We start from the raw sequence: 57,671 nt of genomic DNA on the forward strand, positions 1-57,671 counted from the left end.
TCATCTTGAGCTCGTATGATACTGACAGTATCAATTGCGTTTTTGAGTTGTGCGCCTCAACTGCTTCCATAATGGAAGACTTTTTTATCGGAATTAACGTTGACATATTGTCATTCAGTTTTCAATGTTCTCTTGACTGCTTTACTATCATAACATGCCAGTCTAACAAAAGCAAGTATGTTATTCAAGTTTTTTATAAGTTGTCGGCGCTTTTCTTTATTTCTTTTTCGCCCGACAAGATATAACTATACAGGACTCTGGAAGGTAATGCAAGCATTAAATTCATTTTCTTTTAAATTGTTTTAAAGCTCGTTTTTCCTGCTGAAACTCCTGCTCACCCACTGCTGTGTCTTGAACACTTAATTGGTGAGTGAACTTAATACTATACCAGCCATTTTAAAGTAATGCAATGGTTTTAACCATTTTTCTTAGAATTATTTAGAGTGTATTGGTAAGGCTACTTCTTATGAACTGCCGACGCTTTTAAGACTGGGGTTCCCACCTCCGACATTTGTCCCCCCTTAATCTCCCTTCACTTCAATACCCAGCTCTATCCTTATATTTAAGCTTCATCATTATAGTGATTCACCCCTGTTTCTTCTATAGTAAGTATATTAAGCTTCCATGACCCGGAAGGGTTTCTGGTTTCAGCTGCAACATATGATAGCCCCTTATAATGAAGGAACAGGACTTCATACCATTCGTTGTCCTCCTCTTTCTGCCGGATATGCCTCTTTTAACTATTCCTCTGATCCCCGCCATGACAACATTGACCGGTGATTTCCAATATGAAACAATATAACTGATTGATAAAAGAGGAGTGGGATGAATGGCGAAGGAAAAGGTGCAGTCAAAAGGTGTAGTTGCAGTAGTCATGGCTGCAGCATTTTTATTTACGTTTAGCCAGTTTCTGCTGATCACAGCCTTCCCCACCATCATGGCAGAATTTGATGTCAACGCGACGCAGGTGCAGTGGCTGACGACGGCCTTCCTGCTGACGAGCATCATATTCATTCCGATGTCCGGGTACTTATCGACCAGGTTTTCATCAAAGGCACTTGTCGTGTTCGCGATGTCATGCATGCTCATCGGAACCATCATCGGCGGCTGGTCCCCAGACTTCTGGGTGCTGCTCTTATCGAGAGTCATTCAGGCGATCGGTGCGGGCATCATCCTCCCCCTCGTGCAGACGATATTACTGATCGTCTTCCCATATGAAAGAAGAGGGTTTGCGATGGGCATGCTCGGAGCTGTAACCAACGTGGCGCCTGCCTCGGCCCCGCCCATCTCCGGATTCATCATCGATGTCCTGGACTGGAGGGCGCTGCACTGGGTGCTGCTCCCTCTCGTTGCCCTCACCCTCATTGCCGCCATCTTTTTCATGAAGAACGTACTTAAGAGGAATCCGGTCTCACTTGATATGCGGTCAATCGTATTATCTGCAATAGGGTTCTCCCTCTTCATATTCGGATTGAGTAATATAAGTGTATATGGATTGTTCGACTGGCTTGTGATCCTTCCCATCGCGGCGGGCTTGCTCAGTCTGTGGTTCTTCATCACCAGACAGTTCAGCATGCCTTACCCCGTGCTCGATTTAAGCCTGTTCAAAAACCGGAATTTTACGCTGGCACTGATACTTGTCTTCATCAATATGATGCTGCTCCTCTCCACCGAGACCATTCTGCCGATGTTCTCGCAAACGGTGCTCGGGACGAGCGCATTTTTATCAGGCTTCCTGCTTGTGCCAGGGACGATACTGTTGTCCATCATCACTTTCATATCCGGCGCCCTGTACGACCGCTTCGGCGGGAAGACCATCTCCATCACCGGGTTCGGACTGACTTCATTATCACTCGTGCTGCTCAACACTGTCGGCATGGACAGTTCCCCTTACTTTATCATGGGCTATTTCTGCATATTCATGTCCGGGTTCGGACTGACATTGATGCCGCTCGTCACTGTGAGCATGGCAGAACTGACGGAAGATGAAATCCCGCACGGGTCCGCAATCAACAATACGATCCGCCAGTTCGCGATGACTTTCGGCGTCATCGTACTGACCTCCATCATCAGCATCACCGTCTCCCTGATGGATGCACCGGTCCGGGTCAGCACTTATTGGGGCACGACTTACGCCTTCGCCGTAATGGCGGTGCTTGCCTTCATCGGGTTCCTGCTCACTTTTATGCTGAAAGATAAGTCGCGCTACCGATAGATGAAAATCTCCGCTCCCTGTTAAGGGGCGGAGATTTTTATTGTTCATTTCAGAATATATTTAATGCCGTCGCCTCCGCGGACTAGACGCCGAGCAGATATAAGCATATCGGTATAGTGATGATGCTGATCAGAGTCGTGATGAGTGTTGAGAAGGACACCACGTTCGGTTTTACATTGAACTGGACCGCAAGCATCGTCGAGTTCGCTGCGACCGGCATTGCATTCAGCAGGATGAAGACCATCTTCATCGTCTCGTCCACCGGCATCACAAGGACCAGCAGCGCTGCAATCACCGGTGAAATGATCATGCGGATGGATACGACCGCCGTCACATCTTTGATGGCGAAACTTTCTTTGGTGATGCGGGCGAGCTGCATGCCGAGTATCAGCATGACCACAGGGATGGCGGCGTTACCCGTCATTTCGACGATGTCCATTATCCCTTCATCGAGCCGGATATCGAGAAGCTGGAAAACCACCCCGGCAATCGCACCGTGGATGACCGGTATTTTGAATATGTTGGTCACCGCCTCCCTCACCGTGATCGTTGCGCCGCTGCCGAACGAGGCGATGAAGATGCCCACCGTACTGATGACGAAGCCGTGCAGCACCATGAGCACGATCGCATAATCGAAAGCGACGGCACCCAAAGCAAACAATGCAACGGGTGTGCCGTAGTTTCCGCTGTTGGGAAATAAAGTCCCGAGCAGTATGGCCGACATATCCTCTTTGGATGATTTCATGAAGTATCCCCATATTATTGTAATCACCATCAATATCCCCGTAAGCACAAATGTGAAGATGAATAAATACAGATAATCTATCGTAAGGGGATTGCGGTAGAATGTATTGAATGTGAGGATCGGCAATAATATGTAAAGTGACATGGCCGATATTGATTTGATGTCGAACTTGAGCATCTTATCCGCGATATAGCCCGCCGCGAACACCAGGAACACAGGGAGGATGATCATGAGTAAATCCATTGGGTCACACCACTTTCTGTTGAAGATGAATTGTATCGCCTTATTACACTATATGATAGATGAAATATATGGATCTGCACAGGCTTTATGACGGATGGAAGAAGAGCGGCCCCTCCTGCAGGAGGGACCGCAAGCTCACGCAAGATTTACAGGATTTCATTTCACAAAAAATGAGACTTCCCCGATTCCGCTGTATTTCACTGCGACATGATCCCCTTTTTCGATCAGATGGGCCGCTGTGATACCCCCGGTCAAAACCGGCTCGCCCGCTTTGATCACTTTACCTTCCTCACTCAGCATCCTCGCAAGCCTTGCGACGGAATTCACAGGATTCCCCAGTACGGCTGCACTGGTCCCTGAATCCTTCAGCTCGCCGTTGATTTTCAGGTTGACCCCGATCACATCCAGATCAAATTCCGCAGGACCGAAATGCTTCTCACCGAAAACCACACCCGCTGCCGAAGTATTATCTGCAATAACATCAGCCAGTGTGAAGTTGAAATTCTCATAGCGGCTGTCGATGATCTCAATGGCCGGGATGATGAATTTCGTCGCCTTCAATACATCGAATGCTGTGACGTCCGGCCCCCCCAAATCTTCTGAGAGCACAAATGCGATTTCCGCTTCTATTTTGGGATGTATGTACCCGCTGATGTCGACATCACCCTCCTCGACCATATGCCTGAATACATAGCCGTATATCGGATCATCAACATTCATCTGCTTCATCTTCGCTTCGCTCGTCAGACCCATTTTCGGTCCCAGTAATTCATGCCCTTCCTCCAGATGCTGCCGGATCAGTTCCTGCTGGATGATGTATGCCTCTTCAATCGTCAATTCCGGATATAAATCGGAAGTGATTTTCTTTATTTCTTTCTTGTCCTTATAAGCATGATGCACATAATCCGCCAGTTCCTTGATTTTTTGATTGTCCATAATGACCTCCATATGAGTTGACCGAAAAGTCTGCTAATTTTTATTATCTTCATATATAGTAACACAAATGAAAAAGAGACCTTCGGAAAAGAAGGTCTCTTCATATTTATATTTAATTGCTGCTTCCTCTTTTGACCATTTCGGCGACATTGACTGTGCGGGTTGCCTGGTGCTTGACGGCATCCTCGACATCTTCAACCATCTTGCCGTCCTGGTCGACGGTGACACTTGTGCCGTACGGGTTGCCGCCTGCACCGAACAATACCGGATCCGTATAGCCCGGAGATGCGATGATTGCACCCCAGTGGAGCATTGAAGTATATAATGAAAGTATCGTCGCTTCCTGGCCGCCATTCGGATTCTGCGCTGAAGACATCGCACTGACGACCTTATTGATCGTTTTACCTTCAGCCCAGATGCCGCCCTGGATATCGATGAACTGTTTCATCTGTGAAGCCATGGTGCCGAATCTTGTCGGGGTGCTGAATATGATTGCATCCGCCCAGACGATATCATCCGAAGTTGCGACAGGGATATCTTCTGTTGCCTCGATAGTCGCTTTCCATGCTTCATTGCCTTCAATGACCGACTCGGGCGCCAGCTCCTGGACTTTCAATAACTTGACTTCCGCACCGGCCGCTTCCCCAGCCTCTTTGGCCCACTTGGCCATTTCATAGTTTGTGCCACCCATGCTGTAAAATATAACTGCTAATTTAACGTTTTCCATATTGTTTTCATTCTCCTTAGATCTATTGAATAATTTTTTGAAAAAGCTCATTTTAAATGCTCACTTTCTGTTCTACTTTTGTATTCCTTCTATTTAACTACTCAGGTCTCTCGACGGTGAATATCTCACCGATTTCAGCGTAGTCATTCCCCGCCAGCCTGCTGACTGCCTTCAGCTTCAGCGGGTCAATATAACCGTTGTGATAAATGTCTTCATCTATATGATAGTGCTTCACTCTCAGCAGAAGCAGATCGGTGGTCGGGACGTTTTCTTCATTATATATGACCACATTTTGATACAGTTCTGTTTCATATCTGACTTTTGCTTCATTCAAGCCCGGCACTGCCACAGTTTTCGACTCTGTTGTTGTGAAGTGAGAAATATCCAGTTCACTTTCCTCTTCAGAAAGGGGTGCCGACGTTTTATTCGCCTCCTGGACATTATCCACATCCACAACATGCAGTACCGCTTCATTATTTTCAATGATATTCCTTGCCGTATCCTTGCTTTCGCCGCTTGAACGCTGCACGGCGACCGACAACATCGGCGGATTGTATGTGACGATGTTGAAATAGCTGAAAGGCGCTATATTGATGACCTCATCCGACATCGTCGCAACGAGCGCAATAGGCCTTGGGATGACCGACCCGATCAGAAATTTTTTCTTCTCTTTTTCCGTCAGCTGTTCCGGTGAGAAATCCAGCATGAAAGCAACTCCTTATATATCCAGTTTGGGCAGGGTTTTTTCGTATTCAGGTCTGAGATGTTCATACTGCTCCGGCAACTTCAGCGATGTCCCGAGTTCAGAAGGTTCCTCATCTACATCAAATCCCGGACCGTCTGTTGCAAATTCAAAGACGATGTTGCCCTTTTCACCAGTGTAGATGGATCTGAAGTAATTCCTGTCCCTCACTTCCGTCACACCGTAACCATCACTGGTCAAAGCATCCTGCCACTCTTTCAAAACATCCATATCCGGCACCGACCAGGCGATATGGTGCACTGTGCCGATCCCGAAGCGGCCACGCGGCTGGGGCGGAAGGGATGTCACTATATGATGCTTTTCAGCACCCGCTGTTTCAAAATGATGGTTATCGTCTCCGGTTTCAACCACTTCCAATCCCATCCTGCCCGTCAGCAGTTCTTTCGTACCTTCCGGATCGGTGGATAACAATTCTGCACCGTGGAATCCGACAATATCATTGGTGTCGGCAGTTTCAGTACCTTCGACGATTGCAAGGTCCAGCCCGTGGACGTCAGCAAACTCGAGCGTCTTCGCCCCGAAAAATTCCGTTTCCTCAGTTGTGATGCCGTGGCCGGCAAGGTGCTCAGCCCAATAATCCATGCTGCCTTTGGGCACGCGATACGCGATTCTGCCGACCTGGCCGCTGCCTTTCCTGCCCACATTATCATTCGTCCATGGGAAGAAAGTGATGACGGTGCCCGGTGTAGCGTCTTTGTCTGCAAAGTACAGATGGTACACGCCCGGATCGTCGAAGTTCACCGTCTGCTTGATCAGCCTCTGGCCGAGAACATCCCTGTAAAATCTCAAGTTTTCATTCGGATCGCCGACGATTGCTGTAATATGGTGGATTCTTTTGATTGCTTCCATAACTTCATCTCCTGCTTCATATATCATTAACCTTTTTTATTTATCTGAACGCGTCGTATCGAAATGGCGGACCTGTGCCTCGATTTCTGCACGTTTCGGTTCGAGCATCGGCGGCAGTGCGAGGCTCTCGCCCAGAGTCTCATATGGCTCATCACCCATGAAGCCAGGACCGTCGGTGGAGAGTTCAATCAGAATATGTCCGACTCTGGCATAGAGCGCTTCAAAATAAAATCTGTCCACATTGCCCGAGTGGCCCACACCGAGCTCATTATACCTTTCTTCCCATGCTTTAATCGCATCATGGTCTGCAACGCGGAAAGAAACGTGATGAACCTCGCCGTAGCCCTGCTGGCTCTGCCTCGTCTCATCTTTCCTTAAAATCACCTGTCCGCCATTGCCGCCTGCACCGACATCGAAAAGCGTGACATCCGCTTCCTCAACCACCGGTTTCATATCATATATATCGGTCAGCACCTTTTTGAAATCTTCATAGTAGCTCACTCTGATCTCAATCGGACCCAATCCATAGATCGCTTTATCTTCAGGCACGGGGCCGTTCTTCCACGGTGTGCCGGGCGCGACACCTTCATTATTTTCATCCGAAAACAGCTGGTATCTCTGTCCATCCGCTTCTTCGAACGGCAGGACTTTTTTGCCAAACAGCTCCTGGATGCCTTCATTTTTGACATCGAATTCTTTGAAACGTTCCAAATAATACTCAAGGGCCGCATCGTCCGGCACCCTGAGACCCGTACGTGAAATCGAGTTCGTACCGCGGACTCCTTTTGGATTGTTCGGGAAGTCGAAGAAAGTCATATCCGTACCCGGATTCCCAACATCATCCGCATAAAACGTATGGTATGTCTGGATGTCATCCTGGTTCACGGTCTTTTTGACAAGGCGCATACCGAGCACCTCCGTCATGAATTCGTAGTTTCTGACCGCATCGTCCGTCATTGCCGTAACATGGTGGATGCCTAATAATTCTGTACTCATAACAAAACTCCCTTTTATTAATTATCTCAATTTCGAGATATAATTTTTATTTAAAAGCTTATATCCTGGATATAAACTTGGTTTCTGCCGCTTCTATTGATGAGTTCCTTCACTTATTCAACATTCAACTTCTACCCGGCTTAAGGGGAAAGTAAAACATATTGAAGGAAACAAAATTATATTAAATCTTATATATTTCGATTCCGAGATTTATTATAAGATAAAAAGCTCTAATAATCAAGAATCAGGCTTGGGTGCTCAATTATTCTATATAAAAAAACTCCCCTGTCTGAGCAGGGGAGTTCCTCTATAATTCCGTACGGTATTCAATCGCCTTCGACAACGTCACTTCGTCCGCATACTCCAGATCGCCGCCGACAGGGAGACCGTGGGCGAGCCTGGTCGTTTTCAGGCCGATTGGTTTGACGAGCCTGGAGATGTACATTGCGGTCGATTCGCCCTCGATATTGGGATTGGTCGCAAGGATGAGTTCCTCGACATTTTCATCTTTCATTCGTTCCAGCAGGGCCGGGATATTGATGTCTTCCGGTCCGATGCCGTCCATCGGGCTGATTGCACCGTGCAGCACATGGTACATCCCGCTGTATTCGCGCATCTTTTCCATCGCGATCACATCTTTTGTATCCTGCACGACACAGATGATGCTGCGGTCACGTGATTTATCCGTACATATATAGCATGGGTCCACATCGGTGATGTGACCGCATACTGAACAAAACTGCAGTTCCCGCTTCACCTTCATCAGGCTGCGTGAGAAATCGACAACATCTTCTTCTTTCATATTTAAAACATAAAATGCCAGACGCTGGGCTGTCTTCGGCCCAATGCCCGGCAATTTCATGAAGCTGTCAATGAGCTTTGAAATGGGTTCGGGATAATGCATATTACATCATTCCCGGAATATTCAAGCCCTGGGTGTGCTTGCCCAGACGGTCGCTCATCAATGCGTCTGCTTTTGTCATCGCTTCGTTCGTCGCTGCAACGATGAGGTCCTGCAGCATCTCGATGTCATCCGGATCCACGACTTCCTCGCTGATCTCGACATCGACGATCTCTTTATGGCCGGATACGGTGACTGTCACCATGCCGCCGCCTGCTGTACCTTCGATTCTTTCTTCTTTCAGTTTTTCCTGCTCTTCTTCCATCTTCTTCTGCATCTTCTGCATCTGTTTCATCATGCCCTGCATATTATTCATTCCACCGCGCATTTATAATTCCTCCAATATATATCATTTTTCATTTATCCATTATATATGATTCTCATTATACTATAAACCATTATTATTCCCTAGTTTCCACTATGCTGCTGTCGAAAAGTTCCTTCGCGACATCCGACGGTTTCTTTTCGTTTGATGCAGGCTGGGTCTTTTCGGATTTCCGTTCTTTGATATAATCCGCCCGCACCTGCTGCCAGCTCGACTGCGGCACGCCGACCACCTGCACTTCTTTGCCGATGATCGTCGGGATGATCGCTTCCAGTTCTTTTTTCTTCTTATCATCTGTGTTGATCAGCTCGGAATGCACATCACTGTCGAACTTGATCAGGACATGGGTATCACTCGCCGCCACCGGCTCCGAATCCTTGATGAGCGACCTCAGAGCATGGAAGTTCTTCTCTTCGACATACTGATACACCTGCGGCCATCCGTCCTTCAGCTTCACGATGTCCTCTTTATTGGCTTTATCCAGGACCTTTTCAATCTGGCTGACTGAATAGCCCTTCCCGCCCGGCCGCTTCGCTTCGGTCCGCCGGCCGTTATTCGGCTGCGGGGAGAACTGGGCGTGCTCAAGGCGTCGTTCCAGCTCATTCAGCTTCTGTTCTATATGTGTGAGGTCCACTTCGGGGGCTTCCACCACATTGCTCCGCTTAGAGAGCACTTCTATCAGCTTCACGATCACGACTTCCAGGTGGACGCTTGTGTTCACGGAGAAACGCATCATCACCATCGCATCGTTCAATACATCGATCATTTCATATAGTACTTTATCTTCCACATTGAAGAATGCGACGCTTTCATCGATCTCATTTGAATGTTTCATCAAAATGATGTCCCTGATGTAGTAGACGAGCTCATGGATCAGACGCGTCGGGTCTTTCCCTTCATCGATGAATTCATGATACTTAATGAAGGCGGCCCTTGAATCCTGATGCTCGATCAGCTTCAGCCACTCATTCAGCGACTCCTGCTTGATGCCGCCTGTGATCATGACCACATCATCCAGGGTGATGGTGTCGTTGCTGTATGCAATCACCTGGTCCATGATGCTGAGCGCGTCCCGCATGCCGCCTTCTGCGGTCCTTGCGATGTATTCTATCGCACCTTCATCATATTGGATGGACTCGGAATCGGCCACGAATTTCAGCCTTTCGACGATTTCATTATTTTCGATCGCCTTGAAATCAAACCGCTGGGTCCGTGAGATGATCGTCGCCGGTATTTTATGCGGTTCGGTGGTCGCAAGGATGAATATCGCATGTTCAGGCGGCTCTTCCAGAGTTTTCAGAAGTGCGTTGAATGCGCCTGTCGTGAGCATATGCACCTCATCGATGATATAGACTTTGTAGCGGGTGAGGGACGGGGCATATTTCACTTTCTCCCTGAGGCTCCTGATTTCATCGACACCGTTATTGCTTGCTGCGTCGATTTCAATGACATCATTTGCACTGCCGTCCGTGATGCTGAGGCAGACATCACATTCATTGCACGGCTCGCCCTCTGCACCGAACTGGCAGTTCAGCGCTTTTGCGAATATTTTTGCGATGCTCGTCTTCCCGGTCCCCCTCGGACCACTGAACAAATAAGCATGTGATTCCTTGTTCCTTGTAATGGCATTTTTCAATGTTTTGGTGACATGTCCCTGTCCTACGACATCCTTGAAACTCTGCGGACGAAAGGCACGGTATAACGCCTGATACTCCATCCAGCGGCACCTCCGAATTATCTTATATCGTTCCCTATTATAACATTAATCCATAATGCATTACGAACTAAAAAAGACTGCATCTATTAATAATAGATGCAGTCTCGCATATGTAGCCGTGCACCGCTTCTTCGAGAAGACAGCACAAACGTTACTTAAAATACCGACTCAACCCCGGCGACCCTACGGCACATAGGATTGGCCACTTAATGCTGCTTCCTTCCGGACCTGACATGGTTCGTGACGTCCTATTGCATAGGACCGGGATCTCAACACCGGTAAGATTAAGGCAGTCTTCACACTGCTTCCCTCGGAAGCGGAATTCAGCCTTGCTGGAGCGGATTGCAAGTACAGGGCACCGCTAATTCCCCACTTAGCACGGTATTTAACATAATACCAAAATTATTTTTATGATGCAAGTATTAATCATTCACCCGTGAACCTTCTTGAAAAATCGACGAATCTGAACTCGCTTGCCAGGTGCTTCGATACATTGTACTGGAAAGGTGTGGCATCGCTCAAATGCACAACCGATTTCACATTTGCCGTGTACGGCGGCGTCACGGGACCGAACAGCTCGATGTCCAGTTCCGTCATCGGTTTGAACGTGATTTCCTTATGTGAATATGAGATGCTGTGACCGAGCCTTTTTTCGATATACTCATATATCGAGTCCTGTGCAACCTCTTCCGTCAGGCCCGGCATCATATCATGAATGAAATAATCCATGTCCACGATATGTGTCTTGCCTTCATATTTCCTCTGCCGGACCAGCTGCCAGAGCATCGTCTCCCCTTTCAGCCCGAGGGCGCTTTGGACATGCGGCACTTCGCCCGCTTCGATTTTATCCATGCTGTGGACAACGGTGGTGTAGACCCTCGTCTGCTGCGCCTGGACTTCCTTGAAGCTCGTCAGATGGGAGACCGTCAAATTCATCGAAGGATTGTAGATGACTACTGAACCTTTCCCTTTCATCTTTTGGATATAGCCGTTTTCCTGGAGCAGGCTGAGCGCCTTCCTCACTGTTTCACGGGAGACCCCAAACTGCCTGAGCAATTTATGTTCAGACGGCAGGACATCCCCGGCCTCGTATTTCCCCTCGACGATATCACTGGATAACGACTGGTAGATTTGATTGTATTTATTTAGATTCATAGCGTCACCCGGATTTTTTCATTTTGGACTTGCCTTCATTCATCATTTCCTGTAGATCATCAGCGCCTCGAAAGGCCTTAATTCATTGTCCCTGTCATCATAATTCGAAATCAGGACTTCACCGCCGCGCGCAATCTCTTCCGGCCAGGCCACATACTTATCGCTGTAGTTGGCGATCACAAGCAGCGACTCCCCATCGAGCGTTCTTTCATAGACGAATAAATTCCTGTCCTTCATCAGCATCGGTCTGATGTCGCCCGAAGTGAGGATTTCCATCTCATGCCGCATTTCGATGAGCTTCTTGTAAGTGTAGAAGACGGAAGTTTTATCTGCAACAGCTTTTTCAGCGTTGATCTCCGGATAATTGGGTGCAGTTTCGATCCACGGCTCCCCGTCCGTGAAACCTGCATGACGGCTTCCATCCCACTGCATGGGCGTCCTTGCATTATCGCGGGATTTCTTTTTCAATATATCCATCACCTGCTGGTAGGTGTATCCCTTCTCCCTGAGGATATCATAGGCATTCAGGGTCTCGACATCCCTGTACTGGTCGATCCGGTTGAAATCCGGATTGGTCATGCCGATTTCCTCGCCCTGATAAATATAAGGTGTGCCCTGAAGGCCGTGCAGGGAAATCGCAAGCATTTTGGCGCTTCTCACACGGTTTTCCTCATTGTCATCTTTCCCGAAGCGGGAAACCACCCTCGGCTGATCGTGGTTGCACCAGAAAATCGCATTCCAGCCGTTGCCCTCATGGATGCCGAGCTGCCACTTCATCAGTGTCTCCTTCAGGAGTATGAAGTCGTAAGACGCATCCGTCCATTTCTCACCGCCCGGATAGTCCACTTTCAAATGATGGAAGTTGAAGACCGAGTTCAGTTCCTCACGCTCCGGGGCCGTGTATTTGATGCAGTGGTCGATGGTCGTCGACGACATTTCCCCGACTGTCATGATCTCCTTTCCGCCGAAAGTGCGGCGGTTCATTTCATGGATATATTCATGGATGCGCGGACCATCGGTGTAGAACTCCTTACCCGGTCCGTCGGAATTTTTGAATTCTCCCTTGGACAGCAGGTTCACGACATCGAACCTGAAACCGTCCACGCCGAAATCGATCCAGTAATTGATCATATCATAAATTTCATCCCGGACCTTTTCATTATCCCAGTTCAAATCCGCCTGGGTGACATCGAACAGCCTTAAATAATATTGATTCGTATTATCATCATACTGCCAGGCATTGCCGCCGAACTTGGACTCCCAGTTTGTCGGCGGTGAGTCATATGTGCCGTCCTTCCATATATAATAATCCCGGTAAGGATTATCCTTCGATTTTTTCGACTCCACAAACCATGGGTGCGCCGTCGAAGTATGGTTGAATGCAAGGTCCAGCATGATTTTCAGGCCTCTTTCATGTGCTTCGTCCATCAGCGCCTTCAAGTCCTCTTTCGTGCCGAATTCCGGGTTGATTTCATAATAGTTGCTGATATCGTAGCCATTGTCCCGCATCGGGGATTCATAGACAGGTGTGAGCCATATATAATCGACGCCCAAAAGCTTCAGGTAATCCAGTTTTTCAATGATGCCGCGGATGTCGCCCGTGCCGTCACCGGTCGAATCATTGAAGGATTTTGGATATATTTGATAAACTACGGATTTTTTCCAGTCTGAAACTGCCACTTTAAAAAACTCCTTTATATTTAATCTACATCCACCATGTCTTTAGTCTGCGCCTTTGCAAATCTGGAGAAGACCAGTGTCAATACAAAAGGCACTACGATCGCAACAATCATGCCGATCAGGAAAAGTCCCCAGAATTCCTGTGTGATCGAGATGATGCCGGGCACCCCGCCGACACCGATGCTCGTCGCCGTCAGGACGTTTGCACCGAATATCGCACCGACGACCGAAGTGGTGAGGATCGCGGCGAGGAATGGGTACTTTAAAGGCAGGTTGACACCGAACATCGCAGGTTCGGTCACGCCAAGCCAGCCGGAAATGCCGGAAGTGAGCGCGAGACCTTCTTCTTTCTTCTTATTGTTCCTGCGGTATATGAGCCATGCACCGAAAGCGGCGGAGCCCTGTGAAATGTTCGAGATCGCAAGGATCGGCCATAGGAACGTCGCCCCGGTCGTACCGATCAGCTGCAGATCCACAGCAAGGAACATATGATGCAGGCCCGTGATGACAAGCGGTGCGTAGAACAGGCCGTATACCGCGCCGCCGAGTATGCCCGCAGTGTCGAACAGCCAGACGATGCTGTCGGAGATGATGCTGCTCGCCCATAACGTGATCGGCCCCACAACGATGAACGTCAGTATGCCGACGACCAGTAAAGAGACCGGTGCGACAATCAGCAGCTTGAACATATCAGGCACACGCTGATTCAGGAAGGCTTCGACTTTTGCCAGAAACCATGTCGCCACAAGTACAGGCAGCACCTGTCCCTGGTAGTTCAACTGCTCAACTTCGAGGCCGAACACGTTCCATGTCGGTATATCAGCGAGTTCCCCCGCTTCCTGGTCGAACAATCCGTACTGGCTCGCAAGATCCGGGTGGCACAGTGCCAGGCCGAGCGCAATACCGAGCAGAGGGTTCCCGCCGAACACTCTCATCGCCGACCAGCCGATCAGCACCGGCAGGAAGATGAACGGCGCCACTGCGATGAAGTTGATCATGCTCGCAAGACCCTCAATGCCCGGGAAGACGCTGATGAACGATTCGTTTTCCCAGAACAGACCTTCCGCCGTCAACAGGTTGTTGATGCCGAGCAGGAGGCCGGCGGTAACAATCGCAGGTAAAATCGGTATGAAAATATCACCGAGCATCTTGATGAACCGCTGGATTGGATTCATCTTCGTCGCTGCGGCCTTCTTCACTTCCTCTTTGGAGCCGCCGCCTTTACCCGTCTCCTCTTCAAAAATCTTGAAAGCTTCATCCACCGTCCCCTGGCCGATGACCACCTGGAACTGGTTGTTTGCTGCAAAGGAACCTTTGACGAGGTCGATCTGATCCAATTTCTCCTTATCCACTTTGCTTTCATCTTCAAGTGCCAGACGCAGTCTTGTCACACAGTGCGTCGCTGCATTGACGTTTTCCTTACCGCCGATGGCTTCAATGATTTTCCTGACATCATCACGATTTACCGCCATTCCACTCACCCCTTCATTTACAAAAAACTTTATCATGTATATACAACGAACACAAGCAGTTTCACCTTAGATATCTGTATTTTCCAAAAACTCAATTTTCTTTTGTAAAATAAAAAAATCACCGGGCTCGGCGAACCGAATCCGGTGATTTTTTAGGATAGGAAATATTTTATTATTATCAGTTAATATATACCACATTTTAACCATTTAAAACATATAAATTTAATTATTTCTCAATTTTTTTAAAATAAATACAAAAAGGCTGATTAAAATAAAGACCGTTCCAGTGATAATGAGCGTCCAGTCCATTGAAGTGAACCCGGCCGCCTCCTCTGAAAGCACCACTTCTTCCGTCTCCACCGCTTCATCTTCTTCCTCAGTCACTTCTTCTTCCGCTGAAGCCAGGGCAATGCGAAGCCCTCTTTTGGATCTGTCCGTCAATTCGATTTCTTCAGGTGCTTCCGCCACTTCATATTCAGCAGCTTCCACTTCAATTTCGTACTGTCCTGAAGGTATGTCCTCAAAGGAAAAACTGCCGTCCTCTTCAGATTCTATTGTTTGTTCTTCAAATCCGTCACCTGTCAAAGTCAGCTCCACACCGCCGACACCAAGATTTTCATCATCCATCACAGTGCCTTCAATCGAGAACGCCTCGACCGGCAGGATGTCCACATTCACGACCCGCGGTTCATCTTCCTCTGCAGGCTCTTCCACGACCGGGTCCTCGATGACAGGCACTTCTATTATCGGTTCGGGTTCTGGCTGCGGTTCCGGCTCAGGCTCCGGTTCTGGTTGTGGCTCGGGTTCCGGCTCAGGCTCAATATACTCTTCCACAGGTTCCCACTCTGAAGGTTCATCGTTATAGTAACCATCGTTAAACTCATTGTAGCCATTGTCATTATAATTGTTGTAATCATCATTATAGTAGGTGTTATCGTCATACGAATCACCCGGGAAGGTGCCGGACGGCTCTTCTTCTGAATCACCGGTATCGCCGTTTGACTCCTGGTTGTTGTCCGTGTCCTCTTCCTCCTGATCATCAACGGCCTGTTCATTCATACTCTGACCGGGCTGAAATGTATTTGCCATTACGCCGGCCGGAAACAGGACCAACATGAGTGACGATATTATAAACAGCAGTTTGACTTTGATGACTTCCACTCCTCTACTGGTTTGTTGAATATCCACACTTAAATATATCATAAACGCAGCAGATTATTGACTGGAAATTGAAAGCCACGGACGTTTATTTTCCCAGTGGACTTTGACCGGAATTTTATAGATGTCGCTTAAGTTCGCAGATGTCAGGACATCTTCTTTCCTGCCGCCGGTCACCACTTCCCCGTCCTTCATCAGGAGCACGTGTGTGATCACATCCGTGATCTCCTCGATATGATGCGTCACATAGATCAGGTGGCTGTTCCTGTCTCTGATGCTCTGTGTGATGCTGAGGACGTCTTCACGCGAGAGTATGTCGAGGCCCGAGCACGGCTCATCCAAAATCAAGAGGTCCGGGTCCGCCATAAGCGCCCGTCCGATGATCGTCCGCCGCTTCTCACCCTGTGAGAGTGTCCGGAACACCTGGCCCTTCAAATAATCCAGACGCAGGTCGTTCATGATGCCTTCAGCTTTTTCACGGTCCGCGTCGGTCACTTCCTGATAGATGCCGAACGATGAGAATTTCCCGCTGAGTACGATATCCTCGACAAGCTGGTTGTTCAATGTCACATCAAAACGCTCCAATGCCGTGGAAACGACACCGATCTTTTTACGCATCTCCGGTATGCTCGCCTTGCCGAAAGTCGTATCGAGCACCGTGACGCTGCCCTTCGTCGGATAATTGTATCCGGTGACAATGTTCAAAAGCGACGTCTTCCCCGAGCCGTTCAGCCCGAGCACCGCCCAGTGCTCCCCCTGGTCCACAGACCAGCTGACATCCTTCAGGATTTCCTGGCCTGATTTGACCCATTTCACGTTTTGTATGTCGATGATTTTATCCAATATGTATCACTCCAATTTAATCATTACCTATATCATAATCAATTTTTGATGTAAAAAGAAGACAGGACACGCCCTGTCTTCAAATTATTCTAAATTTTATGTGTTTATTCTTCAACCAGTTCATATCCTTCTTCCAGCAGCTGCTCTTCTGAATCTTCCATACTGATGTAATCTGCTTCCGAAGCATCCTCTTCAAAACTTTCCTCTTCCAGATTTACTATATCACCAATATTTGCCACGGAATAATCCACTTCAAGCTTTTCGACGATGCCCTCTTCCCCGTATTCGATGCTCTGGGTCACGCCTTCGACTTCGTTGTACTGTGCCCCGATGGCATCCAGTGCTTCACGCGCTTCCTCTTCCCCCGCTACGCCGAGCGCTTCATATGTCATCTCAGTTTCAGAAGTCTGCCTTTGAACTTCATCACCTATATAGTAGTACACCAATTCATTGACATAACCTTCCTGCTCATAAACGAATGTCTTCGATTCTTCTTCAGAAGTTGCATCCTCCTCTGTACCATCGCTGGAATCCGATTCACCTTCCCCGACTTCTTCCTCTTCCGTCACAGGATCTCCAGGGCTGTTGGCGCCCTCTTCAACTTCATCGCTTTCTTCAATTGCCGCATCTTCCCCATTCCCACATGCAGCGATTACCAGTGCCATGCCGCCGATGGTACATAACTTAAGTAAATTTTTCATGACTGATCTCCTTCGGTTGATTTGAACTTACGCTCATCATTTTATCGTCACTGCAAATATATTCAATCTAACCTATATTGCCCTGTTTTCCCTTTCAGTAAACAGTATGTGCAAACGCAGCGAACGGCACAAAAAGACCGGGAACTCTGTCCCGGCCTCATTCCAAAAGCACTTTATACATCAAATAAATTATTAAATGACTCCGCCATCGTCGGGTGCGTGTAAATATTGTTCTTCAGAGCGGTGGCGGGGATATCATGGTCGATCGCGAGTTTCACGATATTGATGATTTCCTCGGAATTCCTGCCATAGAGGCTCGCCCCGAGTATTTTATCGGTCTCTTTGTCCACCACGGCTTTGAAGACGCCCCGCTCATCGTCATCCACTTTATGGCGCGGTATCTCCTTGACCGGAAGTTTGCCTTCGGCCACTTCATGCCCTTTCTTCTTCGCCTGTGAAGCGGTCATGCCGACCCTTGAAAACGGCGGATCGATATAGACGGTATAAGGCACCGCCCCGCGGTTTTCAGTCGTCCGTCCGCCGTCACCCTTCAGCTGACCGTAGACGATCCTGAAGTCATCATGAGAGATATACGTGAACTGCATCCCGCCTTTGACATCGCCGAGCGCAAAAATATTATCTGCAGTCGTGCGGAGGTGTTCATCCACTTTGACCGCACCGTCCTCATCCAGTTCGACATCCGTGTTTTCTAGCCCCAGCCCTTCAGTGTTCGGACTCCGGCCGGTCGCAATGAGCATCGCATCCGCCTTGAATGTGCCGTTATCCGTCTCGGCCACCACAGCATCCCCGTCATTATAGACTTTGGATGTTTCTGTATCACTTACGAATTCGATGCCCGCTTCAACCATATCATCATAGACCGCCGTCCCGATATCTTTATCTTCCTTGATCAGAACATGCGGAGACCTGTCGATGACTATCACTTTCGTGCCGAGTGCGGTGAACAATGAAATGAATTCCAATGCCACATAGCCCGCACCGAGCACGATAAGGGAATCCGGCTGGTCATCAAGCTCCATGATGCCTTCAGAATCAAAGATGTTATTTGTGGTGTCGATGCCTTCAATGTCCGGTATATTGCTTTTCGCTCCGGTATTGATGACGACCGTTTCCGCGGTGAGTTCATCTATGACCTGATCTTCCTCCACTATTTCAACCGTTTTATTATCTTTAAAACGTGCAGTGTTCGTATATATATCCACATTTTCGTTGTCTTCCAGTTTTTTACGATTTTTCTCATTTAAATCGTTGACCACATTGGTTTTCCGGCTCATTGCCTCCCTGAAATTCCGGCCGCGTCCCGCTTCTTCAATCAATGTCTTTGAGGGGATGCAGGCTGTATTGATGCATGAACCACCGTACATTTTAGGGCTCTTTTCTATAAGCGCCACCTTTTGGCCATCTTCACCGAGGGCCCCTGCGAGTGTCTTGCCGCCTTTGCCGAAACCGATGATGATAATGTCATAGTCCATTTAACACCCTCCCGTCATATTCAATATTATATATATTCCCGGTATGGATGAATTGAAACGATATGTACATGCCTTACGGCCAGAGCAGCAACTTTTCCCACCCATCATCCACTCTTACATATTTGAGGCGGGTATGTACGAGGTCTTTACGCGCCTGGAAAAACTCCATTTCCGACGGAACCACCTTGTATAACGTCCATGTCTTGAAAGCTTCCGGGTTTTCTTCAACCAGTCTCGCTGCTTCCCGCATTTCCCGCTCCAGTTCCTCCATGCTTCCAAGCTCAAAGCTTTGCTTTGCGGTCAGCGACAATGCTTTGGAGGCCGGATGACGCCGGATGAAATCATTCCTGTTCACTTCTTCAGGTGCCGCTTCCGCATGCCCTGTGATGCGGATCTGCCTGCCGACCTCACGCCAGTAAAACGTCATCGCAACACTTTTATTGCTTTCCATATCCTGCCCTTTCCGGCTTTCGGCGTTCGAACCGATGATGAAGCCATCATCCTCCATATCCCGAAGATTGACGATCCGTGAGCTTGGCGCCCCTTCCTCATCCACCGTGCTGAACATGAATACACTCGGCTCCAAAACCCCCGCTTCCACTGCATGCCCGAACCATTCATAAAAAGTCTCGAATGGATCATCCGGTGCTGTCTCCACCTTAAAATCAGGATAGTCGCCTGCCAGTGCAGGACTTTTATATATCAGTTTTTTAATGTCCATAATAAACCCCTCTCACTTGTAGACACTCCATATAATTATAACTTTACTGACGATAAATTTGAAAACTTGAGGCCCGGTCTTGTAACTTTTCAAAAGTTTATACATAATAAAAACACCGGACATCTCTATATTGTCCGGTGTTTAACAATTATTCAACTGTGACACTGACTTCACCCAGATTTTCGAATACTGCCTTGAACTGATCGCCCTTTTCGACATCCAAGGCTTTCGTCAGTGCACCTGCAAGTATAACCTCGCCCTTTTTCAGGCCGATGCCATATTCATGCAGCGATTTGGCCAGCCAGACCACGGCTTCCAATGGGTTCCCAAGAACTGCCGAACCATAGCCCTCATCCAGCTTCTCATTGTTTTTGAACACTTCCATTTTAATTTCAGGCAAATCAATTTCATGTAATTTCTTCCGACCTTCGCCTAAAATCATTCCCGCAGACGAGCCATTATCCGAGACGGTATCTTCGAATTTAATCTTCCAGTCTTTTATACGACTGTCTATCACTTCCGCTACAGGCATGACATAGTCGATTGCCTGAGCGACACGTTCGACCGTGATGTCACCGCCGTCGATATCTTCCTTCAGTTTAAAACCGATTTCGAATTCGACCCTTGGCCATATGAAATCATCTCTGCTGATTGTCGAATCATATATCATATCATCGAATATATGGCCGTAGTCCGGCTTGTCGACACCCAGCATTTCCTGCATTGCTTCGCTCGTCAGGCCTATCTTCTTACCTGCAATCTCCACCCCGTCGCTCAGACGTTTCCCGACATACGCAAGCTGTACGCCATAGGCTTCCTGTTCGGTCAACTCAGGGTACCGCCCAGTGAGCGCCTCTATCGGCTTTCTTTCTTTTTCGGATTCATATATTTCTGATCCGAGTTCCTTAACATCCATCATCCAGTCACCTTTCTAATTTGCCACAAGTTGATATTTTGTACTAGATGAAACTTTATCTTTCCAGTCGATACTAATGCTTCTGTGATTTATCTTTTTCATCAGGCACCTGTGCGTGAAATAAAGCTTCTGATCCCCTTTGTCGATATATATCTGGCTGTCATATTCCACGTCACCGAGGCTGATTGAAACTTCATAAACTCCGTCACCCGGCAGCATATAATAATCTTCCAGATCCATGTACCCGTCTTCAATGCTTGCACGTGTACGATATTCCCTGCCAAGCATTTCGGTCAATTCGTCCATTCTGCCCTGTGCGACAGCCTCACGTATTTTCGTGGAACTGATCTTTTCGCCTTGGTACTCCACCTTTTCAACTTTGGTCGCTGTAATTTCCTCTCCCGAATCGTTGAAAATAGTATCGATGCTGCCTGCGCCTTTGAACCCGTATGAAAAATCGTAACCGGCAACCGCATGCAGCGTACCCAACTTCAATAAATATTCCTGTACATATTCTTCAGGAGGCATTGAAGCGAAAGTCCTGGTGAAATCAATGATGTATACAGTGTCGACCCCTAATCCTTCAAAAGCATTGATCTTTTCTTCCAATGGAATTAAATAGTCCACTTTGTTCCTGCCGTCTGACAGCACTTCTTTTGGATGCGGGAAAAAAGTCATAACGTTGGTGGATACACCTTTTTCCTCCGCAATTTCCCGGGCTGTCCCGATCACTTTCATATGACCTTTGTGCACACCGTCGAAAAAACCCAGCGCAACGACATTCTCCTCTGCCTGATCCTGCCAATATCCGAGGTTAGATTCATTGATAAAAATGACTTCCATCTTAAACGCCTCCTTTTGAATATAGATCGGCTTATCTGACCTCTTCCAGTTCCAGTTCCTTGAGCTCCCTGTACTTGCCGCAGTTGAAGATGAGCGGGTCGCCGTCGGTCAATGTCAGGTCGTTGACCTTGCCGATGAAGAGGACGTGATCCCCTTCCGTGTGCTCATTGTACACTTCGCATGACAGCTGACATACCGCATCGGATACGACCGGCACACCGGCGAGTTCATCGAATTCGTATTTATCCTCGAACTGTTTCTGGCCTGCAAAGCGCATGGATTCCTCCTGCTGCTCACATGACAATACATTGACTGAGAACTTGCCGCTCTGTCTGATGCGATCCAGCATCTTCGCCTTGTCCCCGATTGAAATGACGATAAGTTTCGGATCGAGTGAGACGGACATGAATGCATTGGCCGTCATGCCGTATGCTTCACCATCCACCTCCGTTGCGATTACGTTGACACCTGTAGCAAATTTACCCATTGCGTTTCTGAATTGACGATCATCCATGAAAAATTCCTCCTATTTTGGTTCTTCACTGATTTTGGTTATGATTGGTTTCGTCGTGCTTTCTGCAGCATTTTCTTCTTCTTTAGACTTTTTCTTATCACCCAGCAAGCTTGTCTTCTGAATCAGGAAATAAAGCACAAAACCTGATATTAAGGCAGGAGCCGCACCGTATAATGCCAAAATGATTGCCATCAGTCCGGCCACGCCCATTTCACTTTCAGTGCTCACCTGCTTCATGCCGATTGTAATACATAAATAGCCGGTCAATATCAGCGTTAATGACAAAGCGATCGGCAGGAACGGTGCAAAAAAGGATACGATCGGAAGCAGCAGTATTCCTACAGTGAAAGCAATCAGCATCGTATTTGCGCCGGAATAAATGGAGTCCATCGCTTTCTTGCCGTAAGTATAGCGCTCTGCCACCGAGGCGGTGCCTGCCGTGAATATCGGACCCGACATGCCCGGATGTGGTGCAATCAACGCGTTCAATAAATTCCTCAGTGCTGTAATCTTATGCAGATTACTGAAGCTGTAAGTAATCTTTTCATCCGGTCTCGCTTTTTCGGCACGCTTCATCAATTGATCCCCGACGATGATGTCACCATATGCAATGATGTATGCCATTATTGCGATCGGAATAGCTGAAATGAACATATCAATACTGGGAAAACCAATTACGAAAGGTGTAATCGCCCATACTTCCTGAAAAGCCAGAGGCGTAAGACCCCATTCTATCACCGGCAATTCATACTCCCCGACAACCACTCCCACTACGATAGCTACCAGTATAGCCGGTAAAATCCCGTAGTTTGCAATATTTTTTACCCAGTTGTGATTTTTGGTGACCTTCTTAAAGGACATTGAGAACATTATGAACAGGCAAAGTACGGCTCCGACTGTTATGGCAACCGGCGTCACAGACATACGTCCCCCCGGTTCAAGTTCCGTCATGATTGCTGCAATACCTGCGCCTATCAATATTCCTGCCTTCAATGAATTCGGCAGCTTAGCCACAACTTTTTCACCTATACCGCTGAATGCGAACAAGAAATAGATGAGGGCGAGCACTATTTGGACGGCGATTATGGCATGGACCGCCTCGGTACCTGTTTCGTACCCCTGCAGAAATACCACAATCAGCGGGATGAGTGCAGTGATGAATCCCGAGACGAACGGTACCCCCATCGAAGATGGCAGCAGCATCAATAATTGGTTGATGACGGTTATCGTCACAGCCGCGCTGAATGATATCCCCATAAAGCTCGTCATGATTTCCACCATGCTCAAACCTGCTGTAAATAAAACCAGCCCTTGAAAAAATTCCGCTTTTTCAATCCGGTAATGCAGGAATGGCAATCTGATCTTCAACGATCCGAGCGGCCAATACGGCTGTTCTTCACCATCTTTTCTTTTATAGAAGCTCATATCAATTTCCCCCTTGATGATATGGTCTGTATGATGAATTCATCATACAGACCATCCCTCATTAATCTTTATACGGCTCCAGGAAATCGATGATCACTCTGTTGAATTCCTCGACCTGTTCCCACTGCGGCCAATGACCCGCGTCGTTGATTACAGTAAGCTCTGCGCCTGGTATCATATCTTTTATAGGGCCAGCCTGTTCTACAGTCGACGTTGGATCATGATCGGTCCAAGCAAGCAGTGTAGGCGCCTGGATTTTTCCGCACCAGGAAGGGTCCCAGATATATTGCTTTCTTGCTTCAGGTTCCTGCAGATAGACGATGTTATGCACCGCCTTCTGATAGGAAGGTTGAGTGTAGATGTCATAGCGGACCTGAATCAGTTCATCGGTCACGACACTCTTGTCATACATCAGCCACTCCAGACGTGTCTTCACGTTTTCATAGTTTGCTTCAAGCACCGCTTTCAAAGTGGATGCCTTCAATCTCTCCATCACTTCAGGATCACTGTTGACGTTACCTGGTGTATTCAGGACCATGGCTTTGACATATTCAGGATGCTCGGCTGCAAACCATGCCGATACCCATCCGCCAAGTGACTCACCTGATAAGAACACTTTTTCGTAACCCAGTGCATTGATGACATCCAAAAGATGGTCACTGTAAGTATCGATGCCGTAAGGCTTGTCCGGTTTATCGGTATAGCCGTGTCCCAGCATATCCACAACATAGAGTTTAAAGTGTTCCGCCAGGCCCTTGACGTTTTTACCATATGCTTCAATATGACCTCCGGTGCCATGCAGCAGAATCAGCGGCTCACCTTCGCCCGCTTCCAGCACACGAGTTTTCACACCGTTGGCATCCAAATAAAACAACCTGAATTCTGTATCTTGTACTTCTGTCCAAAGTGACATGAATAAATACCTCCACTAAAATTATGTTTTTATAAATTATGTTTATTTTTTAATTGTTGACTTTCGAACCTACCCACTCTTTGTTTACAGGAGTGGTCTCAAAGAATGCATCAGGTACAGCCGGACCCCACCACAATCTGCCTTTTTCGTCATATTCCTCTTTCGTCCAGCCGATCGGCGGAAGATCCTGATCCCGGTTGTAGTCGCCGGAATAGATTTCAATCCTGTGACCGTCCGGGTCGCGTATATATAGGAAGAATGCGTTTGATACGCCGTGACGGCCCGGGCCGTACTCGACGGAATCGCGGTAGCCTGCATCAGCCAGCAGGTCGGCGGTCCTTACAACTGCTGAGACACCGTCGACGATGTAAGCAATATGGTGAAGCGCGGTTTCTTCCTGTTTAACGAGCGCCACATCATGCGTCGATGTTTTCGCCCTTGTCCATGCAGCGAATTTTTCATCGCCGTCCTGCACATATTCCGAAATGCTGAAGCCGATCTTCTCCCAGTAGTTCCATGCTTCGTCCACACTTTTCACCCGGAGGTTCATATGGTCGATCCGCACCGGAGGGATACCGTTGAAAATGTGTGTGTTACGCATCGGCAACTTTTCCACGCCCGGTTTTCCCTGACCAACATCAATCTGCTGCATGGAGTGATAGAATTCCACCGGGTGACCACTCGGTTCTGCCACTCGTAACGTTCTGCCTCGTCCTGGATGGACGCCTTCAATCATTTCCGTTTCGATACCCATTTCATGATGCAGCGCCTCCAGCTCATCCAGGTATTCTTCACTTGATACCCTCAAGCCGAAGTTGGCCAGTGCAATCTCTTCACTTTCAGTGAGGACCAGCGTATGGGTATCAAACTCATCCGTCGCCCGTAAATATAAACTGTTTTCAGTGCGGTCCACCTTGATGAACCCTAAAGTATCCACGTAAAACTTCTCTGATGCGTCTAAATTTGAAACGTACAATTCGATTTGTCCAAGTCTTAAAATCATAATTTCCCACCCTTTATCAATATTTAGTTTTTAGCCTCTGGTGCCGCTGTCGAAGCCGAACAGATCCTGTCCGTAAGCTGCCACTGCGTCCTCATTCAATGATGTTTTATGTGTCGCCAGTGAAATCAAATCTCTAAAGAACAATTCTATCGGGCCGCCTTTATACAGTGCCCCGCCACCAAGTGTCAGGATGATGCGCATCCCGATGTCCACACATAGCTTGATCAGTTTCGTACGGAGGGCGAAGAACTCTCCATTTTGAGTTTTACAGCCGTCTTTCTCATAATCTTCCAACAGATTGATGTATTTTTCGAGCATTGCTTCCGCCGCCATGAAGTCCTGGGATATTTCTGCCATTACACGTTGGCTTCTAGGTGATTCATTTTCATATATGCCATCCATCAGACGGTACCTTTTTTCAGTCTGCTTTTTGAATTCTGCAATCATTCTTTCCGCAGCTCCCACTGCCATTACCGGGAATCCAAAATAGAAAGTAGGGAACAATGGCTTATGGTAGAACGGGTAGTCCTTTTCATAATTCTCCATAGGCGGTCTTCTCGTCTCTTCAGCTTCCTTCACCTTAAAGATCCTCGAATCCGGGACGAATACATTTTCAAGGACAACCTGGTTGCTTCCACTGCCTCTTAATCCGAAAGTATCCCAGTTTTCAATAACCTGAAGTTCTTTTCTCGGGACGATTGGCAGAATGAATTCATTTTCACCGTTTTCATTGTCCGCCTTCAAACCGACACCTACCCAGTCTGCATGGTTCACACCGCTGACAAAGCTCCATTTTCCACTGATGAGGTAACCGCCTTCAACACGTTCGCCTTCGCCGACAGCCGCAAAAATATCTGCAATTAAACCGCCTTGTCCATAAATCTCATCCTGTCCTTCCTGAGGAAGGTATGCCGGCAGCATATTATGAAGCGGATATAAAAATGATAACCACGCTGCAGATAAGTTATAATTTGAGACCTTGCGCAGTACCTTTACAAATGTTTTGAGTTCCACACCAGGACCGCCCTGGTTTTTAGGAATCATCATCTTAGTGATGCCGACTTCCTTCATGAGTTCGACCACTTCAGGTGAGACACTCGCATCCTCTTCAGCTTGCTGCGCTTTCTCTTCTGCAAGTTCGCCAACTCTTCTGGCACCTTCCAGTAACTCTTCTTCAGTTAATGAAGCATAGTTTTTAACTGATTGTGTCATTCTCAAAACCCCTTTTATTTAAATTTTCTGTTTTGTATACGGTTTCAACTATGTCATTTATTCTATATCATGAGTTTTCAGAAAACTAGGACATCGAATGTCAGAGATTTTAGATAAAATGAACAAACTTTGTCACATTGTGATTTAAAAATCAATCTTTTAAGGCAAAAAAAGAAGTCAGCCTATGTCAGACTGACTTCTTTAATGACGATGACCGCTTTTATGACGAGCAGCAGATGGTTGCTTACATTGGGGTCCCGCAGGTCTTTATCAAGTAATTCTTCAATTTTTTGAAGTCTATGTCTCAAACCGCTCATGGATAATGCCAGATCTGCTGAAGTGTTTTTTAAATTCCCTCCATTGGATAAGAAGTAATACAAGGTCTTCAACAGCTCCTTGTCCAGTTTGCCGTCCTCATCGTATAATCCTTTCAGCTCTTCATCAGCAATATGCTCGATACTGCTCTTATTATTGGCATTGATCAACGCCCCCACCACACCAAGCTCTTTATAGTAGACTGTGTCATTCTGTATAGCCAAATGTCTTGCGATCACCGCTTCTTCCATGACCTGTCCGGTATGCTCAATGCCGGTATGGAGATTACTGACCCCGACCAGCAGGTTATTGCCCGGCAGTTTGTCCTTGATTCTCTTCCTGTAACCTTCAATCAATGAATGGATATCATCAGGTGACAACACCAGCGTCGTGATCCGGTCATTGATGATGCCGGTCAGCACTGTCTTGTCCTGCTCTTTAAAGTAAGTATACGTCTCCTCCTGCACTTTTTCCTGGAAGGAAAACTCCGCTTCAATTGAATCGAAAGGTTTATCCGTATCCGACACAAAAATTGCATAAGGTTCATCGAAGTCAATGCCGATATACTTTCCTCTTCGCAGCAGTTCGGATTTAGAGCCTTCTTTATAGATCACCTGCTCGAGATAATGTCCTTTCATACGTCCGAGTGCTTCAACCTGGGCTTTTTCATTCTGCATAACCAAGGCGACGGAGTTAGATAAATGCTCCAGGAATAAATGCTCTTCGTGATAAGTCGAATCTTTCCTTGCACTGACGATGGTCGAACAGTATCCGAAAATCTCCTTTTCCACAAGTATAGGAACTATAAGCCGATGATAATACTCCATCTCATGAACATACTTTTTAAAGGGGAAGATATACCGCCCTTTTTCTTCAACAAGGAATTTTGGTATATCGATTTCACTGTCCCTTTGCAGCACTTCTATATCTTCTTTTGAAAAGCCCGCGGAAGCGATGGTTTCGAACTCCTGGTTATCGATTGTCAGCGGCATTCTGGTGAATATGTGTGCCGTCTCTACGATGGAATCCAGGTCCCTGCCGTTCACCACCGCTTCAGTCAGCTCTTTTTGATAATCTGAGAGTGAAGTGATGAATGTTGTCTGCTCCAACAGTTGGTCATAGGTCACTTCAAGTTCCTTGACGATTGGTGTGCTGTCCAGGAGTCCGACGGGCAGATGATCCACATCCCCGCGCCACTCCTCCTTCGGCCTGACCATCCATTGACATGCATGGTCACCACTCGCAACACAGGTGATTTCTTTCGCAATCAGGGGTTTATTGAAAATGGTCGACATCAAGCCGCTAGAATAGCCTGCCAGAGTATGGCAGACAGGGACTTCCGATGGGCCAAAATGATCCAGGTGTTCCTTCACTTCGTAAGATTCATGCCATTCGCCCCTTCCCACCAATGTCTTAAGCGTGCCGTCCTCGTTATACTCGATGTCACATTCATGGTCGATCCCGCTTATATGACCGTTCCGGATATGCAGTTGCGGCCCTTCAATGACATACTGTTCCAACGGTTTCGGTACCTTGAGCAGTTCATGAGCATCCTGTACACCCATGTCCCAGCCGAACTGGAACAGGAAACTGTCGAGGCGGGATTCGCCGATATGTTTGGCGATATTTCGACGCAATATCCCCATGGAAGACTTGGATAACCTGAGTTTTTCGTTTCCTTCCGATTTCATGGGTTTCACACGGTTTTCCCCTACAGAAACTTTCATGCCTTCCCTCCTGATTAATCCATCTTATTCTTTGTTCGTATTTAAATTAAAGACTTCCCCCTACAGCAGTATTCACATGCCTCTTCCAGGTGCCTTCGGAGCAATTCGGATGCACGCGCCACATCCCCGTCCTCCAGTGCTTCCACCAACCGTGTATGCTGGCTGATGATTTCATCCTGATGGTCGATCGTCACTTCACTTGTGATGTCCACCAGCGTACGGAACACATTCCGCTGCGTATTCCAGAGATGCATCAGCGTTTCGTTCCCCGACATCTTTACAAGAAGGTAATGGAAGGATAAATCCGTTTCTATATCACGTGTTTCAAAATCACTGGCATTCTTCATCATACGGATATAGTCATACAAGTGGCTTTTATATTTTTCGAACAATTCACGGTCCATCCGGTTGATGGCGTGCGTCTCCAATAAAATGCGGGCATCATACAAGTCCCGGATGCCTTTGATGTCATAACCGACGGCCACCGTCCTGCCGTTCGAACGTTTCTCGGCCATCCTTTCGGCGGTCAATATCATCAGTGCATCACGGATAGGGCCCCGGCTGACTTCATACCGCTTGGCAAGCGTCACTTCCCCAAGCCCTTCCCCCCGTTCATATTTTCCAAGGACGATTTCTTTTCTCAATTGATCCGCTATTTCTGCGGCATTATACTGCATGAACTCACTCCTTTGAGTTTTCAGAATTGTTTAATTTATATTATAAGTTTAGAAAACACCGGCCGGTTTGTCAATCTGGCATTAAACTACGCCAAGTTTTAAATCATCTGTTTTTACAAAAGTATATTCTGCATGGAATTCATATGGCCGGAGATGGACCGCAGAATACCCTGCTGCAAAGAGTGATCCGAACTTCTCCCGCGTCTTCATCCGCCAGTCCAGTGCGAGCTCCGGATCCTCCGCTTTCAATTGCTGGAAATCTTTTGGAACCGCAAGCATGTAGGCAGGCGCATCCAGGCCCCCGGCTTCCCCTTCAATATATACAGGGAGGCCGCTTCCATTCCTCCCTACAGCATTCAAAGGCACCGCATCATCTGGAGCCTGTATTTGCCGCTCCTTGACATGAGGGCTGTCGAGATGCCAGTCCACCTCGAATCGGTCGGATGGGAGTCCTTTATTGATCCCGTCTTTCATTTCACCATAGCAATTTTCGATATATGTATTGCAGATGCCGTTTAATTTGGTCAGGTTCAAATAAGCATTCCGCGTCTCAAGCGGATCGAATGTCCATCGGATGAGGTCGTAGCCTTTTGCGATGGCAATTTCCCGCTGCCGCCATTTCAGCTGCTCGCCGATTTTCCGGGAGCGGTGCGCCGGCCTGATGCCGAGCATATGGGAGCACAAAAATGTCCTCTCGTCCCTGAATCCGGCAAACCCGTAGCTGAACCCGACGATGTCACCGCCTTCGAAAGCCCCGAGCATGATGCCACCGTTTTTGACGGCGGTATACGTCTGATGCAGAGGCACCGGCACCTGCTCCCATATCTGCTGTTCTATATCCTGAACCATGGCCAGCTCATCCATGGTCTTTAATTCTTCAATTACTGCCATGCCGTCGACTCCCTCCAATATAATTCATCTGAACTTTTCATTTACTATAATACGGAATCCGGCCTGGCACAATAAACATCGTGGTTAAAAAATAAAAAACCGCCCCGGAAATCATTCCCGGAGCGGTCCAGTATCTTCATATCATTGTGCGGTATAACCGCCGTCGACCAACAGTGTGATACCGGTTGTAAATTCATTTTCTGCAAGAAAAATCACTGCATGCGCAATCTCTTCCGGTTCACCGAGGCGGCCGATCGGATGCTTAGCCACCAGATTATCATAATACTCCCCCAGTGCATCCCTGTTGACCATACCCGATTCCACGTAACCCGGCGCAACTGCACTGACCCGGATCTTATCTTCCGCATACTGCAGCGCAACCGACTTCGTCATCAGATTGACCGCACCTTTCGAGGCATTGTATGCGAACGCAGTCGGTTCACCGACGCTGCCGAGTATCGAAGCGGTGTTGATGATCGCACCGTCCCCAGCTTTCCTCATTTCGGGAATCGCATGCTTGGATCCAAAGAATACACCATCCTGGTTGATGTTGATGACTTTCTTGTAATCTTCATAAGATAACTCGTGCATCTCACCCTGTGCACCGATACCTGCATTGTTGAACATCACATCCAGCCTGCCGAACTTATCGACCGCACTTGCGATCAGGTTTTTGACATCCTCTTCCTTAGATACATCAGTCACCGTGAACAGCACATCCCCGTACTGGCTCAAATCTTTCTCCGCCGATTTGCCCGCTTCTTCATTATAGTCACCGATCACGACTTTGGCACCCTTCTCCAAAAACGCCCTCGCTGTCGCCAGACCAATTCCCGAAGCACCACCTGTAATTACCGCCACTTTATCTTTAAGATCCAAATTGCATACCTCCTTTGTATTAATCATAGGTTTTATACCCAAATCTTTTATATAACACTCATTTACTGGTGCTTATACAGCTAACATATATCAAATGATTAAAAAGGCAGATGAAGATTAGAAGTGATAAATAACGACCCGCACCCAGTATGGGCGCGGGTCGTTGAACTTTGGGAATTAATTAATATATATATAGTATTTTGCTGAAATTTCATTATATGAATCCCTATACATCATTCGACGATTTGTACTGTTCACGGTAACGCTGGCGGTATCCGTATGTGCTCTTCTTGATCAGGTCCTGATCCTGGACGCCTGCGCCGATTGCGCCGACCACCGTGGAGAGTGAGGCTGCAAACCATGCGACTTCGATATAGAACACGATCGTGACTTCATCCGGGACGATATGGTTGACCACATACCCGGGTGGAAGCAGGACCAGTGCCGCTGTAAAGAACATCATATACAATACGGCAAAGTAGAATAACACGGAAATGAAGAGTGTCTGGGCCGTCGCGCCATTATAAAGTATGAGGATCCGTTTATTCTCCTTCCCCCTGACCTTCTCCCAAAGATCATGGGAAATGATGATCCATAAAGCCATCGCAGAGACCGCAAGCAGTGATATGGCAATCATCCGGCCGAGCGGAAAGAGGTTGCTCAAGTTCCACATCGTTGAAAACAACATACTGAATGTGCCGGTCGCAAAGGCCAGCGCCACGACCGAACTCAGGCTCCGCATCATATTGAACGGGTTATTCGCCCAGGACATGCCGGCGATGAGGCGCAGCCGTCCGCGCCAGCTGTCTTTGATGTAGTAGACCGAATGGTCGGACTCCGTTTCATCCAGGAACACCTCTTCATAGTAGACCCGGCTTGTCTTCAAGTAGTTGTTGAATGTCGCCGTCAGTTCTTCCCGGCCCGCATCTTCGCGGATATTGCCAAGGATTGAAACGATTGTTTTGAGCACACTCTGCTTGATCGGCGGCCAGCCGAATGCCGGCAGTGAGATCAGGCCGACCCCTGTCTTATTGTTGATATCAACCGTCGTGATCATCTCTTCATGATAGACCGGCAGATCAGTGATGAAGATCGTATGGTCCCAATCATACTTCTCCCGATACTCGTCGGTCTTCTCATAGAGTTCCTCGATCAGCTCCGCATAGCCGGTGAGAGGGTCCACATGTGTGCTTACCTCCCATTCGATGTCCTCATCCAGTTCCCGGCCGAGCATGTCCGGCAGTTCTGCTTTGATTTGTTTCGCAAGACGATCCGGCGCCCCGGGAGCTGCAACAATGCCGATATGTTTTTCCGTCATATCATTTCTCCTCCTCCGCTTCGTCATGCTCCTGCTTTTCGCCGGAATACGATTCTTCTTCTTCATCCTTTTCATCGTGCTCCTGCTTTTCACCGGATTCATCAGCTTCCTCGTCATCCGCTTTTGATTCTTCTTCTTTTTCCTCTTCCAGCTGCCTGTACCTGTACCACTGCCTGTAGGAATAAGTGATGTTCCGTATCTTGTCTTCCTCTTCCACGGTTGAACCAAATGCACCGGCGAGGATCCCGGCGGAGGCGGCAAACCATATCAGATCCAGATAGTCATGCCACTCCACATTCAATTCGACATTCGGATCGGTCCATGTTTCAAAGAGCCCCATTGGGACGAAGGTGAGGATGGAGATCGTGAGCAGCAGACTGACCACGGCGTAACTCACAAGCGTCAGAATCAGGAGGGTCAGCAGGGTCGTGAAGTTGTAAAGGCGCCTGTATGCAGGCTGGTTCCGTGATGACCGCATCTCCCATAAGTTATGGGCATAAATCAGCCAACCGACCATCCCCGCCACAGCAATCACCATCAGCAGAATCAACCGCCATGCGGAGTAATCGAGACTGAGTTCCCAAGGTGTCCGGAATATTGATATGTAAGTCCCGGTCGCAAATGCCAATGCCACAATCGTCCTGAAATTACGGAACTCCGTCAGCGGTTCATTCAGGGAGGTCATGCCCCCGATGAGCCGGAGCCAGCCGCCGACCGTCGATTTGAGTATATAGCGGTGCCTCTCGTCCTCCTCATCTATCGACTTGACCGAGGCGATTCGGTTTATGAAATCCGGTTGGACGTCCTCTGTGTCTTCTTCCGATCCTTTGCCATACAGTATTTCCATATGGTGGACCAGGAGGGTCTCGAGCTTTTTTTTATTCCTGAAGACCCCGATTGCAGGGACGGAAACCAGTGAAAGCTTCCTGTCGTAATCGAATTCGGAGAGGACAACTTTCTTGTTCGATATACTCGGAAGGTCGGTGACAGCGATCGCCATATCCCAATCATTCTCTTTCTGGATTGATCCCAGCCTGTCGAAAATCTCATTGATATATTCAGCTGAGCTTGCCAGAGGGTCTGTCTTAAAGTCGATGTCCCAGTCGATATCCTCCTCCATGGAGGGACCTTCCAGTTCATTCAAGCTCTCCATGATATCCCTCAGGAACTTCTCGGGCAGGCCGGGCGCCGAAACCACACCGACAACCATTTTCTTCATTGTTTTCCACCGCCTTCCTCTGTACTTCCACTTCTTCCCGGATGCATGTCTATACCCGTTTAAATCTGAAACATTCTCTGCACACCCCGCCGCCTTTACAGGAGAGGACTTTGAATATCCAGTGTCATCACCACTTCATTCACTTCTTCTTCAAACCCGGATTCCTCGAAACCCAGAGTTCTGAGCAATTTTTCCATTGCTTCGTTGCCCGTGACGTAGTCGGCGATCAGAACGTCATAACCGTCATCACTCCTCGCCATTTCTATCACGTGTTCCACGAGTTCACGGCCGTATCCCTTGCCCTGGTGGCACTCATCAATCATCATGCGCCATATCATATACTTCCGCTCTTCTGCATCAAGATCCAAAAGCAGAAAACCGACCATCTCATCGCCCTTGTATACTGCGTATGGAAATGTATCCCCGTTTTCACGGTACAGCCAGCATTCCGCAATCGACCGTACATTCGGTGCGACGAACTTCTCCTGTGTGTCATGGACTTTCAAGCCGATGACCTCGTAAAAATTATCTTCCCCTATTTCCTTTAATTGAATCACACCTTCATCCCCTGTCCATAAAAAATAACCATCACTTTTATTTTAAAGTGATGGTTATATGTTGTCCATTTTCTATAATCTTACTTATTGTCTTCAAAAGCTTTGACAGCCGCTTCAGCCACCTGTACATCCTGTGGCACCGAGCCGCCGCTCACGCCGACTGCACCGACGACTTTGCCGTCTTTCTCAAGCGGGATACCGCCGCCGAATACGACGATGCGTCCCTGGTTCGTCGTGTTCAGGCCGAACAGTTCAGCTTTCGGCACTGTCGCCTCTTCAAGCGCTGATGTCGGCATTTTCAATGCGACAGAAGTCCATGCCTTGTTCTGTGCAACGTCAAGGCTTGCGATCCATGCATCATCCATACGATGTGTCGCAATCAGGTTGCCCCCTGCGTCCACAACGGAAATCACCATTTGTACACCGATGTCCGATGATTCCTTTTCCGCGCTTTCAATCAGTTTCTTCGCCAGTTCCAAATTCAATTCACTCACTAGAGTACCTCCTGATTTTAATTAATGATCCATGTATTTGCTCAAGATGTGATTCATGCTGCTGCCCCCAGTCTATCACAGTGCAAATTCATTGTGTAGGAACCTGCATGAATATTCATTTTATTCCGTAATTTTTACCGTCCGTAAAATTTCCTGTAGTATAATGAATTGAATACCACTAGGAGGAATATCATGGCAATCGATTATCATTCAAGGTTGAATCAATTCATTTCGGCTGCGTCAGATAAAAATACCGGGCTGCTCATCATCACCGACCCGGTCAACATCTTCTACTTCACCGGTTTTTATGCGGATCCGCATGAACGGTATATGTCGCTCGTCATAGATTCTGCCGGTGAGAGTCATCTCTTCGTTCCGGCGCTGGACCGGGATGCGGCCGTTGAAAAGGCAAAGGTCGATCATATCATCCCCATTTCCGACGAGGAGGATCCGTTCGATATATTGGGGCAGCATCTCGAAGCTTCCGTCCATACCATCGGGGTGGAGATGAACGTTATGACGGTCGCGCATCAGAACGGCATCAAGTCCATTTACGATACAGCGTCGTTCGTGGACATCCAGTCCGAGATCAATGCCCTCAGAGTCTATAAATCGAGGGATGAGGTCGAGGGCTTGAAAAAAGCGGTGGAGATCATTGAAAAGGTGCTGGATAAAGGACTTGAAACCATTGAGAGGGGGATGACGGAGGCGGATCTCGTCGCTGAATTCGAATACTTGATGAAGAAATACGGCGCATCGGGCCCGTCGTTCTCCACGATGGTGCTTTCCGGTGAGAAGGCTGCCCTCCCCCACGGCAATCCGGATGATACGAAGCTTGAGGATGGGGATTTCCTCCTGATCGACTTCGGCGTCATCACCTATGACAGGTACTGCTCCGACATCACAAGGACGTTCGTGATCGGTGAAGCGGATGAAAAGCAGAGGAAGATCTACGATATCGTCAGGCGCTCCACCCAGGCGGGCGTGGATGCGGTGAAAGCAGGCGTGCCGCTGAAGGCATTCGACATCGCAGCAAGAAATGTCATCGAGGAAGCGGGCTACGGCGAATACTTCAACAACAGGGTGGGCCACGGCCTGGGCATTGAAGTGCATGAAGCACCGTCCATCCACCATTTGAATGAAGACATCGCAAAACCAGGCATGGTCTTCACAATCGAGCCCGGCATCTACATCCCGGGTTACGGCGGTGTCCGCATCGAAGAGGAAGTCTACATCAATGAAGACGGCAAAGCGGAAGTGCTGACGAACTATCCGAGGGATTTGCGGGAAATCGCCTTATAGAAGACAAAAAACAGGACTGAATTTTATTCAGTCCTGTTTTCATTTACTCTTTACTGACGTCGCTTAAAAAGTGGAAGCTCGCCGGATGCTGGGCATACCCTTCGATATCCTCACTCATACCCGTCAGCAGATATGGATGATAGATCGGGATGATCGGCGCTTCTTCTATGATGATCTCCTGTGCCTCTTCGTACAGTGCGAGACGTTCATTTTCATCAATTTCAACCCTTGCGTCTTCCAGCAGTGCATCGACTTCTTCATTTGCATAACGGGATCTGTTGCCTGAATCCCCGATGCTCGAAGAGTGGAATAATGGATAAAGACCGTAATCCGCATCCATCGTCACCGTCCCCCAGCCGCCGATGAACATTTCATGGCTGCCGCTGCCGACGTAATCCAGATATGCGCCCGGATCGATCTGATAAATCTCAAGGTCGATGTTCAACTCCTGCAGCTGCTCCTGGATATATGTCGCGATATCGGCGGCCGTCCTGTCCTGGACGACGATTTCGGCCGCGAAGCCTTCTTCATAGCCGTTCTCTGACAACAGCTCCTGCGCCGCTTCGACGTCATATCCGATGCCGTCTATATCCTCACTGTGGCCGAACACCGCCGGGCTCAGCAAAGTGTCCGCAACGACGGCTTTGCCTTCAAGCATAATGCTGATGATGTCCTCTTTATCAATCGCATGGGCGATTGCCTGACGGACGAGCGGATCATCGAACGGTTCAACTTCAGTGTTGAAGCCGACATACTCCATCCTGACACTTTCCGTTTCATTCACCGTCGTGCCTTCACCGGAATTGATCTGTTCGAAGTCATTCGGATCGAGCGGGAAAATCAGGTCCGCATGACCCGTCTGAAGTTCGGCGATGCGCGTCGCATCTTCAGGCACTGCGTTGAATGTGAATACATCCGCTTCCGCCGCCTCGCCCCAGTACGCTTCATTTTTGACGAGGGTCACATAGTCGCCTTCAGAAATCTCTTCAAATTGATAAGGGCCGGTCCCGACCGGGTTTTGATGTACGGCGGTCAACTGCTCGTCAGCCGCATAGTCCTCCTCGATCACTGCAGGACTGATCATGCCGCCTGCAGGATGTGCAAGGTGTGACGGAAGTGCTGCGAACGGGCTGGAAGTATGGATATGTACCGTATAGTCATCGATGACTTCCACCTCTTCGATCAGCTCGAATAAAAATGCGACTGGCGATCCGACTGCTTCATCCGTCACCCTGTCGAGATTCGCTTTCACCGCTTCTGCATCCAGCACCTCCCCGTCATGGAACTCCACACCTTCCCTGATCTGGAATTCCCATGTCGTGTCGTCGACCTGTTCATAACTTTCGGCAAGCCCCGGCTCCAGCTCAAGTTCAGGGGTGAACTCCACGAGCCTTTCATAAATGTTCACGTTCACATGGTTCGACGGCTGATCATTCGCCGCATGCGGATCCAGTGAGTTCGGTGTCGCAAGCAGGCTCATATTGATCGCTTCCTCATCCTGCTGCCCTTCAGCTTCCGCCGATTCTTCAGAAGTTTCTTCGGCCGCTTCATCCACTCCGCCGTCATCGGTGCAGGCGCCGAGCACGAAAAGCGCAGAAAAAACCAACAATAAATATTTCCTCATTTAAAAAACAGCCTCCTGATAGTGATTACCTTCATTATACCTAGTAACACACTATGAATAAAGGGGCTGTTTTACAACTTCAACGCCGTTCCCTTTCCATCAAAACATTATAGTGATGCTTTTCATGGATATACCCCACTTTGATCATCTGCACGACATTCGGCCAGTTTGGCACAGGGTCGGGGTATCTGATCGTATAGGCCTCCCTGTCCGTGAGGTCCATGACCATCTTTTCAAGCTTTTCCGTCTCCGCCTCAAGCATCAGCCTGAGCTCGCCTTTTGAATACCTTCGATCCATCTTCGGCTCCAGTATTTTCGGCGCCTTCATCGTGGGACCGGCATAGATGTTGTGCATATAGCCATTTTGTTCAGCGGCCTTTATTCCGCCTGCTTTAATGAAGAGCCTTGCTGCGGGAAGGTAGACTTGAGAGAACTGTCTTGTGAGCCTGAGCAGCAGGTAGCAATGGTAGATGACTTCCCCGATGCTCCATTTATCCGGCTCGGCCCTTTTGTAGATGTCCCCGTTGAATTCTGCCGTTTTGAAGTAATGGTCCCTCAGTGCTTCGAGTTCATTGAAAGTCTTTTCGATTTCATGGTTCACATCATCACCCTTTACTGAATGTGCCGGTATAGCTGAACATCCCTTTCACATTTCGAAGTGCGCCCGCTTCCAGTTCTTTGATCAGGAATGCCGCTTCCGGCATTTCAAACGATGCGGAAATACCCAGATCAGCGGCCGGCACGTAACCCGGGGTGCCGTAAAACTCAGGCGAGCCCAAAATGCTGATATATGTATATCCTGCATCCGCCGCCGTCTTTTCCGCGCCCCTGATCAAGGCATTGCCGATTTCAAGATGATTCAGCCCCGGCCGCACCGCGACGGGCCCGAGTGCGAGTCCTTCAATGCCGTCGACACTCACCTCGCTCATCAAGATGTGTCCGAGCACCTGCTCGGCTTCCACAGCCACGAGTTCGAATGCCGGGTTGTAGGACTTTTCGGCGCGTATCCTTTTCACAAGCTCCGCTTCACCCTGATATCCCTTTTCGGATTCCGTGAAACTGTCCCTGAGGAGTAACTCCACCTCATTGAATTCCGTGACTTTGATGCTTCTGACTTCCATATCTTTCTCCTTTGACACAATATTTTTGTGCATGTTGTTTTGTCTTTCAAATACCCTGAAGCAGGCAGTTTAATCGTCCTCTTTTGCCTCAAATGTTACAATTGATGCCATCAGTGGATATTTTCCCGGAAGAAGGGGGCGTTCAATTATGAACCTTAAAGAAGATGGGGTAAAATCCCCTAAAGACAGCGAAACAAATGATACGCAGAGTGAAGTGATCGAACTGAAATCATTCAGCCTGGATTCCTCCGAAGGCCTTATGTGTGATTTCAACACCGGCATCTGCGGACCGGTGGACAAAGAGGAAAAGGAAGAGGATGAAAAATGAAGATAACAATATGGTCGGACTTCGTATGCCCGTTCTGCTTCATCGGACAGGCACACCTGGATGCGGCACTTGAAAATTTCGAGCATAAGGATGATGTGGAAGTTGAATATAAGAGCTACCTGCTCATGCCGGATGCTGAATATCAGCCGGGACTTTCCTATTATGAATTCTTTGCGGATAAATTCGGCATGACGGTCGAAAAAGCCGAGAAGCAGCTTAAACAGCAGGCCGAGTCGGCAAAAGCATCAGGCGTCGTCATGAACCACGACATCGCCAAAATCGCCAATACATTTGACGGCCACCGTGCCTTCCAGTATGCAAAAGATCAGGGCAAAGGCACGGATTTCTTCAAGCGCTTTTACGCTGCCCATTTCACGGAAGGTGAAGTGCTGAGTGATACGGATACGATTGTGCGCATCTCCGAAGAGATCGGACTTGACGGCAACGCGGTGCGAAACGTTGTGGAAAATGCAGAGAACACGGATAAAGTGCAGGAGGACATCAGCCAGGCCAGACAGCTTGGCGTGCAGGGCGTGCCATTCTTCCTTGTAAATGACAAATATTCGATTTCAGGCGCACAGCCGGTCGAACTGTTCCAGCAGGCACTGAACCAGATCTGGCAGGAAGAACAGACAGCAGAATGATTCATATAAAAAACGAGGATGCCCGTGCATCCTCGTTTTTATAATTTCCTGACTTCGAAACTTTCAAGCCCTTTGACTTTCCCGGTTTCAAAATAAGTGTGGAAGTAGTGCTGCAGTGAGTACTCATCCAGATGCTCTTTATAATAAACTTTCCCCTTGTCCGGTGAATCTTCCGAAGGCAGTGCCTCCACCGTAAACATGCCCATTTCCCCGGTTGCCTGCACCACCCCTATATCCAGCTCCTGGTTCAGCTGTGCGAGTGATACAAATCCGGTCTGCCCTTCTTCAAGCAGTTCCAGCGCTTTATACACGTCATCGATGGTCGGTGCGTCATTGCCGCCCTGATCCATAGTGAGCGATGTATACGGGTCTCTATCTTTATCACCTGCCGGCTGACTGCTTCTGAACATATCAAATATTCCCATGGAATCCTCTTCCCTTTAATATATTTCCCGGGTAATAAAACCCCGGCCGATCATTCAAAACTGTCGCTCCAATTGATGATTTCAGCCCCCTCGACGGAGACTTTCCCCCTGCTCAGCACGTGGGGGACGAACTTGAACATGGCCACACGATTTCCCTTTTTACATTCCTCCACGAAATACTCGAGCGTCTCCATCGGCAGTGCTTCCGCTTCCCTGTACGCACCGATATCCAACACCTCGACATTTTCCATGGCGATGGGCGCTTCCGCCCCCTTATAATATTTTTTATCAAAGCGGTACAATACATTCTTGTTGTCTTTCAAGTGCTCTATGGGTATCTTATAGAACTTCAAGTCATCCTTCAAGTTCAGGTCGAGCTTCTTCAATTCCCTGTAAACATGATGCGGATGCAATGCGGAAAAATGGACGACATCATTCCACAGGCAGTCGAGACAGGGCACTTTCCTGTCCATCAGAAATTCCCTTTCCGGGTGGTCATCATATTTGCTGATGTACTTCGCATACAAATTTTCATCCAGAGCCTTCATCCAGTTCAAAGGTATGAGATGATGGCCGGACATGTTTTCAGGCACCAGGTGATAAACGAAATTCATGCTTCCCTCCCCCATTCATATCAGTCGTCGCTCAAACGTTTCAGCATATGGTAGGCTGTGAAATCCTTCTTTTGAATGGTCTCCATCGTCCTGTAGCCGAGTTTCTCATAATAAGCCACATTTTCTGCGTTGGCCGTATAAAGATAGAGCGGGCGTCTGACCGACTCCGAATATTCATCGAGTGCCGCCATCATCGCACGTCCGATCCCCTTGCCCTGGAAATCCGGGTCCACCGCAAGCATCTCAAGGAGCAACGCATCTTTCGGTATGGCCGCAGGCTGCTGCATCGCTTTATACAGCCTGTAGAGCTTTTTATATTTGACTCTCTTCACAACAGGCGCGACCTTCCTAAGCTTCCTGATGATCTGCTTCAAGTTCGAAAGGCCATGCCCCTCACCCGTCATCCTCATCGAGTAGACACCGGCGATCTCACCTTCATACAAAGCAACATCAACCTTTTCCCCGTGCTTTTTAAACACCGTCAGTTCAATCTGCAGCAGCTCGGCGAAAAGCGCCTCCGTTTCCGGGTCGCTGAAATCGAATGTGTTCCTGGCGAACTCCTCTGTCTGGAAACTCTTTGAGATTACACGCGCTGCCTGTTCGATATGCTTTTTTTCCATCGGGATAATCTCTATTGAACTCATAACCGGCTCCTCTTTTGGGTATTTGCATCCTTTTATTTTCATTATACAATAAATGACCTCTGAATATTACTTCAAATAAAAATCTCATATCCCTACTCCGATATTACATCTCGGCGGAATCCTATCCGCTGCCCACTTGCTGAACAGCAGTGCTTCATATTTTTCATACGCTTCTTCCGTATAACACCGCTCCGTGCCGTACACATAAAACGGCGGAATCTTTTCTTCGCTGAACAGATTTCCATCGAGCTCTTCCCTGATCAGCCGGTCCAGGCCCGCGAGGTCCTCACGGAATGCCGCCGACCGCTTGCCGCCCCGCCGCCTGTGTTCCTCATCCATCGCCTTGAGCATAGCGAGCGCATCCGGCAGATGAGGCCTGCCTTCATTGTAGACCGCCTTCACCACAGGGTGGTGGAGGTACCGCGTATTCACTTCGACCAGTCCCATGCCGCCGAGGCAGACACGGATGATCTGATACAGTTCCAGCACCTGCTTCGACAACCGCCTGTTATCGAGGAACCTCGCACTGACATTATGATCCGGACTCACCCTGAATATCTGCATCAGCCTTCCATGCCCTCATTTCTGTAATAATCGCCGAGGCGTGCATATTCGGGAAGGGCCTTCAGCACCTCATCGCGCTTTTTTGGCCATTCCTCATCACTGTACTGCGCCTTCAGCTCATTGAAAGGTTCCATGTTATTGACATCATACCGGGTGGTGAGCAGCCAGAGCTCTTCGAGGTAAGCCTCATGATCCTTCTTTATCTTATACAATTCCTTCAACTGGACCGTATACTCCCGGCTGAGTCCATGCGGCTTATGATGGATTTCCCTGCCTGCTCTCAACAGTTCAATCGCCTGATCATACTCCCCGTTTGAAATGTGCCGGTCTATCGCGAACCGCCTCACTTCAAAGAGGTCCAGATGATCCTCGATGAACGCATCCATCTTATCTTCATCATCCATCTGCTCCGCCAGTTCCAGATAGAATTTCGCCCATTTCTCAAGCTCCGCTTTATCCGGCGCGGCTTCACCGACCAGCGACCCGATCTGCTGGCCCGCGATCTGCAGCTTTCTTTCCATCTGGTTCGGTTCCCTGAAATTATCCAGCAGGAATTCAAGGTACTTATCCGTATCCGTCGCATCACCCAGGCTCGCATGCCTTGAAATGATCCATCTGAACATTGTGACGGCCACCGACCTCGGCCCGTTGTTCAGGATCGCCTGCCACACCCTGAAGATTTCATCCATGATTTCAGATACCACCCCGCCGGCATCTTCTATATGAAGTTTATTGATACGGAGGAAAATCAGCTTGGTGATATCAAATGCTTCTTCGAAATACTTGTTGTTGACGAGGCCGGTGACTTCATTGTTCAGGAAGTCGTTCAAACCTTTCTCCATCCTTCTCGCTTTCGAATACGGCACAAAGCTGCCTTTGTCGACATTCGGATTGACGATTTCCTGATACCGCTTCTTATACTGGTCGAAGTCTCCTTCGGTCAACTCATTGTTGCTGAGGAGCCTGAGGCGCATCACCAGGTTCTCGTCTTCACTGAGCAGATCCACCACGAAATTCTGCAGCGTTTCCTGATCCGTATTTTCCACAAGGTGCCTCAATTCATTCAAGTTCGTCATTTTCTCACCCGCTTAATCAGTTTTCTCACTTCAAGTATACATGAATGCAGTCGCTTCCAAAGGGAAAATACTTCGGGATTTTCATAATATTCCTGCCTTAATACCGGATTAATGGCAGAAAATTCAGGGTATTGAATAGATAGATTAAAATTTCAGGAGGGGTTTTGAATGTCTAAGAAAAAAGACGAACTGAGGCAACGCGACACGATTGATAACACCAAAGAAGCTCCGCTGACGACGAACCAGGGGTTGCCCATGAGTGAAGATGAATTTTCTTTGAAAGCGGGGGAAAGGGGACCGACTTTGATGGAGGATTTCCATCTCCGCGAGAAAATCACCCACTTCGACCATGAACGGATTCCCGAACGCGTCGTCCATGCCCGGGGTTTCGGCGTCCACGGTGAGTTTGAGTTATATGAATCACTTGAGAAGTACACGAAGGCGAAATTTCTGACGGAACCTGGTAAGAAGACACCTGTATTCACACGTTTTTCGACTGTTGCCGGAAACCGTGGTTCAATGGATATACCCCGTGACGTCCGTGGCTTTGCGACGAAATTTTATACCGAAGAAGGAAACTACGACCTGGTGGCTAATAACATGCCTGTATTCTTCATGCAGGACGCGATAAAATTCCCGGATATGGTGCATGCAGTCAAGCCTGAACCACATAATGAGATTCCTCAGGCAGCTTCTGCCCATAACACTTTCTGGGATTGGGTGGCCATGAATACTGAAAGTGCCCATATGGTCATGTGGCTGATGAGCGACCGGGCACTCCCGAGAAGCTACAGCATGATGGAAGGTTTCGGTGTGAACACTTTCAGGCTCGTCAATGCCGAAGGCAGAAGCCACTTCGTCAAATTCCACTGGAAACCTCTGGACGGCACCCACTCTGTCCTATGGGACGAAGCACAGCTCATCAACGGCAAGAACATCGACTTCAACCGCCAGACGCTGTGGAAAAATATAGAAAATGGCCAGCCCGCGGAGTTCGAACTGGGCCTCCAGATCATTCCCGAAGAGGATGAATTCAAGATGGACTTCGATATTTTGGATCCGACGAAATTATGGCCGGAAGAAGACGTGCCTGTACAGATTGTCGGCAAGTTGTCGTTGAACCAGAATGTCGATAATTACTTTGCGGAAACCGAGCAGGTCGCATTCCATCCGGGGCATGTCGTGCCGGGCATCGACTTCAGCAATGACCCGCTGCTGCAGGGGCGTTTATTCTCCTATACGGATACACAGCTCATCCGTCTCGGCGGACCGAACTTCCACCAGATTCCGATCAATCGCCCAATATGCCCGTTTTCGAACAACCAGCGTGACGGTTACCATCAGTCTTACATCCATAAAGGCGGTACGGCACATCATAAGAACCATATGAACAACAACCAGCCTGAGCCGCTCAGCCCGGAAAAAGGCGGATATGAACACTATAATGAAAAAGTCGAAGGGCGGAAAGTACGCGCAAGGAGCGACAGCTTCAAAGACCATTTCAGCCAGGCGAAGATGTTCTTGAACTCCCTGTCAGAACCGGAGAAGCAGCATCTTTACGATGCATTCAGCTTCGAACTCGGCAAATGTGATATGGAAATCCGGAACCTCGTACTGAAGGAACTGATCAATAAAATCGACCGTGACCTCGCGGAGTATGTGGCTGATCAAACCGGAGCCGAGCTTCCTGAAGAGAATGAAGAATCCACATACGGAAAAAGCTCTCCTGCACTCAGCATGATGAACACGAATTTTTCCTTGAAGACTCGCACAGTCGGTGTCATCGTCACACCAGATGTCACAGAAGACACTTTGAATGAAACAAAATCGAAGCTTGAAGATAATGGCCTGCAGGTCAAATTCATCTCGGATAAAATGCATAAGATCGGCGATATTACATTGGATGAGACGTTCGATACGGTGCACTCCGTCCTGTTCGATTCCATGATTATCATGACTGGCGAATCAGAGCTGCCGGCACCGGCGGTCGAGCAGCTGGAGATCGCGTATAAGCACAAAAAAGCGATTGGTTTCGGCGGAAACGTCTCTTTTGATCAACTCTCCTTCTCCGATGGGGAAAAAGGCGTATCCAATATAGAGACCGACCTTGATATATTCCTCGACGACGTCAAGCATCACAGAGTATGGGACAGATAAGTGCACTTGATGAGCCCCGGATTTCGGGGCTCTTTTTATTTGGTCCGGCAATGGTAGAGCTGTGCTGTCGCTACCGGCCAAACGAAACCCCAATTGGCCGATGGGAGCAGTCTACCGGCCAAACGAAGATCCACTTGGCCGATGGAGGCAATCTACCGGCCAAACGAGACCCCACTTGGCCGATAGGGGCAGTCTATCGGCCAAACGAAAACCCACTTGGCCGATGGGGGCGGTCTACCGGCCAAACGAGACCCCACTTGGCCGATGGGGACAGTCTATCGGCCAAACGAGACCCCACTTGGCCGATGGGGACAGTCTACCGGCCAAACGAGACCCCACTTGGCCGATGGGGTTTTATTCATCAAAAAAAGCAGAACCCCCAATAAGGGGTTCTGCTCTGCATCAATCATTACTCCTGTGGTTCCGTGATGACACCGCAAGCCACCGGGTCTCCGGCATCGCCTGACGGCTGGGAGACATAGTCATCCGGATCTTCATGGATGATTAAAGATGTACCGCTGTCGGTCATGAGGGAAGTCTCGACTTCCTCATCCAGGATCGTCACGTTTTCAGCCGGGACTTCGGTCGACACTGTGCCGTCCTCAGCCACTTCTATGTTTTCAAGATCTCCGGCATGCGGGCCGTCCTCATGGTCGAACCCATGGGAGGCATCCGTTGGATTAAAGTGGCTTCCGGCCGTCTCAAAGGTCGGTCCTTCGCACATTCCTGCATCATGTATATGCATGCCGTGTTCGCCGGGCTCCAGCCCTTCAGCTTCAAGCGCAATCGTGAGGCCGTCCTCTTCAGATTCAGACAGCACCGCCGTGCCGATCGGCTCTTCCTCAGTGTCGTACATCGTCACTTCGATTTCCTCCGAAGGCGCCTCTGCCGCGCCGTCGCCGTTTCCATCTTCCTCGGCACCCCCGCCGGATTCTTCATCCGCACCGCAGGCCGCCAGTACAAAAACCATCATGAACAATGGTATAAATGCCCATCGCTTCATTAAACATCCCTCCTTAACTTTACTGGGTCTGTTCCCTGTTCAGGGTGGAATAAAACCGGTTCTGCATTAAACGTCATTCCAAATCGTAATTGGCACCTCTTGAATACTGGTTGGATGCATCCCAGAGCAGGAATTCATCTATACCGTTGTCTTTAAGTGCCTGGATCTGTGCTTCGACTTCATCTGCGCCATACTCCAAATAATTTCCTGCACCGAGGTAGGATGCGGTGAAGTCCTGCAGCCACGGCCTGCTGATCGGCGGGTCGTCAAGTTCTGCAAGCACTGCGTTTTCTTCCTGCGCATATTGATTGATCACTTCATACGGTTCGGTATCCGGGGCATCGATGCCGAATAATCCCGGTCCCCAGTGGCTTGGATAGATCATTGAAGAAATGACATCCACTTCTTCCGAGATACGGCTGAAGTCCTGTCCGATACCTTCCGCCGCACCATGCGTTGCAGAGTACCCGAAGATGTCGACGGATACGTCCACACCGTAAGGCTGCAGCTCATCATATGCATATTCAACGAAGTCGGTCACTGCATCGACCCTCCGTTCACCGGCTTCCCTGTCGTCGTCATATTCCCCAAGGTCATAATCAAGGGAATCCCCGTAAAATTCGAACCCTTCCGGGAATCTGACATAGTCGAACTGGATTTCCTTAAATCCGAGCTTCGCCGCTTCCACCGCGATATCGACATTGTAATCCCATACTTCCTTCAGGAAAGGATTGACGAAGTTTTCACCACGTCCGTTCGCCCAAACCGAGCCATCGGCGTTCTGGAAGGACAACTCCGGTGCCTCTGCAGCAAGCCTCGAATCCTTGAATACGACGATGCGTGCAATCGGATAAATCTGATTCTCTTCCATCTGCGCCATCAGCGTCTCAGGGTCGACGTACGAATGCATGTTATCGACTGCAACTTCATTCTCAAGCGGCAGCTCCATCATGATGTCGCCCATGTCCTCTTTCACGTCTATGACCATCGAATTCAATCCGGAAGTGCTCACATAGTCGACCAGTTCGTTCATCGGCTGTTCGCTCCCGGCGATGTAGCCCGAGACGAATATGCCCCTGACACCCTCCTCCGGATAAGGTATTTCAACACCGCTGTCATAGGTGAAGTGTGACGGCATCTCTTCCGGCGCATTTAAAACCGGCTCATCGCTGATGTCCAGCACATCGGCATCCGCCTTTCCCGCAGTCACCGCGGAAATGACAGCAAACAGCATGACCGCCATTAATGATTTCATCTTCATTCCGAATCCTCCGTTTCCATGCTCTCAATATTTTCAGGGTCTACAATTTCATACCCCTCTGCTTCAAGCCCCTCTACGATGTCCGGTAATGCCGCGGCAGTCCACTCCCTGTCGTGCATGAGCAGGTTTGCGCCATCCGTGAGAAGTTCCGTATTGACCATGATGTCCGCCAGCGCCCCGGGATCCTGATAATCCGCCTCCCAGTCATAGCCGTAAGTCCAGTTCATCAGTGTCATGCCCTCTTCTTCAGCGATGCGCACCGATTCTTCGGTGTTGATGCCGAACGGCGCCCTGAAGAATCTTGGACGCTCACCGGTGATCTCCTCGATCAGGTCGCTCGTGACGGTGATCTCTTCCCTCGTCTCTTCCGGTGTGATCTGGTTCAGGTACGGGTGCGTCGTGGTGTGGTTGCCGATTTCAAAGCCCATCGCATGGATTTCTTCGAGCGCTTCCTGGCCCGCTTCATCCTGGATGAACATGCCGTTTACGAAAAATATCGCACCGGCATCCATCTCACTCAATGTTTCCGCCATTTCGACCGCCTGTCCGTCCGGTGCATCATCGATCGTGATCAATGCGACTTCGGGATCTGCGTCATCGATCGGCACGATCTGAAATGTTTCAGGATGCACTTCATAGGAGAACCCAGGCTCGGTTTCTTCCGTTGCTTCCGTTTCGTCAGCTGTGCCTTCTTCAGGAGCTGCCTCTTCCCCGGCCGCTTCTCCTTCCGACTCTTCGGCAGCCTGGTCTTCAGGCGCCTCCGGCTGTTCTGCGTCCTCTTCATCGCCGGCACCCCCGCAGGCTGCAAGCAGCAGGACGAACATCAGCATGAATATATGTTTCATCATGACTCATCCTCCCCGCTGAGGAGTTCCATTGCATGATTTTTATTCTCCTCCAGATTCGTCAGGGATTCGTTCAGGGAGCGGTAATGCTCATCGAGTGATTCATGCTGCTCGTTCACCGTCTCGAGGCCTTCGTTGAAATCCTCATAATCTGCTGATGACTCCCCGAGTGAATTGTAATACTCACGTTCTGCTTCCAATACTTCTTCGTACTGGGGGATGAACGCTTCCATCGTCCCATTGATCGACCCGAGGTTTTCCGTAATGGATGATACGGTGTCCTCGATCTCCGCCTCGTCTTCCTGGAAAGTGACCTCCTGCAGTTCCTCATTCACGGATTCATGGGTCGAGACGCCTTCCCTCAAGTTCTCCAGGACGGCGCTCCTTTCATCCACATTCGTGAACACTTCTGCCGAGGAGTCGGCAAAATTCGATAAATTTTCTCCTTCAAGCGATGTTTCAAAATCCTCCTGAAGCTGATCTTCGTAGTTGATGAGTGTTTGCAAGTCCTGTTGTAATGATGATTCTTCAAGTGTTTCCATCTGGTCTTCCACCTGGGCGGAGGCGTTGCCGCACCCTCCCATCACTAATATGACACCTGATAATAAAAACATTTTTTGCAATCCTTGTCTCATACATATCTCCTTATATTTGGTTTAGAGCCATTATAACAACTATATATGGAAAAGGTATGTATAATCCTGCTTTTTTTGAAGAAATTGGGGGAAAAGGGAATTCGCTGTACGTTTAGCCGTCTTCCCCACGGGTTACAGTACAATAAAGATCGGAAGGTGAATGAAATGAATGAGCTGCTGAACTATACGGAACACAGGACCGCACCCCTGCCCTCCGGCCCGTGGGTGATGTTCCAGAAATGGGAAGAGGTGGTGACCCTCCACATCCCCGTCGATCCGGAGGAGTTATCCCATCATGTGCCCGATGAGCTTGAGCTGGATGTATATGAAGGGCGGGCATGGATCTCGATATTCCCGTTCAATGTAAAGAACCTGAAGTTCAGGAATATACCGAGGTTCCCGTATTTCCATAAATTTCTGGAGCTGAACACGAGGACCTACGTGAAGCATAAAGGCATACCGGGTGTTTATTTCTTCAGCCTGGATGCCGAAAAGATCATTCCGGTGCTCGGTGCCCGGACGGCGACGCTCCCGTATTATAAAGCGAAGATGAAGAGGCAGAGGAAAAACGGATGGACACATTTCTACAGCAGACGCCAGCATGACGCAAAAGCATGGTTCGACGGCAGGTATAAAGTCCTGTCCAGTGCCGCACCGTCCGAGGAAGGCACGCTGGACCACTGGCTGTTCGAGCGCTACAGGCTGTATAAGACGCTCGGGGGGAAAGTGATGCATATCGGCATCCACCATCTGAAATGGAAGCTTGCCGACGTCTCAGTCGACTATGATCCCGATTCCATCAATTCACTACTGCCCGGCGATATGACCGGGGAGCCCGTCATCGCGCACTATACGCCGGAACTGGATGTACTTTTCTGGCCGCCTTACAAGTCCGAGTGATGCGTGATCACCCTATTGGCCTGCTCATGATGATCTGCCGGCCGACCGGCCCTTCAAAACTGCGGCCCGTGTCTTTGAATCCGGCTTTTTCATATACATGCTGTGCCGCTTTGTTTCTGACATTGACGCCAAGGACCACTTCGTCGACATTACCGTAATGTGCTTTCACGAAAGCATCGAGCTTCCGAAATGAGCCACTGGCGATGCCCCGGCCCTGCTTCCTCGAATCGACGGAATAGCTGAACATCACGAGCGCATCCGGATTGTCGCTGTATTCCTTCACCACACTGCCGCTCTGTAAAATAAAGACCCCGGCAACACTGCGCTGGATGATCAGCACCATCCGGCGCCGGGGATCATGCAGGCAGCTTTCGAGCACATCCAGCGGCCGGGCGGAAAAGTGCGCATCCTCATCCGTCAGTACATACGCCTTCAAGTCATCGTAGTATGAATCATCGTAGAACTTCAGCTTCACTTCTTCAGTCATATCCATCACCTGTCTGTCGGAATTTCAATCATTGTTCATGATACTATATAAATGGTCACTTTTATAACCGGGAGGGGTTTGAATGATACTGGTCAGTGCATGCCTCATCGGAGAAAATGTACGCTATGACGGCAACAACAGTCTAAATGAGAAAATCAGGCGCCTGATGGATGCGGGCCGCGCACTGCCCGTCTGCCCGGAAGTTTTCGGCGGCCTGCCGACACCGAGGCATCCGGCGGAAATCCAGGGCGGGGACGGGCATGATGTGCTGGAAGGCAGGGCCAGGGTCGTCGACACTGCCGGCAAAGACGTCACCGCACACTTTTTAAAAGGTGCATACGACACACTCGAGATTTTCAGGCAATACGCGCCCACAATGGTCGTCCTGAAGGAAAACAGCCCGTCATGCGGCAGCAAAGCCATTTACGACGGCACCTTCAGCGGCAATAAAGTCCCCGGCGCCGGTGTGACGACGGCCCTTTTGGAGAAAAACGGCATCAAGGTCATATCGGAAAAAGAGTTTGAGGCATTATAAAAAGCGGCTGTCCATCAGGACAGCCGCTTAAATTATGGTCACTCACCTTTTTTTGTTTCCTTGTTTGTTTCCGTATCTTCATCTTTGCCCACTTCTTCACCTTCAGGAATTTCTTCAAATTCATCAGGCAGTGTCTTCTCGAATGCTTCAATTTTTTCTTCCAGCTCTTTTTTGGTCTCTTCTTCGTAGCCAGGTTCATAGAGCAGGTGTCTTCTTTCAAGTTCGATGATGTGGTATTCGCTGCGCAGCGCCTTATACAAGGATATCGCAAGCAGCACGACGATGAAGGTGAACGGGAATGCGGCAATCAGCATCGCCATCTCAAGGGCATTCAGGCCGCCTGAGAATAACAGCACCATTGCGGTACCGGCAAGGATTGCACCCCACGTAAGCTTCACTTTAAGCGGCGGGTTCAAGGAACCGCCGGTCGTCAGCATGCCAAGCACGAATGTACCGCTGTCGGCGGATGTGACGAAGAATGACGCAATCAGCAGTATTGCGATCCCCATGATGATCGGTGCTGCCGGATAGTTCTCGAGGAAGGCGAAGAGTGCAACCTCATTCCCTTCATCCACCATCAGGCTGTAGAGCCCGCCATTCAGGATGCCGTCGGTTTCAATGCCTGCGACACCGAAGACCGCAAACCAGAGGGCACTGAACAATACAGGCACACCCATTACGCCAAGGATGAATTCACGTATTGTACGCCCGCGGGAGACACGCGCGATGAAACTGCCGACGAAAGCCGCCCAGCCGATCCACCATGCCCAGTAGAACAGCGTCCAGTCATTCAGGAAACCGCGGTCACCTTCGAATGCATTCATGCCGAGCGTCATGCTCGGAAGATTTTGCACATAGTTACCGAGGTTCGTCATGAACGCCTCGATCATCTTCACGGAAGATCCGAAGACGAATACGAAGAGCATGAGCGCTATCGCCATGATCACGTTGCCGATGCTCAAGTAACGGATCCCTTTATTCAGACCCGTCGCAGCCGATGCCACAAATGCAAGTGTAATCAGGATGACGACGATCATCTGTGTGACGATGGTGTTTTCTATGAAGTCGAAACTGTAGCTGAGTCCTGCTGAAACCTGCGTTGCACCAAGACCGAGGGACGTTGCGATACCGAATATCGTACCGAATACCGCAAGCACGTCCACACTCTTACCCATCCATCCATTCGCCCTGTCGCCGAGCAGCGGGACGAGCGATGAACTCATGAGCAGCGGTGCCTTATGTCTGAAGTTGAAGTACGCAAGCGCCAGTCCGACGACCGCATACACGGCCCAAGGATGCAGGCCCCAGTGGAATAATGTATACTGCAGCGCTTCCTGCTGGGCGGCAACCAATTCACCTTCGACCGTCGGCGGATTATAGTAATGGGTCAGCGGCTCGGTGACACCGAAGAACACAAGACCGACACCCATACCTGCCGTGAACAGGAATGAAAACCATGTGAATGCTCTGTACTGCGGCTTTTCATCCTGCCTGCCGAGCCTGATCTTACCGTACGGGCTGATGATCAGGAACAATGCAAAGAGTACAAAGCCGGTCATCGCGAGCATATATACCCATCCGAACGTATTGGATATGAAATCATTCACATAACCGAGTATCATCTCAAGGTTACCGGGGAAGAAGACGCCCCATAATATGAATACAAACGCTATCGCCAGAGAGATATAAAAGACTGAAGTGACCTTTGACTTACTATTCATTCATAAACCCTCCTAAAATTTTGTGCCATCCACTGATGTAGACGAAGACAGACTTTGCGGCCCGGGACAAAAAAAGGCCTTTATAGTAAAATCTTACCCTAAAAGACCCCCCATAATCCAGAACCCGCAGCATTTCCGTCCATATAACAGCAGGCACTTACCGCACCAAACCTAATCATGGTAACATGTCCACCCCCAAAATAAAACACCCCGGCCGGTTTTTATTGTCACCGGCAGCCTTTACATCTACACTGATATCAACAGACGATACGGAGGGATATCATGAATATAGGTTTAATCGGATCCGGTGCGATCGGCCGGTATCTGCTTGAAAAAATCAATAAGGAGAAGCATCAGGCACTCGCCATTAAATGTGTACTCGTCAGGAACAGGGAAAAGTATCAGCATCTCGAGGCGGAATACGGCGTCACGCTCCATACGGACCGGGAGGCCTTTCTCGCATCGGACATCGATATGGTCGTTGAAGCGGCGAACGTCGAGACGGTGCGCGCCCTGCTTCCGGAAGTGATCCAAAAGAAAGACACGATGCTGATCAGTGTCGGTGCCCTGGTCGATGAGGCCCTTCTTGAGGAAACCGGCCGCCTTGCAGAGGCGCATGGACATAAGCTGCATCTGCCATCCGGCGCGATCGGCGGCCTCGACCTGATCCAGAATGCGAAAGCACTCGGCAACCTGGAGCAGGTGGAACTGATTACACGCAAGCCCGCACATTCATTGACGGAGGAAGTACTTACGGAGGAAAAGACCGTCTTCAGCGGCAAAGCGTACGAAGCCATCGAGAAGTTCCCGAAAAACATGAATGTCTCGATCATCCTGTCACTGGCGGGCCTCGGCATCCGGGACACGGACGTCCGGCTGATCGCCGACCCCGGGATCGATAAGAACATCCATCAGATCAAACTGTCGGGCGGCTTCGGGGAAGCGGAACTCACCATCAAAAATGACCCGCTCCCTGAAAACCCGAAAACGAGCGCGCTTGCAGCACTCTGCATCATCGGGACACTTGAGCGCCTCGAGGAAAACATCAAATACGGAAATTGACTGAAACGTGGAAATCCGGGAGGGGTTTCCATGTTTTATTTCCCGGTATTGTAATCTGAATTTTCAGTTGCGGCGGGATTTCAATACTGATACAATATAGCTTCGGGATAAGGTCCGGTTGGGACGGAAAGTGTCCATACGCTGAAGAATGTAACCGCTTCAACATCAAAATCCGTCTGAATTTTGGAAGCGTTTTTGATGTGGTACATTGCAGGTGTGCCGACCGGCCTTATCGCGGGCAGTTTATTTTAAAAAAAGAAAGAGGTTATACATATGACAGGCATGGAATTTGCAAATCATCCAGTCGTCTGGATATTCGCTTCGGCGATCATCATCGTCGTGATGTTCCAGGCATTCAAGTTTCTTTCGATGTCGAAGAAGCGGGCAAAAGAGATCGGCCTTACGGATGAAGAAATCAACCGCTCCATAAAAACAGGCGCCATCACGGCAATCGGCCCTTCAATCGGCATCATCATCGTGGCGGTCTCCCTCATTTCACTGATCGGGAACCCGCTGACCCTGATGCGTATCGGCGTCATCGGTTCGGCACCGATTGAGAGTGTCGGCGCCCAGCTTTCTGCAGAGGCTGCGGGCGTACAGCTCGGCAGTGCAGGCTTCACTCCAGAGGTCTTCTCCCTCATCGTCTGGGTGCTATGCGTCGGCGGTGCGGGCTGGATGATCTTCACAGTGATTGCGACACCGTCGCTGAATAAGATCCAGGAAAGATTGAGCCGTAAACCGAAAGGCAAACACATCCTCGGCATCGTAGCCAGCGGTGCGATGATCGCCATATTCGGTTCACTTCTGTCGAATGAGTTTTTAAACGGCGGCACCTACATATTCGCCGGGGTGGTCGCCATGGTCGTCTCGTTCATCATCAATACGACCGCAAACAAGAAAAATATCGGCTGGCTGAAGGAATGGTCACTCGGTTTTTCGATCCTCGCCAGCCTGATCGCCGTATATTTTATAGTATAGGAGGTATTCAATAATGGATAGTTATGCTAAATCAACACACTTTTGGGGCCGCCTTACACTCAGTATAGGAATATTGATTTCATTCGCACTGCCCCTCTACCTTTCATTCGTCATGGGGTACCATCCCGGTTTCCCTCTCATATTGAACGCATTTTTCGCCTATGCCGCAGTCATAGGGGTCGTCTGGTTCCTTGAACCGATCATGTACTACCCGGTGCTCGGATCCGCTGGTACATACATTGCCTTCTTTACGGGGAATATTTCAAATATGTGTCTTCCTGCGGTCGCAGCATGCCAGGACGCAGTCGGTGTCGAACCGAGTTCTGAGAAAGGGGAAGTCGTCGCCACACTCGGCATCAGTGCAGCATCCATAGTGAACAAGCTCATACTCGTGCCCGTGATACTTGCCGGGCTCTGGCTGTTGACCGTCATACCGGAAGACATCCAGCAAATCTTCCCGTACGTGCTCCCGGCCATCTTCGGGGCGGTATTCGTACAATTCGCCGGCAGGCTGCCGTGGTACGGAATCCTGGCACTCGCCATCGGTTTCCTTGTCAACGCTTCCCCGGTGCCTTTATTCGCCAAAAATTTACTCTGTGTGCTGCTCGTCGTCGGAATCATGCTCCTGATCGACAGACGCAAAGAGACAGCCGCCTGATTTTTATATGATCTCGAGATACTAAAAAGGGGGACTCCATATGGAGTCCCCCTTAATCATGCCGGGAGGTTGCTGCTGTTCAGATAGGACCGGAAATCCGGATAACTGAACACTTGAAGGCCGTTACTGTTTAGATAGAGCCGGAAATCCGGATAACTGAACACCTGAAGGCCGTTGCTGTTTAGATAGAGCCGGAAATCCGGATAACTGAACACCTGAAGGCCGTTACTGTTCAGATAGGCTTGGAAATCCGGATAACTGAACACCTGAAGGCCGTTGCTGTTTAGATAGGCCTGGAAATCTTGCTAACTGAACACCTGAAGGCCGTTGCTGTTTAGATAGGCCCAGAAATCAGGATAACTGAACACTTGAAGGCTCCGGCACTCAGTCCAGCAGATACAGATTCCTCGTCGCACGGGATGCGAGTACGTATTTGACGAGGGGAAGGTCGTCATAAAACGACGATTCCGTGATGATGACGGTATTGTACTCGAAGCCTTTCGACAAGTAATAAGGCAGGACGAGATAATCCTGATTATAAATCGTGTCGACTTCCTGCAGGTTTTTCAAACCCGGAATGTCATCCTTCAATTCCTCAAAAATACGGTCCGCCGCTTCCCGTGACGGTGTAATGATCGCCATCTGCTCCGGCATGTCCCGACTTACCATCGACCGGATATGCGCCGCTTCATCTTCAACATCAATAAACTGCACGTCCTGTCCGTCGACGGAGACCGAATCGATGCCGCCGGGCACGATGGTATTCAAATAATCGTTGATTTGGTTCGTCGAGCGGTAGGACTTCTGAAGCTGCATCACATGATGGTCGTCTGCGATCAATTCCGGACTGCCGACCGGATGGATCTGCTGGTGCTTATCGCCGAGGCTCGTGAATGTCGCATTCCGATAATAGTCCTTCATCACTGCATACTGGATGTTGGAATAGTCCTGGACTTCATCAAGGATGACGTGGCGTATCTTTTTATTGCCCGCGCCGATGATATGGATGTACAGGTACAGCATGGGTGCAAGGTCCTCATATTTGAAGTCGTTGCGCTTGATGTTTTCTATCGTTTCGCGCCGCACGGCCTTGTCCGCAATCGACCGGACATACACCTTCTCAAGCTGGACGAACCTGAACCGGCGTATTTGCGCATGGAGGGCTGCGAGCTCTTTTGTGGCCTCATCATTGGCCATCTTCTTCAACTCTTCCCTCTCACCGATATACTCGGGCGATTCGTCGAGCGCCTTGAACTTCTCCCCAGTCAGCTGCTTCAGCTCCCTACGGTATATATCCAGCAGGTCTTCATAGATCTTATGCAGACGGCGCGTGACGGGATGGGCGCCCAGATCCTCGTAGAACACCCTTTCAATCAGTTCTTTCGGGACAAGCACTTTCCCGCCGTATTTCAAATCCCGGAAATGCATCCCGTATTCACCGAGTCTTTCGATATACTGCTTCAGATGGCTGAAGTATTCAACGGACGTCTTGTACTTATATGCCGATGCATCCTCGTGGCCCAGCCGCTGGATGTTTTCTGCGAGCGACTCGAACCTGCGCCCGTTGAAATAAATGAATGCGTTACGCATGCGGTAGAACGTCATATTTTTGACATTCTCCTCGCCGAGCTCCGGCAGCACGTCGGACACATAGTCGTTGAACACTTCATTCGGTGACATCAGCATGATGTTCTCCGCCTTCAGGCGGTCCCTGTACGTGAACATCAAATACGCGATGCGCTGCATCGCAAGCGACGTCTTACCGCTCCCCGGCGGACCGTAGACGAGCGTGTCCTGGTTGAGCGGCTGGCGGATGATGATGTTCTGTTCGCTCTGGATCGTTGCAACGATATTTTTAAGTTTCGACCTGGAAGAATCGGTGATCAGCTGCTGGAGCATCTCATCGCCGATGTACAGATCGCTGTCGAACATGTTCAAAAGCTTCCCGCCCTCGATCTGGAACTGGCGCCTGAGCGTGACGTCGCTTTTTATTTTCGTACCGTCGGGAATCCTGTAGGTCAGTTCACCGACGCGGTTCTCGTAAAATAAACTCGCAATCGGCGTACGCCAGTCGTAGATCAGGATATTGTGTTCATTATCCTGGATGGTCGCACCGCCGATGTACACCGGCTCCCCGTCCACGACCAGCTTGCCGAAGTAAGGCTTATGCATCAGACGCTCAGTCGTCTCCCGCATGTCTTCTATATAATTGAATTTCATTTCAGTCATGCGCATTTCCGGCACCATCGAAATGAAGTCCATGACGTTGCCGTCTTCAAAATCGAATGTATTGGACACATCGTCATTCAGTGCTTTCCGCGTCTCAAGAATATCTCCGGATGTCATATCCAGCTGTTTCGAAAGGCTCGCATTATATGCTTTCAGGAAATTCACCGTGAAGTCCAGATGCCCCGCTTCATGTTCAAATTCATTCCCCATCAGACCACTCCTCTTTTTAAATGCATTGCTTATAATACAACGATTGAGGCAGAAAAAGTAGTCTTATGTTTGTATGCCCCATATGATATACTGGATTTGTTAAAT

Annotated in this window: 57 protein-coding genes and 1 other RNA gene; 10 read left to right on the forward strand and 48 right to left on the reverse strand. The window is 49.0% G+C overall.

Going from position 1 to position 57,671, the window contains the following annotated elements; translation table 11 throughout:
- Positions 1-829 precede the first annotated feature (829 nt).
- Positions 830-2,215, forward strand: coding sequence for a DHA2 family efflux MFS transporter permease subunit (locus LPW40_RS06545; RefSeq protein WP_230821435.1), 1,386 nt, complete (start codon positions 830-832; stop codon positions 2,213-2,215).
- Positions 2,216-2,297: 82 nt separating this feature from the next.
- Here the strand turns inward: LPW40_RS06545 and LPW40_RS06550 are convergent, their stop codons facing one another.
- The 33 genes from LPW40_RS06550 to LPW40_RS06710 form a co-directional block, all read right to left on the reverse strand.
- Positions 2,298-3,203: an AEC family transporter gene (locus LPW40_RS06550; protein WP_230821436.1), complete on the reverse strand. Its 906-nt coding sequence runs from the start codon at positions 3,201-3,203 to the stop codon at positions 2,298-2,300.
- A gap of 156 nt (positions 3,204-3,359) precedes the next feature.
- Positions 3,360-4,139, reverse strand: a complete 780-nt coding sequence (locus LPW40_RS06555) for a 2-keto-4-pentenoate hydratase (RefSeq protein WP_230821437.1) — start codon at positions 4,137-4,139, stop codon at positions 3,360-3,362.
- A gap of 112 nt (positions 4,140-4,251) precedes the next feature.
- Positions 4,252-4,866 carry an NAD(P)H:quinone oxidoreductase type IV gene (gene wrbA / locus LPW40_RS06560; protein WP_230821438.1) on the reverse strand — a complete coding sequence of 205 codons (615 nt, stop codon included), beginning with the start codon at positions 4,864-4,866 and terminating at the stop codon, positions 4,252-4,254.
- A gap of 97 nt (positions 4,867-4,963) precedes the next feature.
- Complete coding sequence (locus LPW40_RS06565; RefSeq protein WP_230821439.1) at positions 4,964-5,572, reverse strand: flavin reductase family protein; 609 nt, start codon at positions 5,570-5,572, stop codon at positions 4,964-4,966.
- 12 nt (positions 5,573-5,584) lie between these two features.
- Positions 5,585-6,478 (reverse strand): VOC family protein, encoded by an 894-nt coding sequence (locus LPW40_RS06570; protein WP_230821440.1) that lies wholly within the window; start codon positions 6,476-6,478, stop codon positions 5,585-5,587.
- A 36-nt stretch (positions 6,479-6,514) separates the two neighbouring features.
- Positions 6,515-7,474, reverse strand: a complete 960-nt coding sequence (locus LPW40_RS06575; protein WP_230821441.1) for a ring-cleaving dioxygenase — start codon at positions 7,472-7,474, stop codon at positions 6,515-6,517.
- A 307-nt stretch (positions 7,475-7,781) separates the two neighbouring features.
- Positions 7,782-8,378 (reverse strand): recombination mediator RecR, encoded by a 597-nt coding sequence (gene recR, locus LPW40_RS06580; protein WP_230821442.1) that lies wholly within the window; start codon positions 8,376-8,378, stop codon positions 7,782-7,784.
- Position 8,379: 1 nt separating this feature from the next.
- Complete coding sequence (locus LPW40_RS06585) at positions 8,380-8,703, reverse strand: YbaB/EbfC family nucleoid-associated protein (protein WP_230821443.1); 324 nt, start codon at positions 8,701-8,703, stop codon at positions 8,380-8,382.
- Between the two features lie 73 nt (positions 8,704-8,776).
- Positions 8,777-10,417, reverse strand: a complete 1,641-nt coding sequence (gene dnaX, locus LPW40_RS06590; protein WP_230821444.1) for a DNA polymerase III subunit gamma/tau — start codon at positions 10,415-10,417, stop codon at positions 8,777-8,779.
- A gap of 116 nt (positions 10,418-10,533) precedes the next feature.
- An RNA gene (ffs, locus tag LPW40_RS06595) (signal recognition particle sRNA large type) lies at positions 10,534-10,799 on the reverse strand.
- 44 nt (positions 10,800-10,843) lie between these two features.
- The gene (gene treR / locus LPW40_RS06600; protein ID WP_230821445.1) at positions 10,844-11,572 is read right to left on the reverse strand and encodes a trehalose operon repressor; all 729 of its coding nucleotides are present in this window, start codon (positions 11,570-11,572) and stop codon (positions 10,844-10,846) included.
- Positions 11,573-11,614: 42 nt separating this feature from the next.
- Entirely contained in the window at positions 11,615-13,252 is a 1,638-nt protein-coding gene (gene treC, locus LPW40_RS06605) for an alpha,alpha-phosphotrehalase (protein ID WP_230821446.1), read from the reverse strand.
- Positions 13,253-13,272: 20 nt separating this feature from the next.
- On the reverse strand, positions 13,273-14,724 hold the full coding sequence (gene treP, locus LPW40_RS06610) for a PTS system trehalose-specific EIIBC component (protein WP_230821447.1): 1,452 nt from the start codon (positions 14,722-14,724) through the stop codon (positions 13,273-13,275).
- A 222-nt stretch (positions 14,725-14,946) separates the two neighbouring features.
- Positions 14,947-15,783: a carboxypeptidase-like regulatory domain-containing protein gene (locus LPW40_RS06615; protein ID WP_230821448.1), complete on the reverse strand. Its 837-nt coding sequence runs from the start codon at positions 15,781-15,783 to the stop codon at positions 14,947-14,949.
- A 156-nt stretch (positions 15,784-15,939) separates the two neighbouring features.
- Complete coding sequence (locus LPW40_RS06620; RefSeq protein ID WP_230821449.1) at positions 15,940-16,725, reverse strand: ABC transporter ATP-binding protein; 786 nt, start codon at positions 16,723-16,725, stop codon at positions 15,940-15,942.
- A 104-nt stretch (positions 16,726-16,829) separates the two neighbouring features.
- Positions 16,830-17,426, reverse strand: a complete 597-nt coding sequence (locus LPW40_RS06625; protein ID WP_230821450.1) for a DUF1307 domain-containing protein — start codon at positions 17,424-17,426, stop codon at positions 16,830-16,832.
- A 173-nt stretch (positions 17,427-17,599) separates the two neighbouring features.
- A complete protein-coding gene (gene merA, locus LPW40_RS06630) occupies positions 17,600-18,919 on the reverse strand; it encodes a hypothiocyanous acid reductase MerA (RefSeq protein ID WP_230821451.1) in 1,320 nt (439 codons plus the stop codon).
- Between the two features lie 73 nt (positions 18,920-18,992).
- Positions 18,993-19,640, reverse strand: coding sequence for a pyridoxine/pyridoxamine 5'-phosphate oxidase (locus LPW40_RS06635; protein ID WP_230821452.1), 648 nt, complete (start codon positions 19,638-19,640; stop codon positions 18,993-18,995).
- A 148-nt stretch (positions 19,641-19,788) separates the two neighbouring features.
- Positions 19,789-20,556, reverse strand: a complete 768-nt coding sequence (locus tag LPW40_RS06640) for a 2-keto-4-pentenoate hydratase (RefSeq protein ID WP_230821453.1) — start codon at positions 20,554-20,556, stop codon at positions 19,789-19,791.
- A 15-nt stretch (positions 20,557-20,571) separates the two neighbouring features.
- Positions 20,572-21,399: an adenylyltransferase/cytidyltransferase family protein gene (locus LPW40_RS06645; RefSeq protein ID WP_230821454.1), complete on the reverse strand. Its 828-nt coding sequence runs from the start codon at positions 21,397-21,399 to the stop codon at positions 20,572-20,574.
- A 31-nt stretch (positions 21,400-21,430) separates the two neighbouring features.
- Positions 21,431-21,913, reverse strand: coding sequence for a flavin reductase family protein (locus LPW40_RS06650; protein ID WP_230821455.1), 483 nt, complete (start codon positions 21,911-21,913; stop codon positions 21,431-21,433).
- A gap of 12 nt (positions 21,914-21,925) precedes the next feature.
- A complete protein-coding gene (locus LPW40_RS06655; protein ID WP_230821456.1) occupies positions 21,926-23,338 on the reverse strand; it encodes a solute carrier family 23 protein in 1,413 nt (470 codons plus the stop codon).
- Between the two features lie 61 nt (positions 23,339-23,399).
- A complete protein-coding gene (locus tag LPW40_RS06660) occupies positions 23,400-24,251 on the reverse strand; it encodes an alpha/beta fold hydrolase (RefSeq protein WP_230821457.1) in 852 nt (283 codons plus the stop codon).
- 49 nt (positions 24,252-24,300) lie between these two features.
- Entirely contained in the window at positions 24,301-25,254 is a 954-nt protein-coding gene (gene hpaD, locus LPW40_RS06665; protein ID WP_230821458.1) for a 3,4-dihydroxyphenylacetate 2,3-dioxygenase, read from the reverse strand.
- 30 nt (positions 25,255-25,284) lie between these two features.
- A complete protein-coding gene (locus tag LPW40_RS06670) occupies positions 25,285-26,466 on the reverse strand; it encodes an acyl-CoA dehydrogenase family protein (protein ID WP_230821459.1) in 1,182 nt (393 codons plus the stop codon).
- Between the two features lie 182 nt (positions 26,467-26,648).
- Entirely contained in the window at positions 26,649-28,508 is a 1,860-nt protein-coding gene (locus LPW40_RS06675; protein WP_230821460.1) for a helix-turn-helix domain-containing protein, read from the reverse strand.
- Positions 28,509-28,549: 41 nt separating this feature from the next.
- Positions 28,550-29,185: a GntR family transcriptional regulator gene (locus tag LPW40_RS06680; RefSeq protein WP_230821461.1), complete on the reverse strand. Its 636-nt coding sequence runs from the start codon at positions 29,183-29,185 to the stop codon at positions 28,550-28,552.
- A gap of 81 nt (positions 29,186-29,266) precedes the next feature.
- Positions 29,267-30,076 carry a GNAT family N-acetyltransferase gene (locus LPW40_RS06685; RefSeq protein ID WP_230821462.1) on the reverse strand — a complete coding sequence of 270 codons (810 nt, stop codon included), beginning with the start codon at positions 30,074-30,076 and terminating at the stop codon, positions 29,267-29,269.
- A 141-nt stretch (positions 30,077-30,217) separates the two neighbouring features.
- The gene (locus tag LPW40_RS06690) at positions 30,218-30,955 is read right to left on the reverse strand and encodes an SDR family NAD(P)-dependent oxidoreductase (protein WP_230821463.1); all 738 of its coding nucleotides are present in this window, start codon (positions 30,953-30,955) and stop codon (positions 30,218-30,220) included.
- A gap of 226 nt (positions 30,956-31,181) precedes the next feature.
- The gene (locus tag LPW40_RS06695) at positions 31,182-32,390 is read right to left on the reverse strand and encodes a 5,10-methylene-tetrahydrofolate dehydrogenase (RefSeq protein WP_230821464.1); all 1,209 of its coding nucleotides are present in this window, start codon (positions 32,388-32,390) and stop codon (positions 31,182-31,184) included.
- Positions 32,275-33,492 (reverse strand): CopD family protein, encoded by a 1,218-nt coding sequence (locus LPW40_RS06700; protein WP_230821465.1) that lies wholly within the window; start codon positions 33,490-33,492, stop codon positions 32,275-32,277. The genes LPW40_RS06695 and LPW40_RS06700 overlap by 116 nt, the downstream gene beginning before the upstream one ends.
- A 95-nt stretch (positions 33,493-33,587) precedes the next feature.
- Entirely contained in the window at positions 33,588-34,049 is a 462-nt protein-coding gene (locus tag LPW40_RS06705; RefSeq protein ID WP_230821466.1) for a GNAT family N-acetyltransferase, read from the reverse strand.
- An 80-nt stretch (positions 34,050-34,129) separates the two neighbouring features.
- Positions 34,130-34,543 carry a GlcG/HbpS family heme-binding protein gene (locus LPW40_RS06710; RefSeq protein WP_230821467.1) on the reverse strand — a complete coding sequence of 138 codons (414 nt, stop codon included), beginning with the start codon at positions 34,541-34,543 and terminating at the stop codon, positions 34,130-34,132.
- Positions 34,544-34,735: 192 nt separating this feature from the next.
- Here LPW40_RS06710 and LPW40_RS06715 point away from each other — a divergent pair, with 192 nt between their 5' ends.
- The gene (locus tag LPW40_RS06715; RefSeq protein ID WP_230821468.1) at positions 34,736-35,845 is read left to right on the forward strand and encodes a M24 family metallopeptidase; all 1,110 of its coding nucleotides are present in this window, start codon (positions 34,736-34,738) and stop codon (positions 35,843-35,845) included.
- 43 nt (positions 35,846-35,888) lie between these two features.
- Here LPW40_RS06715 and LPW40_RS06720 read toward each other — a convergent pair whose 3' ends face one another.
- The 3 genes from LPW40_RS06720 to LPW40_RS06730 all read right to left on the reverse strand — a co-directional run bounded on the left by LPW40_RS06720 (position 35,889) and on the right by LPW40_RS06730 (position 38,590).
- Positions 35,889-37,469 (reverse strand): glutathione ABC transporter substrate-binding protein, encoded by a 1,581-nt coding sequence (locus tag LPW40_RS06720; protein ID WP_230821469.1) that lies wholly within the window; start codon positions 37,467-37,469, stop codon positions 35,889-35,891.
- 79 nt (positions 37,470-37,548) lie between these two features.
- The gene (locus LPW40_RS06725; RefSeq protein WP_230821470.1) at positions 37,549-38,070 is read right to left on the reverse strand and encodes a DinB family protein; all 522 of its coding nucleotides are present in this window, start codon (positions 38,068-38,070) and stop codon (positions 37,549-37,551) included.
- 4 nt (positions 38,071-38,074) lie between these two features.
- A complete protein-coding gene (locus tag LPW40_RS06730) occupies positions 38,075-38,590 on the reverse strand; it encodes a GNAT family N-acetyltransferase (protein WP_230821471.1) in 516 nt (171 codons plus the stop codon).
- A 148-nt stretch (positions 38,591-38,738) separates the two neighbouring features.
- Here LPW40_RS06730 and LPW40_RS06735 point away from each other — a divergent pair, with 148 nt between their 5' ends.
- Together LPW40_RS06735 and LPW40_RS06740 are read left to right on the forward strand one after the other, a co-directional pair.
- The gene (locus LPW40_RS06735) at positions 38,739-38,918 is read left to right on the forward strand and encodes a hypothetical protein (protein ID WP_230821472.1); all 180 of its coding nucleotides are present in this window, start codon (positions 38,739-38,741) and stop codon (positions 38,916-38,918) included.
- A complete protein-coding gene (locus tag LPW40_RS06740; protein ID WP_230821473.1) occupies positions 38,915-39,562 on the forward strand; it encodes a DsbA family oxidoreductase in 648 nt (215 codons plus the stop codon). Before LPW40_RS06735 ends, LPW40_RS06740 begins: the two co-directional genes overlap by 4 nt.
- Positions 39,563-39,600: 38 nt before the next feature.
- On the opposite strand, the gene LPW40_RS06745 is transcribed toward LPW40_RS06740, so the two are convergent.
- The 5 genes from LPW40_RS06745 to LPW40_RS06765 all read right to left on the reverse strand — a co-directional run bounded on the left by LPW40_RS06745 (position 39,601) and on the right by LPW40_RS06765 (position 42,885).
- On the reverse strand, positions 39,601-39,972 hold the full coding sequence (locus LPW40_RS06745) for a hypothetical protein (RefSeq protein WP_230821474.1): 372 nt from the start codon (positions 39,970-39,972) through the stop codon (positions 39,601-39,603).
- A gap of 65 nt (positions 39,973-40,037) precedes the next feature.
- Positions 40,038-40,601, reverse strand: a complete 564-nt coding sequence (locus LPW40_RS06750) for a group-specific protein (protein ID WP_230821475.1) — start codon at positions 40,599-40,601, stop codon at positions 40,038-40,040.
- Positions 40,602-40,621: 20 nt separating this feature from the next.
- Positions 40,622-41,245: a GNAT family N-acetyltransferase gene (locus LPW40_RS06755; RefSeq protein ID WP_230821476.1), complete on the reverse strand. Its 624-nt coding sequence runs from the start codon at positions 41,243-41,245 to the stop codon at positions 40,622-40,624.
- Positions 41,246-41,329: 84 nt separating this feature from the next.
- Entirely contained in the window at positions 41,330-41,809 is a 480-nt protein-coding gene (locus LPW40_RS06760; protein WP_230821477.1) for a pyrimidine dimer DNA glycosylase/endonuclease V, read from the reverse strand.
- Positions 41,809-42,885 carry a hypothetical protein gene (locus LPW40_RS06765; protein ID WP_230821478.1) on the reverse strand — a complete coding sequence of 359 codons (1,077 nt, stop codon included), beginning with the start codon at positions 42,883-42,885 and terminating at the stop codon, positions 41,809-41,811. The genes LPW40_RS06760 and LPW40_RS06765 overlap by 1 nt, the downstream gene beginning before the upstream one ends.
- 168 nt (positions 42,886-43,053) lie before the next feature.
- Here LPW40_RS06765 and LPW40_RS06770 point away from each other — a divergent pair, with 168 nt between their 5' ends.
- A complete protein-coding gene (locus tag LPW40_RS06770; RefSeq protein ID WP_230821479.1) occupies positions 43,054-45,042 on the forward strand; it encodes a catalase in 1,989 nt (662 codons plus the stop codon).
- Positions 45,043-45,451: 409 nt separating this feature from the next.
- On the opposite strand, the gene LPW40_RS06775 is transcribed toward LPW40_RS06770, so the two are convergent.
- The 4 genes from LPW40_RS06775 to LPW40_RS06790 form a co-directional block, all read right to left on the reverse strand.
- The gene (locus LPW40_RS06775; RefSeq protein WP_230821480.1) at positions 45,452-46,045 is read right to left on the reverse strand and encodes a superoxide dismutase family protein; all 594 of its coding nucleotides are present in this window, start codon (positions 46,043-46,045) and stop codon (positions 45,452-45,454) included.
- 73 nt (positions 46,046-46,118) lie between these two features.
- Positions 46,119-47,300: a putative glycoside hydrolase gene (locus LPW40_RS06780; RefSeq protein ID WP_230821861.1), complete on the reverse strand. Its 1,182-nt coding sequence runs from the start codon at positions 47,298-47,300 to the stop codon at positions 46,119-46,121.
- Between the two features lie 2 nt (positions 47,301-47,302).
- Positions 47,303-48,154: a polysaccharide deacetylase family protein gene (locus LPW40_RS06785; protein ID WP_230821481.1), complete on the reverse strand. Its 852-nt coding sequence runs from the start codon at positions 48,152-48,154 to the stop codon at positions 47,303-47,305.
- Positions 48,151-48,765 carry a YkyA family protein gene (locus LPW40_RS06790; RefSeq protein ID WP_230821482.1) on the reverse strand — a complete coding sequence of 205 codons (615 nt, stop codon included), beginning with the start codon at positions 48,763-48,765 and terminating at the stop codon, positions 48,151-48,153. Before LPW40_RS06790 ends, LPW40_RS06785 begins: the two co-directional genes overlap by 4 nt.
- 186 nt (positions 48,766-48,951) lie before the next feature.
- On the opposite strand from LPW40_RS06790, the gene LPW40_RS06795 reads away from it, so the two are divergent.
- Complete coding sequence (locus LPW40_RS06795) at positions 48,952-49,686, forward strand: YqjF family protein (RefSeq protein ID WP_230821483.1); 735 nt, start codon at positions 48,952-48,954, stop codon at positions 49,684-49,686.
- Between the two features lie 7 nt (positions 49,687-49,693).
- Here LPW40_RS06795 and LPW40_RS06800 read toward each other — a convergent pair whose 3' ends face one another.
- Entirely contained in the window at positions 49,694-50,173 is a 480-nt protein-coding gene (locus LPW40_RS06800; protein WP_230821484.1) for a GNAT family N-acetyltransferase, read from the reverse strand.
- An 82-nt stretch (positions 50,174-50,255) separates the two neighbouring features.
- Here LPW40_RS06800 and LPW40_RS06805 point away from each other — a divergent pair, with 82 nt between their 5' ends.
- A complete protein-coding gene (locus LPW40_RS06805; protein WP_230821485.1) occupies positions 50,256-50,708 on the forward strand; it encodes a 2-thiouracil desulfurase family protein in 453 nt (150 codons plus the stop codon).
- A gap of 38 nt (positions 50,709-50,746) precedes the next feature.
- Here the strand turns inward: LPW40_RS06805 and LPW40_RS06810 are convergent, their stop codons facing one another.
- A complete protein-coding gene (locus LPW40_RS06810; RefSeq protein ID WP_230821486.1) occupies positions 50,747-52,429 on the reverse strand; it encodes a BCCT family transporter in 1,683 nt (560 codons plus the stop codon).
- Between the two features lie 282 nt (positions 52,430-52,711).
- Between LPW40_RS06810 and nadX the strand changes: the two genes are divergently transcribed.
- The 3 genes from nadX to LPW40_RS06825 all read left to right on the forward strand — a co-directional run bounded on the left by nadX (position 52,712) and on the right by LPW40_RS06825 (position 55,127).
- Complete coding sequence (nadX, locus tag LPW40_RS06815; RefSeq protein WP_230821487.1) at positions 52,712-53,491, forward strand: aspartate dehydrogenase; 780 nt, start codon at positions 52,712-52,714, stop codon at positions 53,489-53,491.
- Between the two features lie 273 nt (positions 53,492-53,764).
- The gene (locus LPW40_RS06820) at positions 53,765-54,469 is read left to right on the forward strand and encodes a DUF5058 family protein (protein WP_230821488.1); all 705 of its coding nucleotides are present in this window, start codon (positions 53,765-53,767) and stop codon (positions 54,467-54,469) included.
- 13 nt (positions 54,470-54,482) lie between these two features.
- Positions 54,483-55,127 (forward strand): small-conductance mechanosensitive channel, encoded by a 645-nt coding sequence (locus LPW40_RS06825; protein ID WP_230821489.1) that lies wholly within the window; start codon positions 54,483-54,485, stop codon positions 55,125-55,127.
- Positions 55,128-55,511: 384 nt separating this feature from the next.
- On the opposite strand, the gene LPW40_RS06830 is transcribed toward LPW40_RS06825, so the two are convergent.
- A complete protein-coding gene (locus tag LPW40_RS06830) occupies positions 55,512-57,566 on the reverse strand; it encodes a HelD family protein (protein ID WP_230821490.1) in 2,055 nt (684 codons plus the stop codon).
- Positions 57,567-57,671: the final 105 nt, after the last annotated feature.

Origin of the sequence: Salinicoccus halitifaciens (assembly GCF_021026095.1) — a bacterium.
In the GTDB taxonomy this organism is placed as follows: domain Bacteria; phylum Bacillota; class Bacilli; order Staphylococcales; family Salinicoccaceae; genus Lacicoccus; species Lacicoccus halitifaciens.

Bases quoted from the DNA above. Each gene is read 5' to 3' on its own strand.
- LPW40_RS06545 (WP_230821435.1), top strand. From the start codon at position 830: ATGGCGAAGGAAAAGGTGCAGTCAAAAGGTGTAGTTGCAGTAGTCATG.
- LPW40_RS06550 (WP_230821436.1), bottom strand. From the start codon at position 3,203: ATGGATTTACTCATGATCATCCTCCCTGTGTTCCTGGTGTTCGCGGCG.
- LPW40_RS06555 (WP_230821437.1), bottom strand. From the start codon at position 4,139: ATGGACAATCAAAAAATCAAGGAACTGGCGGATTATGTGCATCATGCT.
- wrbA (WP_230821438.1), bottom strand. From the start codon at position 4,866: ATGGAAAACGTTAAATTAGCAGTTATATTTTACAGCATGGGTGGCACA.
- LPW40_RS06565 (WP_230821439.1), bottom strand. From the start codon at position 5,572: ATGCTGGATTTCTCACCGGAACAGCTGACGGAAAAAGAGAAGAAAAAA.
- LPW40_RS06570 (WP_230821440.1), bottom strand. From the start codon at position 6,478: ATGGAAGCAATCAAAAGAATCCACCATATTACAGCAATCGTCGGCGAT.
- LPW40_RS06575 (WP_230821441.1), bottom strand. From the start codon at position 7,474: ATGAGTACAGAATTATTAGGCATCCACCATGTTACGGCAATGACGGAC.
- recR (WP_230821442.1), bottom strand. From the start codon at position 8,378: ATGCATTATCCCGAACCCATTTCAAAGCTCATTGACAGCTTCATGAAA.
- LPW40_RS06585 (WP_230821443.1), bottom strand. From the start codon at position 8,703: ATGCGCGGTGGAATGAATAATATGCAGGGCATGATGAAACAGATGCAG.
- dnaX (WP_230821444.1), bottom strand. From the start codon at position 10,417: ATGGAGTATCAGGCGTTATACCGTGCCTTTCGTCCGCAGAGTTTCAAG.
- treR (WP_230821445.1), bottom strand. From the start codon at position 11,572: ATGAATCTAAATAAATACAATCAAATCTACCAGTCGTTATCCAGTGAT.
- treP (WP_230821447.1), bottom strand. From the start codon at position 14,724: ATGGCGGTAAATCGTGATGATGTCAGGAAAATCATTGAAGCCATCGGC.
- LPW40_RS06615 (WP_230821448.1), bottom strand. From the start codon at position 15,783: ATGAATGAACAGGCCGTTGATGATCAGGAGGAAGAGGACACGGACAAC.
- LPW40_RS06625 (WP_230821450.1), bottom strand. From the start codon at position 17,426: ATGAAAAATTTACTTAAGTTATGTACCATCGGCGGCATGGCACTGGTA.
- merA (WP_230821451.1), bottom strand. From the start codon at position 18,919: ATGGACTATGACATTATCATCATCGGTTTCGGCAAAGGCGGCAAGACA.
- LPW40_RS06635 (WP_230821452.1), bottom strand. From the start codon at position 19,640: ATGGACATTAAAAAACTGATATATAAAAGTCCTGCACTGGCAGGCGAC.
- LPW40_RS06640 (WP_230821453.1), bottom strand. From the start codon at position 20,556: ATGGATGTTAAGGAACTCGGATCAGAAATATATGAATCCGAAAAAGAA.
- LPW40_RS06645 (WP_230821454.1), bottom strand. From the start codon at position 21,399: ATGGAAGTCATTTTTATCAATGAATCTAACCTCGGATATTGGCAGGAT.
- LPW40_RS06650 (WP_230821455.1), bottom strand. From the start codon at position 21,913: ATGGATGATCGTCAATTCAGAAACGCAATGGGTAAATTTGCTACAGGT.
- LPW40_RS06655 (WP_230821456.1), bottom strand. From the start codon at position 23,338: ATGAGCTTCTATAAAAGAAAAGATGGTGAAGAACAGCCGTATTGGCCG.
- LPW40_RS06660 (WP_230821457.1), bottom strand. From the start codon at position 24,251: ATGTCACTTTGGACAGAAGTACAAGATACAGAATTCAGGTTGTTTTAT.
- hpaD (WP_230821458.1), bottom strand. From the start codon at position 25,254: ATGATTTTAAGACTTGGACAAATCGAATTGTACGTTTCAAATTTAGAC.
- LPW40_RS06670 (WP_230821459.1), bottom strand. From the start codon at position 26,466: ATGACACAATCAGTTAAAAACTATGCTTCATTAACTGAAGAAGAGTTA.
- LPW40_RS06675 (WP_230821460.1), bottom strand. From the start codon at position 28,508: ATGAAAGTTTCTGTAGGGGAAAACCGTGTGAAACCCATGAAATCGGAA.
- LPW40_RS06680 (WP_230821461.1), bottom strand. From the start codon at position 29,185: ATGCAGTATAATGCCGCAGAAATAGCGGATCAATTGAGAAAAGAAATC.
- LPW40_RS06685 (WP_230821462.1), bottom strand. From the start codon at position 30,076: ATGGCAGTAATTGAAGAATTAAAGACCATGGATGAGCTGGCCATGGTT.
- LPW40_RS06695 (WP_230821464.1), bottom strand. From the start codon at position 32,390: ATGACGAGGAAGCTGATGAATCCGGTGAAAAGCAGGAGCACGATGAAA.
- LPW40_RS06700 (WP_230821465.1), bottom strand. From the start codon at position 33,492: ATGAAGAAAATGGTTGTCGGTGTGGTTTCGGCGCCCGGCCTGCCCGAG.
- LPW40_RS06715 (WP_230821468.1), top strand. From the start codon at position 34,736: ATGGCAATCGATTATCATTCAAGGTTGAATCAATTCATTTCGGCTGCG.
- LPW40_RS06720 (WP_230821469.1), bottom strand. From the start codon at position 37,469: ATGAGGAAATATTTATTGTTGGTTTTTTCTGCGCTTTTCGTGCTCGGC.
- LPW40_RS06730 (WP_230821471.1), bottom strand. From the start codon at position 38,590: ATGGAAGTCAGAAGCATCAAAGTCACGGAATTCAATGAGGTGGAGTTA.
- LPW40_RS06735 (WP_230821472.1), top strand. From the start codon at position 38,739: ATGAACCTTAAAGAAGATGGGGTAAAATCCCCTAAAGACAGCGAAACA.
- LPW40_RS06740 (WP_230821473.1), top strand. From the start codon at position 38,915: ATGAAGATAACAATATGGTCGGACTTCGTATGCCCGTTCTGCTTCATC.
- LPW40_RS06745 (WP_230821474.1), bottom strand. From the start codon at position 39,972: ATGTTCAGAAGCAGTCAGCCGGCAGGTGATAAAGATAGAGACCCGTAT.
- LPW40_RS06750 (WP_230821475.1), bottom strand. From the start codon at position 40,601: ATGAATTTCGTTTATCACCTGGTGCCTGAAAACATGTCCGGCCATCAT.
- LPW40_RS06755 (WP_230821476.1), bottom strand. From the start codon at position 41,245: ATGAGTTCAATAGAGATTATCCCGATGGAAAAAAAGCATATCGAACAG.
- LPW40_RS06760 (WP_230821477.1), bottom strand. From the start codon at position 41,809: ATGCAGATATTCAGGGTGAGTCCGGATCATAATGTCAGTGCGAGGTTC.
- LPW40_RS06765 (WP_230821478.1), bottom strand. From the start codon at position 42,885: ATGACGAACTTGAATGAATTGAGGCACCTTGTGGAAAATACGGATCAG.
- LPW40_RS06770 (WP_230821479.1), top strand. From the start codon at position 43,054: ATGTCTAAGAAAAAAGACGAACTGAGGCAACGCGACACGATTGATAAC.
- LPW40_RS06775 (WP_230821480.1), bottom strand. From the start codon at position 46,045: ATGAAGCGATGGGCATTTATACCATTGTTCATGATGGTTTTTGTACTG.
- LPW40_RS06780 (WP_230821861.1), bottom strand. From the start codon at position 47,300: ATGAAATCATTAATGGCGGTCATGCTGTTTGCTGTCATTTCCGCGGTG.
- LPW40_RS06785 (WP_230821481.1), bottom strand. From the start codon at position 48,154: ATGATGAAACATATATTCATGCTGATGTTCGTCCTGCTGCTTGCAGCC.
- LPW40_RS06790 (WP_230821482.1), bottom strand. From the start codon at position 48,765: ATGTTTTTATTATCAGGTGTCATATTAGTGATGGGAGGGTGCGGCAAC.
- LPW40_RS06795 (WP_230821483.1), top strand. From the start codon at position 48,952: ATGAATGAGCTGCTGAACTATACGGAACACAGGACCGCACCCCTGCCC.
- LPW40_RS06800 (WP_230821484.1), bottom strand. From the start codon at position 50,173: ATGACTGAAGAAGTGAAGCTGAAGTTCTACGATGATTCATACTACGAT.
- LPW40_RS06805 (WP_230821485.1), top strand. From the start codon at position 50,256: ATGATACTGGTCAGTGCATGCCTCATCGGAGAAAATGTACGCTATGAC.
- LPW40_RS06810 (WP_230821486.1), bottom strand. From the start codon at position 52,429: ATGAATAGTAAGTCAAAGGTCACTTCAGTCTTTTATATCTCTCTGGCG.
- nadX (WP_230821487.1), top strand. From the start codon at position 52,712: ATGAATATAGGTTTAATCGGATCCGGTGCGATCGGCCGGTATCTGCTT.
- LPW40_RS06820 (WP_230821488.1), top strand. From the start codon at position 53,765: ATGACAGGCATGGAATTTGCAAATCATCCAGTCGTCTGGATATTCGCT.
- LPW40_RS06825 (WP_230821489.1), top strand. From the start codon at position 54,483: ATGGATAGTTATGCTAAATCAACACACTTTTGGGGCCGCCTTACACTC.
- LPW40_RS06830 (WP_230821490.1), bottom strand. From the start codon at position 57,566: ATGGGGAATGAATTTGAACATGAAGCGGGGCATCTGGACTTCACGGTG.